This is a genomic window from Frigoribacterium sp. MCBA15_019 (assembly GCF_001864945.1).
GTDB lineage: Bacteria > Actinomycetota > Actinomycetes > Actinomycetales > Microbacteriaceae > Frigoribacterium.
In genome coordinates this window covers 263,065-311,953 of sequence record NZ_MJGS01000017.1, presented here as the reverse complement: position 1 = coordinate 311,953, position 48,889 = coordinate 263,065, and the positions used below count along the sequence as shown (strand labels likewise).

Here is a 48,889-nt window from a genome sequence, read left to right as displayed (position 1 = left end):
AGGAGGCGCGGGTCGCGTCACCCTGTGGGCATGCAGCAGATCGCGACCCACGTCAGGAATGCCGGCGGCGTCCTCCACAAGCGGGATCTCGTCGCCCTCGGAGCCACCGACCGGATGCTCACCGCAGCCGTGCGCTTCGGGCACGTGCATCGGGCCCGTCGAGGTTGGTACACGACCTTCCCGCCGGGTGATGCGAGGTACGAGGCCGTGCGCATCGGGGGCAGGTTGACCGGGGCGTCGCTCTTGGCCCTGCTCGGGGCGTGGATGTGGACGGCCGCTCCCACCCTCAGCGTCGTGGTGCCCCCTGGGGCGTCACGACTCCGGCCACGGCGTGGCGCGACGGTCCGGTGGCGTGCCGACGGGCGGGTGCCCCCTCGTCCGTCACCCGGAACGGCGTCCCGTCACCCCGACGAGGACGAACACGCGGTGGACGACGCACGCCGGGCGGCCTGGGCCGTACCCCTTCGAACCGCTCTGGTGGACGCCGTCGTGGCCGCACCTCTCGACGAGGCGGTCGCCCTGCTGGACTGGGCGCTGTCCAGCGGTCACTTCTCGGTCGTCGGACTGCACGAGGCCTTTGCGGGGGCACCGGCCGACGTGAGGGGCATCGTCGACTGGGCCGACGCTCGGAGCGAGAGCTTCATCGAGAGCGTCATGCGGGTGACGTTCGTCTGTCTGGGACACCGGGTCGAGTCGCAGACCCGGGTCGGCCCGGGGGATCGTCGTCGCATCGACGTCGTCGTCGACGGTGTCGTCGCCCTCGAACTCGACGGCCGCAGCTGGCACGGCGACACGTTCGACGCAGATCGGCTGAAGGACCTGGCCATCACGATCCAGGGTCGGACCGCCCTTCGAGCCAGTTACGAGATGGTGCGCGACCATCGACCGCTCGTCGTCGAGGCCGTCCACACGGTGCTCGGGGATGCCCGACGGCCTCGACGCCGTCTCGTCGAGCCCCGCGGACGTGCCCGCCGTCCTGGTGTCCGGCGGACACGGGGGCGACGCCCGTGGCATCTGGTTCGGCCGGCTCGAGCACGCGCCTCGCCCCCGGGTCCGCCTGGACCGGGGACGGCTTCGACATCGGGGGCGTCATGACCTCGTCGGACGGTCTCCAGGACGGGACGATGTTGCCGGACGGGACGCGCTCGGTGGACGGGGGCGGCTCGCCGGACGGGACGCGCTCGGTGGACGGGGGAGCAGCTCGAGGCGGTGGCGGGCCGCTGCCCGAGCGCACGCAGGCACGCGAAGCAGTCGCCGTGACTGCACTGTCGACGGTCGCGGTCGCTGCCACGGCCGCCACGCCTCATGCCGACCCTCTCGTGGGGGCGGTGACGCTCGTCGGATTTCTCGGAGTCGCGGCCGTGACACCGGCTCTGGTCCGGATCGACCTCGCCGAACGTCGACTACCGAACGTCCTGGTCGGAGTGGCCGCGGGTGCGTGGGCTGTGTCGACGGCTCTGCGCGTCGCCGGGGGTGACCCCGCCCAGGCGGTGACGAGCCTGGCCCTCGCCTTGGGCGCCGCTGTGTTCGGTCTGCTGGCCGCCCTCGCGGGCGGCATGGGCATGGGGGACGTCAAGCTCGGGGCCGTGTTGACCGGTCTCCTGTCGACGGGCGACGTGACGGCTCTGCTGGCCTTCTGGGGTCTTGCCGGAACGCTGGCCATCGGCGTGGCCGGCGTTCGGACGTTCGGCACGAGGTCGCGACGGTCACGGTCGCGTCCAGCGGCAGATTCGGCACCGCCGGGTCGGGGCGTCCCCTTCGGGCCGTGCCTGCTCGCGGCGTTCTGGTGTGTCGTTGCCGGCCGTTCGGCCGACGTGAGCATCGGTGCCGTCGTGACGCTGCTGTGACGTTCGCGCTGCGGTTCGACTGCGGCCACAGGACGAGGAGAGCAAGAGGAGAAACCGAGACGTCGAGGAGGCGCGGGTCCGTCACCGACGGACGCGCGCCCCCTCGACGTGCTGCGGGCGCGACGCCGATCGGCGACGTCCCGGTCGGAGACGCCCGATGGGCTGCTGATCCTGCCGCGGCGGCGACCCGGACAGAGCGGCGACCCTGACGGGGCGACCCGGACGAAGCGCCGCGCGGGCAGGGTGCCGGACCGGGCTGGGTGCCGCGCGGGCTGGGCGCCGCGCTTTGGGCTCAGCCCGTCAGGGCAGAGCTGGGCGCGCCGCGCGTCAGGCTCAGCCCGGCAGGGCAGAGCAGGGCGCCCCGCCGGGCGGGGCTCAGCCCGGGTGGGTCATGCTGAGCACGTCGAGTGCGGTGTCGAGCTGCTGCTCGGTGACCTCGCCCCGCTCGACGAACCCGAGGTCGACGACGGCCTCGCGGACGGTGAGTTTCTGGGCGACCGCGTGCTTGGCCACCTTCGCCGCCGCCTCGTAGCCGATGACCCGGTTGAGCGGCGTCACGATCGAGGGAGAGGACTCGGCGAGGGCACGGGCGTGCTCGACGTTGGCCTCGAGCCCGTCGACGGTCTTGTCGGCCAGGGCGCGGGTGGCGTTCGAGAGCAGGCGGATCGACTCGAGCAGGGCCGTGCCCATCACGGGGATCGCCACGTTGAGCTCGAAGGCTCCGGACGCGCCGGCCCAGGCGATCGTCGCATCGTTGCCGATCACCCGTGCCGAGACCATGAGCACGGCCTCGGGGATGACCGGGTTGACCTTGCCGGGCATGATCGACGATCCGGGCTGCAGATCGGGGATGTGCAGCTCGCCGAGGCCTGCGTTGGGCCCCGAACCCATCCACCGGATGTCGTTGTTGATCTTCGTGAGGCTCACGGCGAGCACTCGCAAGGCACCGGAGGCCTCGACGAGCGCGTCGCGCGCGCCCTGCGCCTCGAAGTGGTCGAGCGCTTCGGTGACGGGCAGTCCGCTGTCGTCCGCGAGGGCGGCGATGACCCGTTGAGGGAAGCCCTGGGGAGTGTTGATGCCGGTCCCCGTGGCCGTTCCGCCCAGGGGGACCTCGGCCACGCGGGGGAGGGCGCTCTGCACCCGGTCGATCGCGAGACGGATCTGCCGTGCGTAGCCGCCGAACTCTTGGCCGAGGGTGACCGGCGTGGCATCCATCAGGTGGGTGCGGCCTGCCTTCACCACGTCGGACCAGGCCGAGGCCTTCTTCTCGAGGGCGATGGCCAGGTGGTCCAGGGCGGGGATCAGGTCGTGCAGCAGCGCACCCGTGACCGCGACGTGGACGGAGGTCGGGAAGACGTCGTTCGACGACTGCGACGCGTTGACGTGGTCGTTGGGGTGGACGGCGACGCCGTCGACCGTGCCGGCGAGGGTGGCGAGCACCTCGTTCATGTTCATGTTCGACGAGGTGCCGCTGCCCGTCTGGTAGACGTCGACCGGGAACTGGTCGTGGTGGCTGCCGGCGATGATCTGGTCGGCGGCCGACACGATCGCGTCGGCGACGGGTCGGTCGATGATGCCCATCTCGCCGTTCACCAGGGCGGCCGCCCGCTTGATGCGAGCCAGCGCGACGATCTGCGCGGGCTCGAGGCCGGCCCCGCTGATGGGGAAGTTCTCGACGGCACGCTGTGTCTGGGCACGGTAGAGCGCCGATGCAGGAACGCGCACCTCGCCCATCGTGTCGTGCTCGATGCGGTACTCGGTCTCGGATGTGGTCACGACGTCGTGGTCCTTTCCTCGGGCCCTGCCGGGCTGCTGCGCCCGTCGAGGGCGCGGGGCGTCGGAGCGTTCGCCCCGACTCGGTTCAGAGTCGGCCGACGACGACCGAAGGGTCGACCCGCCCGTTGGCGAGGTCGTAGTTCGCGCCGACCACGGCCAACTTACCGTCCGCGACGGCGGACGCGATGAGGGCGGACCGGTCGACGAGCGTGCGGACGGACGCCTCGATGTGCAACTGGCCGACCGTGCGGGGGTCGAGGTCGGCACCGTTCTCGAGATCGAGCTGGGCACGCTCGACCGACGGCATGATCATGTCGATCAGCCCGCCCAGGAACGCCGACCCGGGGGCGGCATCGGAACCGATCGAGTCGATGGCCGAGGCGACGGCACCGCAGCTGTCGTGGCCGAGCACCACGATGAGGGGGACGTGCAGCACCGAGACGGCGAATTCGAGCGAGGCGATGACCGTGTCGCCGACCACCTGGCCGGCGTTGCGCACGACGAAGAGGTCACCGAGGCCGACGTCGAAGATGATCTCGGCGGCGAGTCGCGAGTCGGCACAGCCGAAGAGGGCGGCGACGGGTTCTTGCCCGGCGGCGAGCGACGACCGCCGGTCGCTGTCCTGATGAGGATGGCGCGGCGCCCCTTCGACGAAGCGGTGGTTGCCGTCGACCATGCGGCTCCACGCCGTCCCCGGCTCGGACCGGGTCGCCGTCGCGGGTGCGGGGACGTCCGTGCGTCGGGGCGTCGCCGCCGTGTTCTCGGAAGGGGCAGCGGCGGCGGGCACACCTGCGGCGGGGTCGTGTCGGGTCACGTCATTCGCTTTCTTGGCTGGAGATCTGTTCGGCCAGGGAGGTGGCCAGGACGTCGAACTCGGAGTCGTCGGCCGTGCCGTACAGCACGTACGAGCTGCGGTCGACCGTGGTGGTCAGGGCGTAGGCGTAGTTGCCCGGGTCGTCGGCGTCACGCCGGTCGTAGACGTCCCAGGTGAGACCGCCGATCGACCGGGTCGACGTCGCCGCGGCGTTCTGCACCTGCAGGCTGACCCAGGTCGGGTTGGCGTCGATGCCCTGTTCGAGGCCGATGAACTGCTGGTCGGGGGTGATGAGCCCGACGTACCAGGTCGGCACGTCGTCGCGGGTGGTCGACCGGACCTCGGCCGCGTTCGACGACCACCCGTCGGGCAGCGGAGGTGCGGCGAGGGGAGTGTCGACGCTCGCCTGGGCCTGTGCCGCGACCTGCACGTAGTCGATCTCTTGACGATTCACGGTGCCGCTCGGGCGGACCACGACGAGCACGAGGAAGAGCACGATGCCGAGCGAGGCGACGATCGACAGGGTCAGGTTGATCGCCGTCTGGTTCGCGTAGTGCTTGCGGGTGTTCTCGGCCTTGCGCGCCGCGGTCTCGTCAGGGGTCTCGGGTCGGCCGAGTTCGGCGACGACGCGGGGCTCACGAGGACGTCGCGGGCCCCGGCGGCCGCCGTCGGAAGGGGAGGTCATTCGGCGGACACCTGGCGGCGGGCTGCCTCGAGGCGCTCTCGCGCCCCCATCAACCACTCTTCGCAGCGCCGGGCGAGTGCCTCACCGCGTTCCCAGAGGGCGAGCGAGCGTTCGAGGGTCGAGGCGCCCTGCTCGAGTTCGTTCACGACGGACACGAGCTCGTCGCGGGCCTGCTCGTAGCTGAGCGAGGAGACGTCGGGCGGGGTGCTGGTCGGGGTGGTGTCCACGGGACGATCCTAACGAGGGGTGCTGACGGCGGACGCGGCAGACGCCACGGGCGAGGAGTCGCCCGCCGCGTCGGAGCCTGGGGAGGAGGCGCCGGTGCTGACGGCGCCCACCGCGCCTCCGTCGGTGGTCACGAGGAGGCGCGTCTCGGCGGGGGCCTCGTCGGGGGAGCGCAGCACGCCGCCCGACGGAAGCTGCACGATCGCGTAGCCGCGGCGCAGCGTGCCCTGCGGCGACAGGGCGCGCAGTTGCGCCGTGAGCTCGGAGACCCGGGTGTGCGCCCTCTCGACGGCCCGCCCGACGAGTTCTTCACCCCGTGCGACCGCCCGGACGACCTCGTCGGCCCGGACGTCGACGAGGGTCTGGGGTGAGGCGAGCACGGGCCTGCTGCGGATCTGTTCGAGTCGGTCGATCTCGGTGGCGACCAGCGAGGTCAGACGCACGCCGATGCGGGTGCGCGCCTGTTGCACGCGCGACAGTTCTTCGGTCACATCGGGGACGACCCGTTTGGCGGCGTCGGTGGGTGTGGACGCACGCAGGTCGGCGACGTCGTCGAGCAGCGGCCGGTCGGCCTCGTGCCCGATCGCACTGACGACCGGTGTCGTGCATGCCGAGACGGCGCGGACGAGTCCCTCGTCGCTGAAGCCGAGCAGGTTCTGGAAGTCGCCCCCGCCTCGGGCGACGATGATGACGTCGACCTCGTCGTCGGCGTCGAGACGCTGGATCGCCGCCGTGACCTCGCCGACCATGCGGTCGCCCTGCACCGCCGCGTGAACCACCCGGAACGAGACCGAGGGCCACCGCAGCTGGGCGTTGCGCAGGACGTCTTTCTCGGCGTCGCTGTCTTTGCCGGTGACCAGGCCGATGCATCCGGGCAGGAACGGCAGGGCCCGCTTGCGCTCGGGGGAGAAGAGCCCCTCTGCCGTGAGCTGGCGGCGGAGGCGTTCGAGTCGCTCGAGGAGGTCGCCGAGCCCGACGTGACGCATGTCGAACACCTGCATCGTGAGGCTGCCGCCCTTGACCCAGTAGTTCGGCTTGACGGCGGCGATGACGCGGTCGCCCTGCTTGAGGTCGGCGGGCACCCGCGACTTCACGCTGGACCAGATGGAGAACGACACGGTGGCGTCTTGTTCGAGGTCGCGGAGCTTGCCGTAGACGTTGCCCCCGGAGACGTTCCACTGGGTGATCTCGCCCTCGACCCAGGCCGTGCCGAGACGATCGATCCAGTCGCGCACCTTGCTCGCGAGGAGCCCGACGGGCCACGGGGACTCGGCCGTGGGAGGAGGGGGAACGATCGTCATGGAGCTCCGTTCGAGGGGGTGGTCGACACCGGCAGGACGAGCGACGGCCCGGGGCGATCGACCGTTCGTGCGGTCGCTCCCAGTACGTGACCAGTCCGGCACACCTAGACTCGTCGGGTGAGCCACATCTCCAACGGCGCCCTCGCCATCGACCTGCCGACACCGCGTGTTCCTGCGGTGCGGAACAGGCTAAAGGATACCCCCGTCAACGGACGCAAGCGGGTGCTGCTCGCGGCACCTCGCGGGTACTGCGCCGGCGTCGACCGAGCCGTCATCGCGGTCGAGAAGGCGCTCGAGCACTACGGTGCTCCCGTCTACGTCCGCAAGCAGATCGTCCACAACGTCCACGTCGTGGCGACCCTCGAGAGCCAGGGAGCGATCTTCGTCGACGAGGTCGACGAGGTCCCCCAGGGGTCGCACATCGTCTTCAGCGCGCACGGCGTCTCGCCGGCCGTCGTGAAGGGTGCGGCCGATCGCGAGTTGCAGGCCATCGACGCGACCTGCCCGCTCGTCACGAAGGTGCACCGCGAGGCCGTCCGCTTCGGCAACCAGGGCCGTCACATCATCCTCATCGGCCATGCCGGGCACGAAGAGGTCGAGGGCACGATGGGTCACGCGGCGGACCGTACGACCCTCGTGCAGAACCCGGGCGAGGTCGACGACCTCGTCGTCGCCGATCCCGACAACCTCGTCTGGCTGTCGCAGACCACCCTCAGCGTCGACGAGACGATGGAGACCGTGCGTCGTCTGCGCGAGCGCTTCCCGAGCATCCAGAACCCGCCGAGCGACGACATCTGCTACGCCACGCAGAACCGCCAGGTCGCGATCAAGAAGGTCGCCCAGGGCGCCGATCTCGTCATCGTCGTCGGCTCGGCGAACAGCTCGAACAGCGTGCGTCTCGTCGAGGTCGCCCTCGAGCACGGGGCCAAGGCCGCCTACCGCGTCGACTACACGAACGAGATCAAGCAGGAGTGGCTCGACGGCGTCGAGACGGTGGGGGTCACCTCCGGCGCGTCGGTGCCCGAGGTCCTCGTCGACGAGGTGCTGGCCGACCTGTCCGACGCCGGCTACGTCGACGTCCAAGAAGTCGTCACGGCCGAAGAGGACTTGATGTTCTCGCTCCCGAAAGAACTCCGGAAAGACGCGACGGGCCAGGTCGACGCGCGCGGCCTCGGCGGTCGCACCCGATGACCGACGACCGTCCGAAGCCGCGCTACGGCGAGTACGCCCCCGAGGGTTGGGTGAATCCGGTCACGGCCGAGGCCGACAGCGCCGAGGAGGCGCGGGTCGCCGACCAGGACGCGCGGCCCGCGGTCTCGACCGACGTCCGCCCCGGTGACGAGACCCGCACCGCGCCTCCTGCGCTCACGACCGGGCGCCGCATCGACCGGGTGGCGACGTTCGCCCTGATCGGGCTGGGGGCCTTCGGAGCGATCCAGGCCGTCGCCCGCGTGCCCGGCTACGCGACGACGCAGCTCGCCCAGTTCGAGACGTTCGGGCTCGATCTCTCGGGGTTCGGCTCGTCGGCCGCGCTGCAGACCTTCGGTGTCGTCATGGCCGTTCTGGCCGTGGCGCTCTTCGCCGTCTCGACCTGGTGGACCCTCCGGCGGCTGCGCGCCGGGCGTCTCGGATTCGTCGTGCCCCTCGTCGCCGGTGTCGTCTTCGGTCTCGTGCAGGGGTTCGGAGCGGCGGCCATCCTGATGGGCGATCCAGCCTTCGCCGAAGCGATGCAGAGCTTCACGAACGACTACTTCTCGGGGTCGAACTGATCCTCGCCGCACGTCTCGACGACGAAGCCCCCGAGCACTCGCTCGGGGGCTTCGTCGTGCGACCAGGAGGCGCGGGTCAGCTCGCCGACTGACCGTACGACCCGAGCTGCTTCGTCGCCTCGACGACGCGGGCGGCCATGGCGGTCTCGGCGACCTTGCCCCAGGCGCGGGGGTCGTACTGCTTCTTGTTGCCGACCTCGCCGTCGACCTTGAGGAAGCCGTCGTAGTTCTTCAGGACCGTGTCGGCGATGGAACGGCTGAAGGCGTACTGCGTGTCGGTGTCGAGGTTCATCTTCACGACACCGTTCGAGACGGCCTCGGCGATCTCGGCGTCGGACGATCCCGAGCCACCGTGGAAGACGAGTTCGAGGGGCTTGTCGGCCGTGCCGAATTTCTCCTGGATGCCCTGCTGGATCTCGCCGAGCAGTTCGGGTCGCAGCTTGACGTTGCCCGGCTTGTACACGCCGTGCACGTTGCCGAAGGTGAGCGCAGCGATGTAGCGGCCGTGCTCGCCGAGGCCGAGCGCCTCGACCACGCGGGTGACGTCGCCCACCGTGGTGTAAAGCGCGTCGTTGGTGCCCTCGTGCTGGACACCGTCTTCTTCGCCGCCGACGACGCCGATCTCGACCTCGAGGATGGCGTTGATCGCCTTGGTGCGCTTCAGCATGTCCTGGGCGATCGAGATGTTCTCATCGAGCGGGACGGCCGAACCGTCCCACATGTGCGACTGGAACAGCGGGTTGCGACCGGCCCGGACCTCTTCTTCGGAGGCGGCGATCAGCGGCAGCACGAAGCCGTCGAGGGCGTCCTTCGGGCAGTGGTCGGTGTGCAGGGCGACGGTCACGGGGTAGTTCTTCGCGACCTCGGTCGCGAACTTCGCGAAGGCGATGGCCCCCGCAGCACGGTTCTTGACGGTGTGGCCGGCGAAGTAGTCGGCGCCGCCGGTGGTGACCTGGATGATGCCGTCGCTGCCCGCCTCGGTGAGGCCCTGCAGCACGGAGTTGATCGTCTGCGACGAGGACACGTTGATGGCGGGGTAGGCGAAGCCCTTGTTCTTCGCCTTGTCGAGCATCTCGGCGTACTGCTCGGGGGTTGCGACGGGCATGGAATCTCCTTCGATCGGTGACCGTGGTCTGGTTCGGGCTGCGTCATCAGCCTACCGACGGGTGCTGTGCCTCGTGCCCCGTGCCGAGGAGCTCCGGGGACCACCGCATGGCCCGTTCGGACCACCGCGGGGCCGGGTGCTTCGTGTGTCGCACCCGACCCCGCGTCGCATCACCTCTCGAGTCGGCGTCGGCGGACCGTCAGGACCCCGAGGGCGAGCAGAGCGATGCCCAGGGTGAGACCGCCCGCGAGGAGGGCTGCCGACGTGCCGGTGAAGGCGAGCCGAGCAGGGGTCGGACCCGATCCCGAGTCGGAGGCGTCCACCGGCCCAGCGCCTCCGGGCGTCGTGGTGTCGCCGGAATCACCCTGGTCTTCGTCGCCCGGAGGCTCGGTGACCGGGGGGTCGATCACGGGCAGGTCGGGGATCAGGCCGGCGTCGACGTCCGACGTGGACGTGACGCTCACCAGGTCGCCGTCGGAATCCTCGACCCGGTCGATGCGGACCGTGGCCCGGCCCTTCTCGTCGACGTCCGAGTCTCGCCGGGGATCGTCGCCCTGATGTGCTGAGGTCCAGACACGGCTCGCGGCACCGGCGTCGAGGACGTACGTGCCGGGCCGGAGCGCGTCGAACTCGTACCGACCTTCAGCATCCGTCGTCGTCTCGCGGTCGACGTCGTCGCCCCGATCGTCCACTCCGGTCAGGACGAGGTGCAGATCGGCCACTGCCGGCTCGTCGCCCTGGAGTCCGTCGCCGTCGACGTCGGCCCACACCTGGTCGCCGATCGAGCCCGACACGAACGTCGTCGAGACCACCTGGGACGACAGGGCGGTCGAGATGTCGGGCGTGCGAAGAGTGAAGTCGGAGGCCAGGACGGCGTCTCGAGCACCACTCTCGGCCACCCGGACCACCAGGTCGTGCCGGACGATCTGTGACGGTGCCACGGCGTCGTCGGTGTCGATGCGCACGGCCGTCACCTCGGCCCATGACGACGGACAGCCGACCGACCCGAACAGGTCGACGGTGCACCAGGTGGGTCCGTCGTCGCCGGGGTCGCTCGGGACGCTCGACGCGGCGGCCGCCGTGTATCGCACCTCCTCGCGGCTCGATGCTGCAGCGACGGGCCCGACCAGTTCGACGCGTGTTCCGACGGCGGTTCCCCGACCGTCGGCATCGTGGGGCAGGACGGCCACCAGGGCGGACGAGCTCATGTCGGTCGGCGCCAGGTTCTGGTAGCGCAGGGTGAACGTCACCTCGTCTCCGAGGACGTGTCGTTCCGCGTCGACGGTCTCGCCGACGTTGAAGCCCGCCCCGGCCAGGACATGGAGCCCCCGGGTCGCCTGTTTGCGGGGGTCGTCGGACACGTCACGGTCCCACACCACGGAGGCGGTCGAGACGACGGGGCCGACGGCCGCCCCGAGGACGACGTCGAAGGTCACGGCCGGCAGGACGTCGTTGGGGCGGACGTCCGGGAAGCGCCAGGTGATGCGCTGCTGGAGGACACCGTCGGCACCCGTCTCGTCGACGACGGACTCCGGCCGACGGGAGGCGCTGCCCTCGACGTAGGACGCACCCGGTGGCAGCAGGTCGGTGACCAGGAGGTCGCCCGGCAGACCGTTCCCGGTGGCGTTCGTGACCGTCGGGTAGACTGCGAACGTCACGGTCTCGCCTGCGCGCGCGAAACGGGTCGCGTCGGGGGTGTCGTCCGCATCGTGCCCCGGGTCGACGACCTTCGTGGTGACCCGGGCCAGGTCTGCGGTCATCGTGAGGAAGTCCGCCCAGCCGCCGTTGGCCTCGTCCGCCGGGTTGCGGTCGTTCACCCACGGTCCGTCGGTCACCCGCTGCACGCTCGTGAAGGATCGGACGCGCTGCAGATCGGGGAGGTCGTCGTGCAGCGAGACGAAGACGTTGAAGCCGATGGTCGCGTCTCCGGGGTGGTCGAACGACCAGACCACCTTGCCGACGGCCTCCGGGCCACCGGGGACGTCGGTCGGGTCGTCGTACCAGTCGTCGCCGGAGCCGCACTCGGCGTCCCGCAGGTCAGAAGGATCGTCGGCACCGAACGCGGCGAAGGCGGGGCGACCGGTCGTGGCGCGGACCGAGGAGACGGCCCAGTTCGCTCCGACCTGCCGGAGGGACTGGACGTCCCGGTCGAAGACGGTGCAGAGCTTCGTGCCCGACCAGGTCGTCGTGCCGGCGTTGCGCAAGGTGCCCCGGATGACGAGGTCCTGGCCGGGGGTGACGTAGGGCTGGTCGTACTTGCCCGAGGCGTTCCAGGTCGTGGCCGTGCCCTGCTCGGCTCCGAAGTACCGCTGCGAGCCCTGAAGGCCGGTGAACTCGCCGATGTTCCGGTCGACCACGTTGTTGTTCCAGGGCTCCGAGCCGTCGAGGTAGTTGGACTGCCCCGAGACGGAGGACGCCACGAGATCCCTGTACACGTTGCGGGCCGTGAAGGAGTCGCCCGCCGCGGGTCGCGGCACCCACAGGCTCACGTAGCCGGAGACGACGTACGGCTTGACGCCGCCGGTGATGGGCGTGCCCGAGACGGACCGAGACGGGACGGAGGCCAGGGACGAATCGATGCCGGCGATGCTCACCGTGACGGGTTCACCCGGACCGGATTGCGTGCACGTGAACTCGCCGGAGTCGACCACGGCGTCCGTCCCACCGCCGCGACCGCCCGGTGCCCCGGCCACCTGTCCGGTGTTGAGCCCGCAGGCGGGTGCGTCGTCGAGGGGTGACAGGACCGCCGGACTGCTGTTCGAGCCGTACATCCTCGAGACGTCGTCGACGAACGAGATGCCGCCCCCGAGGGACTCGAGCCCGAGGGTGCCTTGTTCGGGCTGCAGCCCGTCGCCGTGCAGCAGCACCGGATAGACGATGCGGAACCCCGGCGTGACGCCGTCGGGCCCGACCGTCTCGGAGAAGTCCGGCACGACCGTCGACGCCGCGAGGTCCCACCGGGGGGCGGCACTGACGACGACGTCGTCGGACGTCGCGGGGACGGGGACGGAATCCGCCGCGGCCAGCTGCCCGGCGACGGCGGCGATCGAATTCGCCGGAGCGGTCTGGGGCACCCAGGTCACGATCGGGATGGCGAGGAGTCCTCGCTCGAGAGACCCGATGCGGCAGGTGAGGTGCTCGGGGGTGACCCGGGAACCCGCGCCGCACTGGTCGGGCAGGTCGGAGAAGACGGAACCCGAGACGGCGTCGAGCTCGAGCACGACGTCGTCGGCTCGGCCCGAACGGGCCCCGAGCAGAACCGACCACGTGACGGCGTCCGCCGTCCGGACGCGTCCGTTGTTCGCGGAGGAGTCCGCCCCCGGGGTGTCGTCCCCCGGGGTGAACGGACCGTGGCCGTCCTCGGAGGACTCGATCGTGAGGGTGAGATCGGCGTCGGAGACCGACGGGGCGGCCGACGCGGAGACGGCGCCGGAGGCGAGCGCGGTCGACACCACGGCGAGGGCCGTGACTCGGCGTCGCCACGGGAAGGAGGGGGGCATGAACAGCCTTTCGACGAGAGTCGACGAGATGAGGTACGCGGAATGTCGCGCTGAAGGTTGCCATTCAGAATGTCATTAAAACGCGCCTCATGTAAGCCCTGATCCGAGTAAGGTCGTCGACATGGCTGACACGGATTCCGGAACCCTTTATTCGCACCCCGATCGCAACCTGGGCATGGAACTGGTCCGGGCCACCGAGGCGGCCGCGATCCGTTCCGCTCCGTTCATCGGCAAGGGCGACAAGAACGCCGCCGACAAGGCTGCGGTCGATGCCATGCGCAAGTTCTTGGGTACCGTCGCGTTCGACGGTGTCGTCGTGATCGGCGAGGGCGAGAAGGACGAAGCCCCGATGCTGTTCAACGGTGAGCACGTCGGCAACGGTTTCGGTCCGGCCTGCGACATCGCCGTCGACCCGATCGACGGCACGAGCCTCACCGCGGCCGGCCGCATGAACGCCCTGTCGGTCATCGCCGTCAGCGACCGCGGCAGCATGTACGACCCCAGCGCCGTCTTCTACATGGACAAGATCGTGACCGGTCCCGAGGGCCGCGGCATCATCGACCTCGACCGTCCGATCGGTGAGAACATCACCGCCCTGGCCGCGGCCAAGGGCATCGCGGTCGAGGACATGCAGATCGCCGTCCTCGACCGCCCGCGTCACGCCGACCTGATCGCCGAGATCCGGGCCGTGGGCGCCTCGACCCGGCTGCTGCTCGACGGGGACGTCGCCGGCGGCATCAACGCAGCCCGTCCCGACTCGCGCATCGACATGTGCGTCGGCGTCGGCGGCACCCCCGAGGGCATCATCACGGCGTGCGCGGTCAAGGCCCTCGACGGTCTGATCCTCGCTCGTCTCGCTCCGAAGGACGACGCCGAGCGCCAGAAGGCGATCGACGCCGGTCACGACCTCGACCGCGTGCTCGACCAGGACGACCTCGTCACGGGCGACAACGCGTACTTCGTCGCCACCGGGGTCACCGACGGCGCCCTCGTCGCCGGAGTCACGCGCAAGCAGGGCATGATCCGCACGTCGAGCATCGTGCTGCGCTCGCACTCGGGCACCATCCGTCGCGTCGAGGCCGACCACCTCGTCTCGAAGTGGTACGGCGAGAAGGCCTGACCTCCACGCCGCCTCATGACACGACGAACGCCCGGCCGCGGTCGGGCGTTCGTCGTGTCGGGCTCAGTCGCGGTCGGTGCTGCTCTCGTCGAGTGCCGACGCCAGTTCGGGTGCGGTGAGCTCGCGCGGTGACTCCTCGACGGTCGTCGGGGTCGCGAGGACCTTGGACTCGTCGAGCATGCTGAGCCGACGGGCCGACGGGAGGACCGTCCGTTCGAGCGACCCGACGAACCGGTTGTAGTCGGTGACGCCGGCGCGCAACGACCGGCCGAGCTTGTCGACGTGACCTGCCATGGTCGACAGTCGCCCGTAGAGCTCGCGGCTGAGGTCGAACAGCTCTTTCGCCTCGGCGGTGACGACGTCCTGCTGCCAGCTGAACGCGACGGTCTTGAGCACCGACCAGAGGGTCACGGGCGATGCCAGGGCGACGCGCTTCTGGAACGCGTAGTCCATCAGGGCCGGGTCGGCCTCGAGGGCGGACGACACGAGCGACTCGCTCGGGATGAACGCGATGACGAGTTCGGGTGAGGAGTCGAGCCCGGCCCAGTAGGTCTTGCCCGCCAGGGCGTCGACATGGGCGCGCAGTGCCTTGACGTGCTGCCGCACGAGTCGGTCGCGTCGGGCGCCCTCGTCGCCCGTGGCGGAGGCGGGGATGGCGCTGGCCTCGAGGTAGGCCGAGAACGGCACCTTGGCGTCGACCGCGATGTTCTTGCCCCCGGGGAGGTGCACCACCATGTCGGGCCGACCGGAGCCCGCGTCGGACGAGATCGACGTCTGCACGTCGAAGTCCACGCGCTCGACGAGGCCCGCGGCTTGCACGACGTTGCGCAACTGGGTCTCACCCCAGACGCCGCGCGTGCTGTTCGACTTCAGCGCCGAGGCGAGCGACTCGGCCGTCCCGCGGAGCCGCTCGCCCGATTCGGCCGCGGTGCGCAGCTGCTCGCTGATGGCGCCGTACTGGAGGGTGCGTTCGGCCTCGAGCTCGGCCACCTTCTGTTGAACGGCCTGCAGGCTCTCGGCCACCGGGCTGAGCGCGACGAGCACCTGACCGTCGGCGCGTGCCCTCTCGGCCTCGGCGATGCGGACGTCGCGGAGGCGGTCCTGGAACTCGCGGAGGCGGTCTTCTTGCTGCGCGATCTGGCGTCGGTACTGGTCGTCCTGACCCTCGAGGCGCTCGCGTGACGCGTCGGCCAGGGCCCGCGCTGCGGCGAGGTCGGACGACAGGCGTGCCGTCGCTTCGGCCGCGCGTGTTCGGGCGACGAGCATCCCGACGGCGACGCCGAGCAAGAGGCCGAGCAGCAGGGTGAGGAACAGGGCGAGCGGGAGGGGCATGACGGCAGTGTGGCAGCGGCCACCGACACCGGTCGGTGGTCGCCACGGACGGAGCAGGAGAGGTCGGCGCGCCGCGGAGGCGTCGACGTGGAGGAGCGCGGAGGGGCTCAGCCGAAGGCCATCGGGCGCCGATCGGCGCGAGGGACGGCGGATGCCGTCGGTGCCCCGGCCGGCTGCAGCACCTTGACCTTGACCGACGCGGTGGCCGCGAGCTCGCCGAGGTCGGAGGCGCCGTGGAACAGCGCCGCGTGGGCAACGATGGCCGCGCAGGCCTCGGCGTCGGCGAGGGCGTCGTGGTGTGAGAAGGCGTCGAAGCCGGCGGCCGTCGCGGCGACCGGGAGCCGGTACGAGTCGAGCGAGTAGGTCTTGCGGGCGACCTGCAGGCTGCAGAGGTACGACCACGGGGGAGGGGTGAGCCCGGTGGCGGCGCAGGCCGCCTTGATGACGCCCATGTCGAAGCCGGCGTTGTGGGCGACGAAGACGTCGTCGCCGGCGAAGTCGGCGAGCAGCTCGAACTGCTCGGCCCAGCCGAACGCGCCGATCACGTCGCTCGCGACGATGCCGTGGATGCGGGTGTTCCACTCGGAGAACTCGTCGTGCCCGGCCGGTGGCTGGATCAACCAGCCGACCTTGTCGACGACGACCCCGTCGCGGACCTTGACGAGGCCGACGGAGCAGGCGCTGGCGCTGCTCGAGTTCGCGGTCTCGAAGTCGATCGCGGTGAAGTCGATGGGCATTGACTCATGCTCTCACGCGCCTCCGACACCGCCTCCCCAGGCACGGTCGGATGCCGTTCCGTCCCCAGCCGGCTCGACGCCGACGGCGCGGCTCGACAGGGCCGGTACGCTTGACCCTCGTGGCTCTCACTATCGCGATCGTCGGACTGCCCAACGTCGGCAAGTCCACCCTGTTCAACGCCCTGACCAAGAACCAGGTGCTGGCGGCGAACTATCCGTTCGCGACCATCGAACCCAACGTGGGCATCGTCAACCTGCCCGACCCGCGCCTCCAGGTGTTGGCCGGTCTCTTCGGCAGCGAGAAGATCCTGCCCGCGCCGGTGTCGTTCGTCGACATCGCCGGCATCGTCAAGGGGGCGAGCGAGGGCGAGGGTCTCGGCAACAAGTTCTTGGCGAACATCCGCGAGGCCGACGCCATCGCCGAGGTCGTGCGCGGCTTCGACGACCCCGACGTCGTGCACGTCGACGGCAAGGTCGACCCCGAGAGCGATATGGGCACGATCAACACCGAGCTGATCCTCGCCGACCTCGAGACGGTCGAGAAGGCGCTCGTCCGGTACGAGAAAGAGCTGCGGCTGAAGCGCGTCGAGCCGATCGTGCACGAGACGGCGGTCGCCGCCCGCGACGCCCTGCAGCGCGGCGAGGCGCTCTCGGCCACGAGCATCGACCTCGAGCCGATCCGCGAGCTGGGATTGCTCACCGCTAAGCCCTTCATCTACGTCTTCAACGTCGACGAGGCCGTCCTCACCGACGAGGCGCGCAAGGCCGAGCTGCAGGCGCTGGTCTCGCCGGCCGAGGCGATCTTCCTCGACGCGCAGGTCGAGTCCGAACTGATCGGCCTCGACGACGAGGACGCCGCCGAGCTGCTCGCGTCGCTCGGGCAGGACGAGTCCGGTCTGGACCAGCTCGCCCGCATCGGGTTCGAGACGCTGGGGCTGCAGACCTACCTGACGGCGGGCCCGAAAGAGACCCGCGCCTGGACGATCGGCAAGGGCTGGAAGGCCCCGCAGGCCGCCGGAGTCATCCACACCGACTTCGAGAAGGGCTTCATCAAGGCCGAGGTCATCTCGTTCGACGACCTGGTCGAGACCGGCTCCATCGCGGAGGCGCGCTCGGCCGGCAAGGCCCGCATCGAGGGCAAGGAATACGTCATGCAGGACGGCGACGTGGTGGAGTTCCGCTTCAACAACTGACCCTCCGGCTCGGGGGCGAGCGCCACTCATCTACTCTCAAGCATGAGCCAAACGGATTTCACGCCCACCGGCACCACCTCCGGCACCCCCGCACTGCTGCGCCTCGGCGTCCTGGCCACCTCGCGCAAGCCCGACGAGCGGCGCCTGCCGATCCACCCCGCCCACCTCGACCGCATCGACGCCGATCTGCGGGCAAACATGACCCTCGAGCGCGGCTACGGCCTGCGCTTCGGCATCCCCGACACCGACCTCGAACCCCTCGTCGCCCTGGCCGACCGTGAGCAGATCGTCGCCGACAACGACATCGTCCTGCTGCCCAAGCCGCAGGCCGCCGACCTCGAGGGCCTCCGCGACGGCCAGACCCTCTGGGGCTGGCCGCACTGCGTCCAGGACCGCGAGATCACTCAACTCGCCATCGACAAACGCCTCACCCTGATCGCGTGGGAGGCCATGAACCACTGGCAGCCCGACGGCGGCTACGGCCTGCACGTCTTCCACAAGAACAACGAACTCGCCGGCTACTGCTCGGTGCTGCACGCCCTCCAGCTCTGTGGCTCGACCGGCGACTACGGCCGCCGTCTCAGTGCCGTCGTCATCGGCTTCGGCGCCACCGCTCGCGGCGCGGTCACGGCTCTCAACGCCCACGGCATCCACGACGTCCGCGTGCTGACGAACCGCAACATCGCCGCCGTCGGCTCACCGATCCCGTCGGTCGACATCTTCCAGTTCGAGCACGACGCCGAGACGCCCGGCGCCAGCACCGTGAACACCCCCGACGGGCCGGTCGCCCTCGCTCCGTTCCTCGCCGCCGCCGACATCGTCGTCAACTGCACCCTCCAGGACCCGAACGCCCCGCTCACCTACCTGCGGGAGACCGATCTCGACGCCTTCCGTCCCGGCAGCCTGATCGTCGACGTCTCGGTCGACGAGGGCATGGGCTTCGACTGGGCCCGGGCCACGACCTTCGCCGAGCCGCTCGTCACCGTCGGCGCGACCACGAACTACTACGCCGTCGACCACAGCCCGTCACTGCTCTGGAACTCCACGACGTGGGAGATCAGCGAGGCCCTCCTGCCGTTCCTGCGCACCGTCATGGAGGGGCCGACCTCGTGGGCGTCGTCGGACACCATCCGCCGGGCCATCGAGATCGCGGAGGGGCGGGTCGAGAACGAGGCGATCCTCGAGTTCCAGCACCGCGCCTCCTCGTACCCGCACGCGCCGCTCGGCTGAGCGGAGCGGCAGGCCGGGCGGTCGAGCCGGACTAGACCGCAGGAGGCGCGGCGAGGGCCGCCAGGACGCGCCCGGCCCCGAAGTCCCAGGCCTCGTCGACGTCGCCGCCCAGCTGGAAGCCGCCGTTGAGTTCCATGATGACGAAGCCCGCCACCCACGCCGTGAGTGTGCGGGCGGCGTCGAGGGCATGCGCGGGCCCGACGAGCTGCTCGCCGACCCGGAGGGCGGCGGCGCTCGCCGTGGCGCCGAACTCGCGTCGCGCGGTGGGGACGCCGGGTCCGGGCGTCATGACCAGTTGGAACGCAGCCGGGCGTTCGTGACCGAAGGCGCGGAAGGTGTCGAGCACCTCGCGGGCCGACCCCGCCCCGTCGAGCCGCGCGGCCAGGTCGGTGAGGGTGGCCTCCGCGACCGACCGCAGCAGCGCCTCCCGGTTCTCGACCCGCTTGTAGAGCGAGGGGGCGCGCACGCCGACCCGCGCCGCGACGGCGGCCATCGTCAGGCCGGCGGGGCCGTCGTCCTCGAGCAGCTCGCGGGCGGCGAGGAGGATGGCGTCGAGCGAGGTGCGGTCCGGTGTGGGCATCCGTCGAGTATAGCTATTGACAATAGCCATGATGGCTAAGTACCGTAGCCATCATGGAACTCGCACCCTCCCTCCACCGCATCGGCAACGACATCGTCGCCGCCTACCTCGTCGTCACGCCCGAGGGCGTGACCGTGATCGACGCCGGCCTGCCCGGCCTCTGGTCCGAACTCGTCACCGAACTCGCCGCCGTCGGACGCACCCTGGCCGACGTGAAGGGCGTCGTCCTCACCCACGGCGACTCCGACCACGTCGGCTTCGCCGAACGGCTGCGACGCGACCACGGGGTGCCCGTGTACGTCCACGCGGCCGACGCGTCCCGGGCGAAGGGCGGACCGAAGCCGAAGAACGGCATGCCTCCGATGAAGCTCGGCCCCCTGCTGGGCTTCGCCGGTTACAGCCTGCGCAAGGGCGGGGCGAAGACCGCCTGGCTCACCGAGGTCGTCGAGGTGCACGGCGGAGAGACCCTCGACCTGCCGGGCTCGCCTCGGGTCATCCCGATGCCCGGGCACTCCGAGGGCAGCACCGCCGTCTTCGTCCCGAGCGTCGACGCCGTCTTCGTGGGCGACGCCCTGACCACGCGCCACGTGACGACCGGTCACGTCGGGCCCGCACCGGCTCCGTTCACCGACGAGCCCGAGCAGGCCCTGGCGTCGCTCGACGCCCTGCTCGAGACCGGTGCGACCTGGGTGCTGCCGGGACACGGCGCCCCCTGGGACGGCGGCGTCGTCGCCGCGGTGAGCGCCGTCCGAGCCGCCGCGCGCTGACCCGGCGGCCCCGTCTCAGACCCCGACCGGCACCGCCGCCGGCGTCACGCGCACCAGCACCGCCTTCGACACGGGCGTGTTGCTGCCGATCGCCGCGCTGTCGAGCGGCACGAGCACGTTCGCCTCGGGGAAGTACGCCGCGGCGCACCCTCGGGCCGTCGGGTAGGCGACGATGCGGTAGTCGCGCAGCACCCGCTCGACGTCGTCGGTCCAGACCGTCGCCACGTCGACCTTCTGGCCGTCGACGAGACCGAGGTCGTCCAGGTCGAGCGGGTTGACGAACACCACGTGCCGACCCTTCTTGATGCCGCGGTAGCGGTCGTTGAGGCTGTAGATCGTGGTGTTGTACTGGTCGTGCGAGCGCAGGGTCTGCAGCAGCAGCGTGCCCTCGGGGCGTTCGACGCGCTCGAGGTCGTTGACCGTGATGATCGCCTTGCCGGCCTTCGTCGCGAACGTCCGCGAGTCGCGCGGCCCGTTCGGCAGGACGAACCCGTCACGGCTGCGTACCCGCTCGCTGTAGCGCTCGAAGCCCGGCACGACGCGGCTGATGTGGTCGCGCAGCGTGTCGTAGTCGTCCTCGAAGCCCTGCCAGTCGATCTCGAGGTCGGCCCGGTCGCCGAGCGTCGCCTGCGCCAGACGGCTGACGATGGCGACCTCGCTGAGCAGGTCGGGCGCGACGGGCGGCACCTGGCCGTGGCTGCCGTGCACCGAGCAGACGGTGTCCTCGACCGAGACGAACTGCGGCCCGGCCTTCTGCACGTCGATCTCGGTCCGGCCGAGCGTCGGCAGGATGAGCGCCTCGGCACCGACGACGGCGTGCGAACGGTTCAGCTTCGTCGACACCTGCACCGTCATGTCGGTCCCGCGCATCGCGGCCTCGGCGAGCTGGGTGTCCGAGATCGCGGCCACGAGGTTGCCGCCCATGCCCATCCAGAACTTGATCCGCCCCTCCTGCATGGCCTTGATGCCCTTGAGGGCGTCGACGCCGTGCTCGCGCGGCGGGTCGAAGCGGAACTCCTTCTGCAGGGCGTCGAGGAACTCGTCCGAGACCTGCTCCCAGATGCCCATCGTGCGGTCGCCCTGCACGTTGCTGTGCCCGCGGATCGGCGACGCCCCGGCACCCGGCTTGCCGATGTTGCCGCGGAGCAGCAGCAGGTTGATGATCTCCTTGATGGTGTCGACGGCCTTGCGGTGCTGCGTGATGCCCATCGCCCAGGTGATGATCACGCGGTCCGAGGACAGGTAGCGGTCGGCGAGCTCGTCGATCTCGGCGCGGTCGAGCCCGGTCGCCAGCAGCACCTCGTCGTCGTCGACCTGCGCGATGTGCTCGCGGAAGGCCTCGAGGCCGACGGTGTGCTCGGCCAGGAACTCGTGGTCGAGCACCGTGCCGGGGGCGGCGTCCTCGGCCTCGAGGACGCGCTTGGCGACGGCCTGCAGCAGTGCCATGTCGCCGCCGAGCCGGATCTGCAGGAACTGGTCGGCGATCTCGGTGCCGCGACCCGCGACGCCGCGCGGCAGCTGCGGGTTCTTGTAGCGACGCAGGCCTGCCTCGGGCAGCGGGTTGACCGCGACGATCTTCGCGCCCTTGAGCTTGGCGTCCTCGAGCGCCGTCAGCATGCGCGGGTGGTTGGTGCCCGGGTTCTGCCCCAGGATGACGATCAGGTCGGCCTGCTCGAAGTCGTCGTACGCGATCGTCGACTTGCCGATGCCGACCACCTCGGCCATGGCGAGGCTCGTCGACTCGTGGCACATGTTCGAGCAGTCGGGCAGGTTGTTCGTGCCGAAGGCGCGCACGAACAGCTGGTAGGCGAAGGCCGCCTCGTTCGAGGTGCGACCGGACGTGTAGAACGACGCCTCGTCCGGGCTGGCGAGCGACTTGAGCTTGTCGCCGACGATGCGGAACGCCTCGTCCCACGACACCTCGCGGTAGTGGTCGCTGCCGGCCGGCTTGTGCACGGGCTTGGTGAGGCGGCCCTGCATGCCGAGCCAGTACTCGGTCTTGTCGAGCAGGTCGGTCACGGAGTGCTCGGCCCAGAACGTGTCGGGCACGAGCACCGGGTTGGCCTCCCAGGTGACCGCCTTGGCGCCGTTCTCGCAGAACTCGGCCACCTTGCGGTGGTTCGGGTCGGGCCAGGCGCAGCTCATGCAGTCGAAGCCGTCCTTCTGGTTCAGCGACGTCATGAGCTTGACGGTGCGGGCCAGCCCGAGCTGCTTGATGGCCGGGTCCATCGAGTGCAGCACGCCGGGTACGCCGGCGGCCCACTCGCGCGGGGGGCCGACCTCGATGTCGGCGTCGGTCACGTCGGAGACGGGTGGTTTCTCGGTCACGGTCTGGTTCCGATCGTCAGGGGCACGGGCGAGGAGGCGCGCGTCGCGCCACCGGGGGAGTCGGGGGAGGACGAGGAGGCGCGGGCCGCCTCGCCGGGGACGCTCGCGTCGGCCGCGGGCTCGGTCCCGTCGGGCTCGCCGAGCCGGTCGGGCCGTGAGTACACGACCATGGACCGACCGCGGAGGAACCCCACGATCGTGACGCCGAGCTCGGTCGCGAGGTCGACGGCGAGCGACGACGGCGCCGACACGGCGGCGAGCACCGGGATGCCGGCCATCGAGGCCTTCTGCGTGAGCTCGAACGAGGCGCGACCCGAGACCATCAGGACGGTCCCGGTCAACGGCAGCCGCGCCTCCTTGACGGCCCAGCCGACGACCTTGTCGACGGCGTTGTGCCGACCGACGTCCTCGCGCAGGACGAGCAGCTCGCCGGTGCGACCGTCGAAGAGGGCCGCGGCGTGCAGCCCGCCGGTCTTCTCGAAGACGTCCTGGCCCTCGCGGAGGCGGTCGGGGAAGGTCGCGAGCAGAGCCGGGTCGACGACGAGGGGGTCGTGCAGCACCTCGTGCTGCGACGTCGTCCGTACCGCGTCGATGGAGGCCTTGCCGCAGAGTCCGCACGAGCTCGTCGTGTAGAACGCCCGCTCGAGGCTCGGGTCGGGTGCGGGTACCCCGGGCGCGAGCGTGACGTCGAGCACGTTGTAGGTGTTGAGGCCCTCGGCCGTGGCCCCGGCGCAGTATCGGGCCGCGAAGAACTCGTCACCGGTCGAGATGACGGCCTCGGACACGAGGAACCCGGCGGCGAGATCGAAGTCGTGCCCGGGTGTGCGCATGGTGATGGCGAGCGACGTGCCGCCGACGCGGATCTCGAGCGGCTCCTCGACGGCGAGGGTGTCCATGGTCTTGCGGACGCCCGCCGTGCCGTCGTCGCCGACCGTGATGCGGGTCACCGGCTTGCGGGACGTGATGCGTGCCATGGGTCAGGTCTACCCCTCGAACCCCGGATCCGAAAGCCGACGAGGCGCGCGTCTCACCACGGCAGGCCGAGCGACGGGACGACGTCGCCCGCCCGCGCCCCGCCCTCGGGCACGATCAACAGCCCGTCGGCGTCGGCCAGGCCGCGCAGCATCGCGGACGACTGGCGCTCGGTCGGCACGGCACCGTCCGGCGTCAGCCGGTACGCCTGCACGAGCGCTCCGGCTCGGGGGTGGGCGACGTCGACGGCGAGCGTGACGGACCCGGGAGGCGCGGGTCGCCTGCCGAGGAGGCCGTCCACCACCGCGGTCCCCACGACCACGAGCCCCACGTACGCGGCCATCGGGTTGCCCGGCAGGCACAGGTACAGCGTCTCGCCCCGCCGCGCGACGACCAGGGGCTGCCCCGGACGCATGGCGAGGCCGTCGACCGCCAGCTCGGCTCCCAACCGGTCCAGGGCTGCGCGGACGTGGTCGGTCGGGCCGTGCGCGGTGCCTCCCGTCGTCACCACGAGGCGACGGTCCGGACGGTCGAGCGCGGCGATCGTCGCGTCGAGGTCGTCCGGCACGCGCGTCGTGGTCGCGGGAGCGGCACCGAGGGAGTCGAGGAGGCGCGGCACCGGCACCGAGAACACGTCGCGGACCGTCCCGCGTCCGGGCACGCCCTCGGCCACGACCTCGTCGCCGAGCACGGCCAGGGCCACCGCCGGGCGCACGACGACGGACACGGCGTCGTGCCCGCCGAGGGCCAGCACGGCGACGCGCGGCGGGGTGAGGAGGGTGCCGGCGGCGATCAGGGCGTCGCCTCGATCGATCTCCTCCCCGGCCCGACGGACGTGCGACGGGCGGCGCGGATCGTCGTCGGCCGTGAGGACGTCGTCGGCCACGTGCCCGGACTCCGAGCGCAGCACACGGTCCGTCCCGGTCGGCACGACGGCCCCCGTGGTCACCGGCCGGGCGATCCCGGGGGGCAGGGGATCGGCGCCGTCGGCGACCCGGCCCGCCACGATGGAGGGGCCGAGGCGCCACGGCCCCTCGCCCGCGACCGCCCAGCCGTCCATGGCCGAGACGTCGGAACCGGGCACGCGCGCGAGGCTGGTCACGTCGTGGGCCAGCGTCCGGCCGGCGGACTCGGCCAGCGGGACGGTCTCGAGCTCTCGGGGCAGGGCCCGGGCGGCGTCGGCCGCCTCGGCCCGGGCGACCCGCCAGTCGGCCCGCCGGACCGTCACGCCGGGTCGGCCGTGGCGAGCGTGGTGGCGGTCGCGACCGCACGGTCGAGCTCGGCCCGCGAACCGCCGGCGAGTCCTGCGGCGTAACCGACGAGGAACGTCGTCAGCGGGGCGGCCGGGCGGGCGACGCCGTGCGCCGCGTCGCGGGCGAGGTCGAGCACCTCGGGGATGTCGACCACGAAGTCGTCGGGCAGGCCCAGGGCCCGGACGAGTCGTGCGGCCCAGGCGTCGAGTTCGGCAGGTGTGTCGGTCATGGTCGACACTCAACCAGTCGCGTCGGACTCGCGCCGGACGACACCCAGGCGGTCGGCGTCGTCCGCGGTGTCGACGTCGGCGCAGAGCTCGTCGGGCACGGGCACCTCGAGCAGGTCGAGCCCGTCGAGCAGACGGCGCAGCGAGAGGTCGGCGAGGGGGCCGTCGGCTCGCAGCGCCGCGAGTCGGGTCTCGAGAGCGCCGGTCCGGTAGAGCCCGAGCAGCGGCTGACGTCGCCCGCCCGAGTCGACCGCCAGCAGGCCGTCGCGGCGCTCGCCGTCGCCGTCGCCGTCGCCGGCGAGCAGGGCCTGCACCGCCTCGGGTGCCCGCGGCACGTCGCAGGCCAGTACGAGGGTCCACGGCGCCGCGTCCTCGACGACGTCGAGACCGGCCGCGAGGGCTGCCACCGGCCCGGACCGGGCGGGTTCCTCGCGGGTCAGCAGTGCCCCGGCGGGCGGCACCCGGCCGTCGCGCAGGCCGACCACGACGAGGGTGCGGGCGCCGACCGAGGCCTCGACGGCCCGGTCGAGCAATGTCGCGTCGCCGCTGGTGAACCCGGTCTTGTCGGCGCCCTGGACCCGGGAGGCGCGACCCCCCGCGAGCAGGACCGCGTCGAACTCGCGGCTCACGATCACCCGCGCGGTCCGGTCGCGGCGAGCCGGGCGGCCAGCGTGCCCTCGTCGGGGACGAACCAGACGTGCCGCCCGCGGTTGGACTCGCGCACCCAGTCACGGAACGCCGCGCTCGCCGCCTCGTGGCGTCCGACGTCGCCCAGCACCACCAACTGCAGGCGGTAGTTCACGAGCTTCTGGGCGAACTCGCCCGCCCGGCGGGTGCTCAGGTCGAGGAAGGCCGGGTCGAGACGGGAGACCGGCACGACGAGGACCGACGCGTCCGCCCCGAACGCCTCGCCCACGAGGTCGACGGCGTCCGTCTCGGTGGACAGTCGCGGCCCGGCCGAGTCGACGTGCAGGACGCGATGGGGGCCGTGGTCGTCGATGCGCATGCCCCAGGGTAGGCCGTCGAGGTGCGACGGCTCCTCGGTCGTCCGACCGGACATGATCCTGAGGTATTCTCGGAGTCATCCGCTCGACCGACGTGCCCTGGCGGCTGCGCGCCTAGCCTCGTCCTGCGGGCCACGGAGGCCCGGGCTCACGAAGGGGCCGACGAAGGGGTGGACGATGACGAGACCTGACGGCAGGACGACGGTCCTGGCGTGCCTGGCCACCGCGGGTGCGGTCGCGGCCTTGCTGGTCGGCTGCACGTCGACGACCGGTCCGGCGGACGCGACGAAGGACCCGGCATCCCGGCCCACCGCCACGGACACCGCCACGACGACCCCGGACCCCGCGGCCCCGTCGACGCCCACTCCGACGCCTGCTCCCACCTCGACGCCCGAGGCCCGCCCGGTGTCGATCCCGACGGACTGCACCGACATCGTCGACGCCGCGACCTACGCCGCCACCATGCGGGACGCCCCGCTGAACGATCCGGCCTATTTCGGAGGTCCGATGGGTTCGGTCACCCCCACCGCGCCTCCGGCCGACGCCGATCTCCGAGACGTCGTGGCCGCCGGCGACCGGCTGCGCTGTGGCTGGGCCGACGTGCGGGCCGACATCACGGGTCTGTTCGCGAACGTCGGCACGGTCGACGCCGAGACGGCCGCGGCCTATCCTGCCTGGCTCGCCGAGAAACGCGAACCCACCTCGGTGTTCTGGCTCGACGGTGTCGTCTACGACTGCTCCGAGGCGTACGGCGGCACGCTCTGCCAGTACGTCACCACCCACCCGATGTACGGCGTCGACATGGCCGACACCGTCCTGGTGCGCGACGACGTCGTCGTCACGGTCACCCAGCGCAACGTCCCGACGGACGACCTCATGGGCTCGATCGTCACGCGCCTCTGGGGCTGAGCGGCGACCCGACGCAGGAGGCGCGGTGCCGGTGGGTACCGGCACCGCGCCTCCTGAGGGCCTGACGGGCGTCAGCCCGCGGCGACCTGCTGGTCGCGCTTCGGCAGCACCCAGCCCGGGCGGACGAAGTGGCAGGTGTAGCCGAAGGGGTCCTTCTCGAGGTAGTCCTGGTGCTCTTCCTCGGCCTCCCAGAAGTCGCCCGCGGCGGTGACCTCGGTGACGACCTTGCCCGGCCAGATGCCCGACGCGTCGACGTCGGCGATGGTGTCGAGGGCCGTGGCACGCTGCTCGTCGTTCGTGTAGAAGATCGCCGAGCGGTAGCTGTCGCCGACGTCGTTGCCCTGGCGGTCCTTCGTCGACGGGTCGTGGATCTGGAAGAAGAACTCCAGGATCTCGCGGTACGAGGTCAGGCCCGGGTCGAAGACGATCTCGACGGCCTCGGCGTGACCGCGGTGGTTGCGGTAGGTCGCGTTCGGCACGCTGCCGCCCGAGTAGCCGACACGGGTCGAGACGATGCCCGGTCGGCGGCGCAGCAGCTGCTGGGCGCCCCAGAAGCAACCGCCGGCGAGGATCGCGGTCTCGGTCGTGCCGCTGGGGGCGGGGGTGGATTCGGGGGAGAAGAGCGTCATGTAGGCACCGTATCCTTCGGTTTCGAGTGAGGCGTAGGGGACGAAGCGGAGAGCCGCCGAGTTGATGCAGTAGCGCAGCCCGCCGGTGGCGGTGGGGCCGTCCCGGAAGACGTGGCCGAGGTGGCTGTCCCCGGCGGTGGAGCGCACCTCGGTGCGCTTGAAGAACAACCCCTCGCGCTTCTCGACGACGTGCTCGGCGTCGATGGGGCGCGTGAAGCTCGGCCAGCCGGTGCGGCTGTCGAACTTGTCGACCGAGGCGAACAGGGGCTCGCCCGAGACGACGTCGACGTAGATGCCCGCGTCCTTCGAGTCCCAGAACTCGTTGCGGAACGCGGGTTCGGTGCCGCCGCCCTGGGTCACGCGGCGCTGGGTCGAGGTGAGGCGGGCGACCGCCTCGGGGTCTTTCCGGTACTGGTTCGACATGATGCCTCCTGTTCGTCGACGTCGGTGCGATCGGATGGGGTCGGGTGCCCGCGGTCGCGTCGATGCCTCCGACGACAACAACCGGGCGGCGCCGGGTGTTCCGTCGGCCTGCGAGGATCGACGCATGAGCCTGATCCGACTGAACGACGTGACCGTGCGCTTCGACGGCACCCCGGTGGTGCGCGAGGCCTTTTTCCGCCTCGACGAGAAGGAGCGCGTGGGGATCGTCGGTCGCAACGGCAGCGGCAAGTCCACGCTGCTCAAGCTGATGCTCGACCAGGTGCAGCCCGACGAGGGCACGGTCACCCTCGAGCAGGGCGTGCGGGTGGGGTACTTCTCGCAGTTCTCCGAGCTCGACGGCACACAGACGATCGTCGAGGTGCTGACCGGACTCTTCGCCCACGAGCGGACGATCGAGGCCGATCTGGCGCAGATCGACGCCGACATCGCCGTGGTCGCGATGGACCCCGACGGCGGGGACGCCCTCGACCAGCTGATCCACCGGCAGTCCGAGCTGTTCGCCGAGATGGACCGGGTCGACGGCTGGGAGTACCCGCGCCGCATCGACACCGCCCTGAGCGTGCTCGGGTTCAGCGACGCGCACCGCACCAGCCCGATCGACGACCTCAGCGGTGGCTGGCGCAACCGGGCGGCCCTGGCGAAGATCGTCCTCGAGGACCCCGACGTGCTGCTGCTCGACGAGCCGACGAACTTCCTCGACGTGGCGGGAGTCGAGTGGCTCGAGTCCTGGTTCCGCGACTTCCACGGCGCGGCCGTCGTCGTGTCGCACGACCGCAGCTTCCTCGACGCGGTCGTCACCCGCATCGTCGAGGTCGAGAACTTCCACCTGCACGACTACCCGGGCGACTTCGCCGAGTACGTCGTGCAGAAGCAGTTCCGGTTGAAGAGCCTCGAGCAGCAGTTCGTGCACGAATCCGAGCTGCTCGCGTTCGAGGCCGAGGGCATCTCGGACCGCCGCGACGCCGCGAAGGCCGCGAAGCGCCAGGACGGCGGCGACCTGCTCAAGCAGCTGGCCAAGGTGAAGAAGTCGCGGGCACCTCGCCCCGTCGACCAGATCATCACCGAGATCTACTCGGGGCTGCACGTCAAGGACGTCCTCTGCCGGGTCGACGGCCTCGGCAAGGCCCGCGACGACCGCACGCTCTTCGACGACCTCACCTTCGAGCTGCGCCGCGGCGACCGCCTGGTGATCACGGGGGCGAACGGCAGCGGGAAGAGCACGCTGCTGCGGGTGCTGACCGGCGAGGAACGCGCGGACGCCGGTCGGGCCGCCTGGGCGGGCGGGGTCAAGGTGGTCTCGTACGACCAGGTGCTCGCCGAACTCGACGACGACGACACCGTCACGCACTCGGTCAACGCGATGCCCGACAGCCTCGCCCTGACCGCGACGCGCAAGTCGGTCGGGCGGTTCCTCGCGATGTTCCAGTTCAGCGAGGCCGACCTCAAGAAGCGCATCGGCGCGCTCTCCGGTGGTCAGCGGGCCCGCGTCGCGATGGCGCAGTGCCTGCTCTCGGGTGCCTCGGTGCTGCTGCTCGACGAGCCCACCAACCACCTCGACGTGCCGAGCGCCCAGGTGATGGAGCGGGCGCTGCAGCACTTCCCCGGGGCGGTCGTCGTGGTCAGCCACGACCGGTTCTTCGCCGACAAGGTTGCCACCCGCCGGCTGGTCTTCGGGGCGGACGCCGAGCGGCCCGAACGGGTGACCGTCACCGCGGCCTGAGCCGCGGGGACGCCAGGCGCCAGGCGCGGGGCGCGAGCCGTGTCCGCGGGCGTCGGGGCTCAGCCCTCGGTCGTGAGCGGCCCGACGACCTCGGTGACGCCCGAGACGACGAGCCCGTCGGCGCCGTGGTCGAGGGCGGTGTGCGCCGCGTCGAGGTCGGGCACGATGTGGCCGTACACGGGCTTGCCGGTCGCCGCGAGGGTCGACCAGGTGGCGGCCGGGGCGGCCCAGTCGAGGCCGAGCAGGCTCCAGGAGCCGGAGGTGCGGGTCAGCAGCTCGGGATCGCCCGCCAGCTCGTCGGCGTAGTAGTACCCCCAGGTCTCGCATCCCCGCGCGGTGGCGAGGTCGCCCCACTCGGTCTGCGTGCAGTAGCCCTTGCCGACCAGGGTCTGCGTGAGGTCGGCCGTGCCGAGCTGGGTCCGCGCGATCTCGAACAGCTCGGGGTAGAAGTCGGCCCCGACGTACTTCGGGTCGACGAACAGGGCGTGGTCGCGGCCGAACTCGCGCACGATCTCGTCGAAGCGCGCGTAGGGCTGGTCCGACTGCCCGGGGTCGCTCGTCCCGGCCGCCGAGATGCGGTACCGCTGCACCTCGCTCCAGGTGTGCTCGGCGGCGACGAAGCCGGACGTGCCCGAGGTGCGGTCGAGGGTCTCGTCGTGCAGGCCGAACCACACTCCGTCCGAGGTGCGGGAGAGCGACATCTCGAGCGCGTCGACCCCGGCCGCGACCGACTGCCGGTAGGCGAACAGCGACATCTCGGGCCAGTCGCGTGATCCGCCGCGGTGCGCGACGGTGGCGGGACGCGCGGCCCGCAGGGCGTCGACCGGCCGAGGAGGCGCGGTCGGCGTGACCTGCGCCTCCCCGGTCACGCGCGCGGTCCGCAGGGCCACGCCCGCTCCCACGGCACCGAGGACGGCCACGCCGCCCACACCGAGCAACACGGTGCGTCGGTCGACGCGGGCTCGCGGACGCGGGGAGGAGGGCATGAGCCCATCTTGGGGGTCCCCGATCGCGGTCCGTGACGTGGCCGGCCGGGATCACCCGGCGTTCGCCCGGGTCAGTCGGCCGCGTATTCGTCGAGGGCGGGCAGGGGGCGTCCGTCGAAGTCCCACATGGCCTGGTTCTCCCACGCGTTCCCCGAGGTCGGGTCGTCCGGGTCCCAGCCGGCCCCGTCGACCGCCGTCCACACGGGTTCCCAGGCGACGACGCCGATGCCGCGGCCACCGGGGGCCGACGCCACGACGTCCTGGATCGCCCGGAAGTTCGCGGCCTGGCCCTCGGGCGTCGCCGGGTAGCCGGCGACCAGCTGTGACGGGTCGACGACGACGTTCTCCCAGGTGTGGTCGGGATCGTCCTGGAGCGTCCACGGGTACGAGGTCTCGACGATCAGCACGTCGCGGTCGTAGCGTGCGGACAGCGTCGTGACCGCCTGCTGCATGCCCGACAGCCCGCCGTGCCAGTAGCCGTAGTACGAAAGGCCGATCAGGTCGAACGGCACACCGCGTGAGGTGGCCTCGTCGAACCACCAGGTCAGGCCGTCGATCCCGTTGTTGATGTTCGTCAGGTGCAGTACCACCCGGGTCGTCGGCGAGACCTCCTTCACAGCCGTCGCACCGGCCGTGAGGAACATCGCCAGGTTGTCCCATTGCGCGCCGCTGACGCCGTCGCTCGGGTCGACGTCCCAGGTCTGGCCCAGCGGCCAGACCATGCCGGGGTTGATCTCGTTGCCGACCTGCACGGCGTCCGCGGTGATGCCCTCGGCGGCCAGGGCGTCGAGCACGCTGCGGGTGTGGTCGTGGATCTTCGTGGCGACCTCGGGGGCGCTCAGCCCGAGCCACGCCTTCGGCATGGTCTGGGCGCCCGGGTCGGTCCAGCGGTCGCTGTAGTGGAAGTCCACCAGCAGCTGCATGCCCGCCGCCTTCACCCGGGCCGCCATGGCGACGACGTCGTCCTGGTCGTTGTAGCCGTCGGTCGGGTCGACCCAGACCTTCAGCCGCACCATGTTCGCCCCATGGTCGGCGAGTTGCGTCACCGGGTCGATGGGCCGTCCGGCGGCGTCGAGGTAGACGGCTCCGCGGTCCTCGTTGCGGGGCAGGCCCGAGAGGTCGGCGCCCCGCACGTCGCGGGTGACACGGCCGGGCGTGAAGGTCACGTCGTCCATGCTCGCCCAGGCCCCCGCGGCGCCCGACGTGGTGAGCGTCGGCGTGCACTGGCTGTGCGTCACCTCGGCCGAGACCGACAGGTGCAGCCAGCCGTCGTCGGACTCGGTCGAGGGGACGACCGTCGTGCCCGCGGCGTCCGTGCTCGAGCCGGTACCGCACCCGGTCAACGAGAGCGTGCTCGTGGCCAGGCCGCCACCGCTCTTGACCCAGGCCGAGAAGGTCCACCAGCCGGGCGTGACCTTCTTGAGCTTCTGGCTGGTCGTGGCCGTGCCGGCCGTCGACAGCACGTGCGTCAGGCGCGTGGCCGAGTCGTGCCCACCCGCCTCGAGCGTCGTGGTGCCCTTCCCCTTCGAGACCCAGCCCGCCGCGCCCTGCTCGAAGCCGGGGTCCTGCACGACGACCGGGCGGGAGGCCGGGCCGCCGGGGGCCGCGGTCGCGGGGGCGCCCGACAGCAGGCCGGCTCCCAAGGCTGCCGTGGCGAGGGCGGCGCCGACGACGAGACCGCGCCGGCCCCTCCGGTCGATGCGGGTCCGGGGTGTGGTGGTGGGTCTTGTCATCGCGTCGTCCTCCTTGACGATCGGTGTGGCGGGGTGGTGCGGGTGCGGGGTGGGGCTCTCGACGGGTGGGTGCAGGAGGCGCGGTGCCGGTCCCGACGCCGGCACCGCGCCTCCTCGGGTCGCCTCGCGTCGCGGCTCAGCCGCGCGGGCGGCTCACGACGCGGACCGCCCCGGCGGGCACGGCGACGCGGCCGTCGACGGCGTCGCCGGTGATCAGCTCGGTGCCCCGACCGACCGCGACGTCGGTCGCGGCCTCGGCGTGGTTGACCAGGAAGGTGAAGTCGACGTCGTCCCCGTGGCGCACGACGACCTCGAGCCCGTCGGGCTGCTCGACCGGCAGCGGCACGCCGGCGTCGTCCAGCACCGACCGGACGAGCCCCTCGAGGTCGGCCCCCGTCGTGCGCGTCGAGACGTACCAGGCCGAACCGTCGCCGTGGGCGTGGCGGGTGACCGCCGGACCTCCCGCCGCCGGGCCGTCGACGTAGCTCGCGACCGCCACGGCGCCTTCGAGCACGATGTCGTCGGACCAGCCGGTGCCGGTCGTGCCGTCGTCGAGCGTGACGACCTGGTCGGCGTACAGGGGCAGGAACTCGGGCACCGAGAGTCCGAGCACCTCGCGCAGGGCACCCGGTGCTCCGCCGGCGTGGACGGTGTCGTTCTCGTCGACCACGCCCGAGAAGTACGACGCGACGAAGGTGCCGCCCCCGCGGACGAACGCGCCGAGGGCGTCGGTGGTGTGCCGGTCGGCCAGGTAGAGCGAGGGGGCGAGCACGAGGTCGTAACCCGACAGGTCGTCGTGCGGGTGACGGAAGTCCACCGTCACGCCGAGGTGCCACAGGGCCGAGTACCAGGCGACGACGCGCTCGCGGTGCTGCAGCTCGACCGACGGGCGCCACTCGAGGTCGTGGGCCCAGAACGACTCGACGTCCCAGAGGATCGCGACCCGCGCCTCCACCCGGCTGCCGCGGACGGCCGCGAGGCGACCCAGGTCAGCGCCGAAGTCGACGACCTCGCGCCAGGTTCGGGTCGCAGTGCCGGCGTGCGGCAGCATCGCGGAGTGGAACTTCTCGGCGCCGTACCGCGACGCCCGGAACTGGAAGAACAGGATCGCGTCGGCGCCCCGGGCCAGGTGGCTCGCCGCGTTGCGGGCGAGTTCACCCGGGCGCTTGGCGATGTTGCGGGGCTGCCAGTTGACGGCCGAGGTTGAGTGCTCCATGAGCATCCACGGCGCACCGCCGGCGAGCGACCGGGTGAGGTCGGCGTCCATGGCGAGCAGCACGTGGTTGTCGCGGCGCTCGGCCACGAGGTAGTGGTCGTTCGCGACGACGTCGACCTCGCGGGCCCATTTCCAGTAGTCGATCGACGGGCAGTTGGTGGCCATGAAGTTCGTCGTGACCGGGAGGTGCGGTGCATGTCGCTTGATCGCGTCGCGTTCGGCGGTGAAGCAGGCCAGCAGGGCGTCCGAGGTGAACCGGGCGAAGTCGAGGCGCGAGGTCTGGTTGACGACCGTGGCGGATGTGCGCGGCACGTCGATCTCGTCCCACTCGCCGTAGGTCTGGCCCCAGAACCGGGTGCCCCAGGCCTCGTTGAGCGCGTCGAGGGTGACGTACTTCTCCTCGAGCCAGGTGCGGAAGGCGAGCACCGAGTGGGGGCCGTAGTCCTCGCTGATCGGGGCGCCGTACTCGTTGTGGACGTGCCAGAGCACGACCGCGGGGTGGTTCGCGTAGCGCTCGGCCAGCCGCTCGGTGATCGCGAGGGCCGCGCGACGGTAGTCGGGGCTGCTCGGGCTGACCATGCCGCGGGAGCCGCGGCCGAGGGTGACGCCGTCACGCGTGACCGGGTGGGAGTCGGGATAGGCCTTCCAGAACCAGGCCGGGGGGACGGTCGTCGGGGTGGCCAGGTCGACGTCGATGTCGGCGTCGTGTAGCAGGCCGAGGAGGTCGTCGAGGAAGCCGAAGTCGTACTCGCCCTCGCGGGGTTCGAGCAGCGCCCACGAGAAGATGCCGACGCTGACCAGGTTGATGCCCGCCTGCTTCATCAGGGCGATGTCCTCGAGCCAGACCTCGCGCGGCCACTGCTCGGGGTTGTAGTCCCCGCCGTAGCGCAGGTCGGCGCGGCCGGGCAGCCAGGTCGTGGTGGCCTGGGGCGCGGGCCGGGCATCGAGCTCGAGTGACATGCGGTGATCTCCTTTGACTGTGTGCGCTCCCAGTTGTAACACACCGGTATCGACTGTCGAAAGGGTCGGTATCTGTGTTGACAAGCCAAAAGTGCTGTGCGTAACTGTAACCGCTCACAGGCACAGCGACGTGGTTCTCCGAAGCCCGCGCTGTCCCGCCCCACCACAGCTCTTGCTTTCCTCAAGGAGGACGAATGCGCAGCTCATTCCGCCGTCTCGGTGTCGCCACGGTCGCGACCGCCGCCCTACTGCTCACCGCCGGGTGCTCCGGCGCCGGGGGAGGCGCGGCCGACGACGGTCCCGTCGAGCTCAGCTACTGGGCCTGGGCCCCGAACCTCGACAAGGTCGTCGACCTCTGGAACCAGGACAACCCCGACATCCAGGTCACCGTCAACAAGCAGGACGGTGGCGACCCCGCCATCACCAAGCTGCTCACGGCCATCAAGGCCGGCAGCGGTGCTCCGGACCTGATCCAGGCCGAGTACCAGAAGATCCCGACGCTCGTGTCCTCGGACGCGCTCGCCGACATCTCGGACCAGGGTGCCGCCGACCTCGAGGGCGACTTCTCGGAGGGCACCTGGTCGTCGGTGACCCTCGGCGGCGACGGCGTCTACGCCATCCCGCAGGACTCCGGCCCGATGATGGCCTACTACCGCACCGACATCCTCGACCAGTACGGCCTGAGCGTCCCGACCACCTGGGACGAGTACGCCGACGTGGCCACGAAGCTCCACGCAGCCGACCCGACGAAGTACCTCGGCACCTTCTCGGCCAACGACGCCGGCTGGTTCGCCGGGCTCACGCAGCAGGCCGGCGCCTCGTGGTGGTCGATCGACGGGGACAGCTGGGGTGTCGACATCGAGGGCGGCCCGACGGAGAAGGTCGCGTCGTACTGGGGCGGGCTCGTCGAGAGCGGCGCCGTCGACAACAAGCCGATGTACACGCCCGAGTGGAACGCCGGTCTGAACGACGGCAGCCAGGTCGGCTGGATCAGCTCGGTCTGGGCCCCCGGCGTGCTGGGCGGCAACGCCCCCGACACCGCCGGCAAATGGACCGCGGCGCCGCTGCCGCAGTGGGACGCCTCGAAGCCGGCGGACGGCAACTGGGGTGGCTCGACCACGGCCGTCACGACGCAGTCCGAGCACAAGGAGGCGGCGGTCGAGTTCGCGACCTGGCTCAACACCGACCCCACGGCCGTGGCTGCGCTCGCCGACATCGCCGGCGTCTACCCGGCGGCGACCGACGCGGCGGCCGACGCCCTGACGACGAGCCCCGAGTTCTTCAGCCAGCAGGACGACTTCTACGACATCGCGGCCGAGGCGTCCGAGTCGGTGAACCCGTTCACGTACGGCCCCAACGTCAACGTGGCCTTCAGCGCCTACAACGACGAGTTCGCCAAGGCGGCCGACGCGAAGACGCAGGCGGCGTTCGAGGACGCGGTCACGGCCATGCAGAAGATCACCGTCGACGACCTGACCAAGAGCGGCTTCTCGGTCAAGTAGCGACACCGGGTGGGGCGGCGAAAACCGCCCCACCCGCCGTCGTCACACCCGTCTTCCCCGTCACGTTCGTCTTCCCCGTCACACCCGTCTCGACCCAAGGACCCGGCATGGCCGACACCCTCACCCCCCTCAGCCCCCGCACCGACGGTGCCGGCCCTCCGCCGTCGTCGACCGGTCGCGAGGCGCCCCGGCCCGCGACGCGCAAGGGCAACGGCAGCTTCCGCACGCGGGTGCTGACCCCCTACGCCATGCTCGCCCCCGGCATCGTGCTCTTCGTGCTGTTCATGGCGGCGCCGATCGTCTACACGCTGTTCCTCAGCTTCCAGAAGAAGCAGGTCGTCGGCCTCGGGCTCGGCTCGGGCGGCGAGAGCCAGGTCTTCGCCGGTCTCGAGAACTACGTCGGTTCGCTCACCGACCCCGAGTTCGCCGCCAGTGTCGGGCGCGTCCTGCTCTACGGCGTCGTGCTGATCCCGTGCATGCTCGGCCTCGCGCTGCTCTTCGCCCTGCTGCTCGACTCGAAGCGCACCCGCGCCACGGCCTTCTCGCGCGTGTCGATCTTCATGCCCTACGCGGTGCCCGCCGTGATCAGTTCGCTGCTCTGGGGCTTCCTGTACCTGCCCGCCGTGAGCCCGTTCTACTACGTGTTCGACCGGCTGGGCTGGGACGTCGACGGCGTGCTCGGCTCGGGCACCGTGCTGTTCGCGATCGCCAACATCGCCCTGTGGGGCGGCGTCGGCTTCAACATGATCGTCATCTACACCTCGCTCAAGGCCGTGCCGACCGACGTCTACGAGGCCGCCCGCCTCGACGGCGCCAGCGAGGTGCAGATCGCCCTGCGCATCAAGATCCCGATGGTGGCTCCCGCGCTCGTCATGACCGCACTCTTCTCGATGGTGGCCACCCTGCAGGTGTTCGCCGAACCGACCACCCTGCGCCCGCTCACGAACAGCCTGTCGACCAGCTGGTCGCCGCTCATGCTCGTCTACCGCGACGCGTTCACCCGCGACGACATCTACTCGGCGGCGGCGACCTCGGTCGTCATCGCGCTCGCCACCTTCATCGTCAGCTTCTTCTTCCTCCGGGTCGTCCAGAAGCGCGCGTTCGGCCAGGAGGACTGACCATGACCACGATCGACCTCGACGGCTCCCGCGACGCGGCGGCCCCGGTGCCCGACCCGACCCGCGCCTCCTCGACGGGTCGCCGAGCCTCGGGCAAGGTGCCGCGCGACCCGGCCGCCCCGCGCCTGCACGCCGAACGGCCGAGCATCGTCTCGACGGTGCTGCTGCTGATCGGCGCCGTCTACTGCCTGTTCCCGGTGCTCTGGGTCGTCATGGCCTTGACCAAGGACGGCGGCGAGCTCTTCTCGACCTTCACCCTGGCGCCGAGCGGTCACCTGCTCGACAACGTCGTCGCCCTCACGCAGTACCGCGACGGCCTGTTCTGGCGCTGGATGCTCAACACGGCCCTCTACGCCGGCATCGGCGCGATCGCGTCGACCTTCGTCTCGGCGCTCTCGGGCTACGTGCTCGCGAAGTTCGAGTTCCCGGGCAAGAAGGTCGTCTTCAACGTGCTGCTGATGGGCGTGCTCGTGCCCGGCGTCATCCTGGCGATCCCGCAGTACTTCCTGCTGGCGAACGTCGGCCTGACCAATACGTTCTGGGGCGTGCTGCTGCCGCAGATCATCAGCCCGTACGGCATCTACCTCGCCCGCATCTACGCCGCGGCCGCCGTGCCGACCGACGTGATCGAGGCCGCCCGCACCGAGGGAGCCCGTGAGATGGGCATCTTCGGTCGCATCGCGGTCCCGATGCTGCTGCCGGGGCTCGTGACGATCTTCCTGTTCCAGTTCGTCGCCATCTGGAACAACTTCATGCTGCCGTACATCATGCTCGGCGACGACTCGCTGTTCCCGTTGACGGTCGGCCTCAACGGCCTGCTCAACCAGGGGGCGTCGGCGCCGGCGCTCTACACGCTCGTCATCACCGGGGCGCTGCTGTCGGTCATCCCGCTGATCGCCATCTTCCTGGTCCTTCAGCGCTTCTGGAAGGTCGACCTCGCCGCCGGCGCGGTCAAGTAGTGCCGGCGGGCCCGGCGCCGGCGGCACCCTATGCTGGCCGCGTGAGCAGCGCGACGGGTCGGGGACGACCGACCATCGACGACGTCGCGACGGCGGCGGGCGTCTCGCGGGGCACCGTCTCGCGGGCGCTCAACGGCGGTCGCTGGGTCAGCCCCGAGGCGAAGACCGCCGTCGAGGCGGCCATCAAGGCCACCGGGTACCGCGTCAACCCGCATGCGCGCAGCCTCGCGACGAACCGCACCGGCTCGGTCGCCTTCCTACTCACCGAGGACCACCAGCAGCTCTTCGAGGACCCCAACTTCTCGATCCTGCTGCGCGGGGCCGCCGCGGCCCTCGCCGACCGCGACGTCTCGCTCGTGCTGATCATGGCCGGGTCGCCGGCCGAGCAGCAGCGGGCGCTGGCGTACATCGGCGCCGGCCACGTCGACGGCGTCCTGCTCGTCTCGGCACACAGCGGTGGCCGCCTGCTGACGGACGTGGTCGAGTCGGGCGTGCCGGCGATCGCCTGTGGCATCCCGCTCGGACACGAGAAGAAGATGGGCTGGGTCGCCGCCGACGACCGTGAGGGAGCCCGCGAGATGGTGGCCTACCTCCGTGGTCTCGGGCGTCGCCGCATCGCCACGATCACCGGCCCGGCCGACACCCCCGGCGGCATCACCCGGCTCGAGGGCTACCGCGCCGAGCTGGGCGACGACCTCGACGAGTCGCTCGTGCGCCACGGCGACTACGGCCGTGAGAGCGGTCGCGTCGCGATGGCCTCGCTGCTCGCCGACCATCCCGACATCGACGCCGTGTTCGCGGGCAACGACCGCATGGCCGCCGGGGCGATCGACGCCCTGCGGGCCGCCGGTCGTCGGGTGCCCGAGGACGTCGCCGTGGCCGGGTTCGACGATTCCCGCGTCGCGACCGAGACGACACCGGCGCTGACGACCATGCGTCAGCCGTTCGACCGCATCAGCAACGAGATGGTGCGCCTGCTGCTGCAGGTGATCGACGGCGAGAAGCCCGCCGCGATGACGCTGCCGACCGAGCTGGTGGTGCGCGCGTCCGCCTGACGCGACCCGCGCCTCCTGCGGTGCCCTCTTCTCCCGGCGACCTCACGCGCGACGTCACGGCCGGCGCGCGTAGGGTCGGCGACATGACCGATCTCGACGGAGCCGTGGTGCTCGTTGCCGGCGCGTCCGGCGGACTCGGCGTGCGCGTCGCCGCGATGCTCGAGGACGAGGGGGCCGTCGTCGTGCGCGCGGCGCGACGCCCGGACTCGCTGTCGGGGCCCGGCGCCTACCTCGCCGACCTGCGCGACCCGTCAGGAGGCGCGGCGCTGGTCCGTTCGGCCCTCGACGAACACGGACGCCTCGACGGCGTCGTGGTCGCCGCGGGCGTCGTCGCCTTCGGAGCGGCGAAGGACCTCGACGACGACACGCTCGACGAACTCGTCGCGACCAACGCACTCGGGCCGATCCGGTTGCTGCGTGATGCCCACGCGGCGCTCGCGCAGTCCGCCGTTGCCGGCCGGAAGCCGTTCGTCGTGACCATCAGCGGGGTCGTGTCCGAGGCGCCGACCGTCGGGATGGCCGCGTACTCGGCGTCGAAGGCGGCCCTGGCGGCCTTCGTGTCGGCCGCCGGACGGGAGTACCGGCGCGACGGCATCCGCGTGCTCGACGCGCGCCCGGGGCACACGGACACCGGGCTCGCGACCCGGGCCGTGGCGGGGCAGGCCCCGTCGTTCGGCACCGCCCTCGACCCGGACGCGGTGGCCGAGCGGATCGTGCGGGCGATCGTCGACGGCGAGAAGGACCTGCCCGGCTCGGCCTTCTCGAGCTGAGTTCCGGGCGGCTCGACGCGGCTAGCTGAACTCGTCGCCGACCAGGCGCAACAGGTCGGCGAGCTGGGCCTGCTGGGCCGGCGAGAGGGAGTGCAACCTGGCGCTCTCGGCATCGACCAGGCTCAGCATGGCGGCATCGACCCGCGCGATGCCGTCGTCGGTCACGCGGACGAGCACGCCTCGGCCGTCGCTCGGGTCGCCGCGACGCTCGACCAGGCCGCGCTCGACCAGACGGTCGAGACGGTTGGTCATCGTGCCGCTCGTGACCATGGTCGCCGTGACCAGGTGCTTCGGGCTGAGCTGGAAGGGATCGCCGGCCCGACGCAGGGCCGAGAGCACGTCGAACTCCCAGATCTCGAGGCCCGCGTGGGCGAACGCCTCGCTGCGGATGCGGTCGAGACGTCGCGACAGGCGGCGGAGGCGCGAGAAGACGTCGAGGGGTGCGAAGTCGATGTCGGGGCGCTCGCGGGCCCAGGCGTCGATGATCAGGTCGACTTCGTCGTTCGTGGCCACGGTGCTGCGTTCCCATCGGTCGGTTTCGGACTCCTCATCTTCGTCCACCTGCCGGTGAATCGTCCGCACGGGTCGCCCGGGGGCTTCGATGACGCGCTACTGGTACGTCACGAGGTCGGGCGTGGGCGACACGTCCGCCATCGTCTGCTCGGGTGAGAGCATCGGGGCGTCCTCGTCGTAGAAGTTCTTCCAGCCCCAGGCGACCCCGGCCGGGGCCCCGTCGTGCAGCGTGCGCCAGGTGGCCTGCTTGTCGGGCTGCGAGCCCTGGCCGTCGGCGTGGATCAGCGTCGCCAGCTCGGGCCGGGTCGTGTCGATCGATGCCCGATCGCGCAGCATGTCGAGGCGGAACTGGTGCAGGACGAACATCTTCGGCGGCAGACCCTTCGACGCCACGAGGTCGGCCAGCCAGGTCGACACGGCGTTCACCTCGCCCGCCTCGACCCCGCCGATCTGGCGCAGCGGCACCTGGTCGGCCTCGAGGCGCCATTCGGGGTCGAGCGCCAACCCGACGTTCGGCCGCGACAGCAGCGACTCGTAGCGTTTCGCCTGGCTCAGGAAGTCGGCTCGCCCGGGCTGCAGGTCGATCACCACGTACTGGCCGGCGGCGGCGGCCGCGTCGACGTAGGGCTCGATGCTCTCGACCGACAGCTCGTTCGAGTAGTCGCCGTCGTCCCCCGCGGCACCGGCGGCGACGGTCGCGATGACCTCGAGCATCGGCACGACGGGCCGGTCGCTCGCCGCGTCGTAGCTCGCCGCGACGTCGGCGGCCCGCTGCACGGTCGCGGCGACGTCCTGCTCGCCGAGCACCCCGAGCGCCCCCGTGCCCGGCGCCCCGTAGAGCGCCACGAACCGCCGATCGGGGAAGAACCGCTGCCCGCCGCCGGGCAGCTGGGCACCGGATCGGGCCGCGGCGACCGACCACCCGGGGTCGCGCACGGTCGAGAACGAGGAGCCGATCAAGACCGTGTCGGTCGTCGTCGAGGCGTGCAGTGCGTCGATCGCCTCGCCGGACGCCTGCAGGTCGACGACCCCGTCGGGCAGCGCCTGCACCTCGGCACCCGCGGCTCGCGCGGTGGCCGTGGCCGCGACGTCGTCGGCCCCCGCCACGACGGCGAGGACGTCGTCGAGGGGCGTCGCCGCGTCGGGCACGTCGACCGAGGAGGCGCTGGTCGCCACCTCGACGCGCGCCCCGTCGACGGCCCCCACGTCGCCCACCGCCAGCACGGTCTCGACGCCGAGCCGATCGAGCTCGGCCGCCAGGACGGACGGCCCGGTCGACGAGTCGCCGTTCGACGTGCCGTCGGTCGACGTGTCGTCCATCGGGGACCTGGTCGACGTTGCGGCCGGGGCGAGCAGCATCGGCACGCCGAGTCGCTCCGCCTCGTCGGCCGCCTCCGCCTGGCCTGCCTCGTCCCCGTCCGGCGCGACGACCGCCACCGGACTCGAGGCGAACATCGCCCGGCTGGCCTCGACGGCCCTCTCGGGGGCGGTGGCGGCGCCGACCACGGTGACCCGCGCCTCCTGCTCGTGGGTGACGAGGGCCGTGCGCCCGTCGGCGTCGTCGACCGACGTGGACGTGCAGCCGGCCGCGGTGAGCATGGCCATCGCGGCGAGCGACGCCGCCACGGTCAGGCCGACCGGTCGGGAGGTGACAGGGGAGCGGCGGGTACGGGAAAACACCGATCCACGGTAACCGCGACCGCCGACACCGGCGCGCCGACGGGTCAGCTCAGGACGTCCTTGGTGGTGAACCGGCCGAGCGCCAGGGCACCGAAGACCACGACGTAACCGGCCTGCAGCAGGGCGTTGGCACCGAACGAGTCCCACGAGACCGGGGCGCGCATGAGGTCGGCGAAGCCCAGCCAGTGGTGCGTGAACAGCCAGGGGTCCAGGACGTCCAGCTGCGGCAGCGCATCGACGATCTGCGCGACGGTCGAGAGCACGATCGTGGCGGCCATGGCACCCACCGGCACGCTCGTCAGCGTCGAGGCGAAGACGCCGATCGCCGTGAGGCCGAGCAGCGACATGGTCACGTAGAGCGCCATCAGCAGCAGCCTCAGCGCGTAGTCGCCCAGGCCGATCGTCTGCCCCGAGAGCAGGGTGACCGGCCCGACCGGGAACAACGCGGCACCGGCGATCGCCCCGAAGACGACCACGACGAGCGTGGCGGCGAGGCAGAACGCCGCCGCGGCCGCGTACTTGACGAGCAGGAGGCGCACCCGGCCCACCGGGGTCACCAGCAGGTAGCGCAGGGTGCCCAGGCTCGCTTCGCCCGCGATCGTGTCGCCGGCGACGACCCCCACGGTCAGCGGCAGGAAGAGCGGGATCGCCACCGTCAGGGCGGTGAGCGAGACGAAGAGGCCGTTCTGCGTGATGTCGCCGAGGAAGGCCGGTCCGCGAGAACCGTCGCCGTCGGACGACGTGACCCGGACGGCGACGGCGAGCAGCACCGGGATCAGGGCCAGTGCGGCGAGCAGCGCGATCGTCCGGACGCGGCGGAAGAGCACCGCCAGTTCGCTTCCCAACAGGGCGAGACCCGGCCCGCCCCGCGTGCGGTCGGCGGGGAGGACGGCGTCGGGACGGGTGTCCCGGGAGTCAGCCGGCGACATCGAAGCCCTCCCCGGTCAGGTCGACGAAGCGGTCCTCGAGGCTGGCTCCGGCCACCTCGAACCCGCGCACGCGCACGTCCGCGGCGACGAGGGCGACCACGATCGACTCGGGCGAGAGCCCCTCGACGGCGAGTTCGGCCTCCACGCTCACCGAACCGCCTGCGGTCGCGGGCGTCGCGTCCGGCCGGGCCCGCGCCTCCGGGGCGAGCCCCAGGCGCACGAGGACGTCGCGGGCGGCCTCCGGGTCGGGCGTGAGCAGGCGGACCCGGTGCGTGCCGAGCGCGCGCAGCTCGTCGAGCGTGCCCTGGGTCAGCAGCCGGCCGGCGCTCATCACGCCGATGTGCGTGCACATCTGCTCGACCTCGCTGAGCAGGTGGCTCGAGACGAAGACGGTCGTGCCCTCGTCGGCGAGGGAGCGGATCAGGGTGCGGACCTCGCGCGTGCCCTGCGGGTCGAGGCCGTTGCTGGGCTCGTCGAGCACCAGCAGGTCTCGCGGCATGAGCAGGGCGTTCGCGATGCCGAGGCGCTGCTTCATGCCGAGCGAGTAGGCATGGGCCTTCTTCGAGGCCGCGTGACCGAGGCCGACGCGGTCGAGGGCGGCGTCGACACGGGCACGGCGCGTGGCGGCCGGGGCCGAGCGGTCGCCCGAGTCGAGGCGGTGCAGGTTCGCCCGGCCCGACAGGAACGGGTAGAACGCCGGACCCTCCACCAGGGCGCCGACCCGAGGCAGCACGCGACGCAGGTCGTCGGGCATGGACCCGCCGAGCACCCGGATGTCGCCGCTCGACGCCGAGGTGAGTCCCAGCAGCATGCGGATCGTGCTGGTCTTGCCCGAGCCGTTCGGGCCGAGGAACCCGTAGACGCTGCCGTGCGGCACCGCGAGGTCGACACCGTCGACGGCCCGCTGGCGGCCGAACTGCTTCGTCAGGCCGGTCGTCTCGACGGCGAACGCCCCTCGGGACGCGTCGTCGAGGGTCGACGCCGGGACGGCGACGGTGTCGTGGCTCACCGGCCGGAGGTCACTGACCGGCCACGGCGGCCTGCAGCGTCGAGGCGTCGACCGCCCCGGCGAAGACCCGTCCGTCGTCGGTGAGCAGGACCGAGACCAGCGAGGTCTCGAGCACGCGGCCGCCGTCGACCTTCGTGGTCAGCTGGTCGAGTAGACCCGTGGTGTCGGCGTCGGTCGACGAGGTGCCGTCGGTCGACCCCGCCGCCGGGGTGACCCCGACGATCGTGCTCCAGCCGGAGCCGATGACGGTCTTCTCGGCGTGCGCCGCGTCGCCTTCCGACCGTCCGGAGGCGCCGGTCGGCACGGTCACGTCGGTCACGGTCGCGTCCGCCGGGGGAGTGAACGCGAAGACGGATGCCGCGGGGGCACCGAAGTCGACCGAGGTGAACCCGGCCGACAGGGCCGGGTCGCTCTGCCCCTTCGCGGCGACGACGACCTTGAGCGGGACGCCGGTCTCGGCGTCGACGGTGAGGGTCGCGCTCGCGACGAGCGTCGAGGAGTCCTTCGGGGTCAGGACGACTTGGTACGCGTCCCGTCCGGCCACCCTGACGTCGGAATCGGCCGTGACGGTCGTCGTGGGCTCGACCGACGACAGGACGAGGTCGGCCAATTCGGCCGGGGTCTGCGGCACGGCGGTGCCGTCGGGCAGGGCGCTCGGTTTCTCGACGGCCCCCTGGTCGGGCAGCGTCGCGTGGGTCGCCTCCTTCGTCTTCGAGTCGTAGGCCCACACGCTCGACCCGTCACGGATGACGTTGCGCTCGGCGAGGTCGTCGATCACCTGCACCCTCTGCTTCGTGGCACCGTCGGCGTACACCTTGGCGGTGTGGCTGCCGGTCAGCAGTTCGAGGGCGCCGGCGGCGTCGGACGACCCACCGCCCGTGGCCTGGGCCGACACGTCGGGCAGCCCGAGGTCGGATGTCTGCTCGACCGTTCCCGAGTAGGACGCCCCCGAGCTCGAGGCGGCGAGGGCCAGCACCTGCTGCGGCGTCTTGTCGGGCAGGTCGACGTCGGCCGTGGCCGAGACGACGGGGACCACGATGCTCGCGGCGATGACGGCCACGGGGACGGCGGCGGCGGTGGCCCAGCGGGTGGACTTCTTCATGACGATCGCGACCTCTCACGCCGGGCCCCGAGCGGGACGGCGATTGGGCAGGAGACTACGCGCGAAGCCTGGAGATCGCTGTCACTGCGACCGACATCGGCTCGACGTCGAGCGATGTGGGGATCAGAGCTCGACGACCTCGAACTCGAGCAGGTCGGCACCGGTCGCGACGGGGCCGCGAGGGGCCTCGCCCGACCCGGCGGGGCGGGCGTGGGCGGCCTTCGCGCCGTCGGCCGACCAGGCCGCGAAGTCCTCCTCGCTGCGCCAGGTCGTCACCACGAAGTAGCGGTCGTCGCCCTTGACGGGACGCAGCAGCTGGAATCCTTCGAACCCCTCCGCCCCGTCGACCGAGTGCTTGCGCGCGGCGAAGCGCTTCTCGAGCTCGGCGCCCGAACCTTCGGGGACGTGGATGGCGTTGATCTTGACGACGGACACGACGGTGCCTTTCGGTGGGGGGACTGGGGACGGGAGGGGTCGGCAGGAGGTGCGGTGAGGGTGTGCGGCGCGGCCGCGCGTCAGGCGGTCTTCATGACGTTGGCCGTGAAGCCCTGCACCCGCTCGGCGAGGCCGGCCGAGCGTCGCGCGATCTGCTCGGGCGGGTTGAGGTGCGGGGGAGCGACCCGGATCAGCAGCGAGCAGGCGAGGTCCTCGCAGATGTAGGTGCCGAGCGTGTTGCCGTTCAGCCCGGCCTCGCCGGCCTTGGGGGCGGTGAAGAGGCGCACCTGCGTGGCCGGCTGGGGCGAGTGGCAGAGCGAGCACATGGCGGCGATGCCGGGGCGCAGCGAACTGCTCGACGACCGGACGACGAGACCGACGGGCCGGTCGTCCATCCAGTGGACGATGTAGCCCCGGTGGTGAGCCTGGGGGTCGCGCCAGCCCAGGAACTCGCGGTCCTCCCAGAGCATCTCGTGCAGTCCGGGGATCGGCAGGCGGTCGAGGTCGCCCGGCAGGGCGTTGACGAACGACTCGCGGATGTCGTTCTCGGTCAGCGGCTTCATGTTCTCCCTCGTGCCGTCGGGTCTCGTCAGCCTACGCGTCGGTCTAGCGTGGTCGCGTGACGATCCCCGAGCCCGACCGTGAGCAGATCGTCACCCGTCGCCTGCGGGCCGCGGGCTGCGTCTTCGCCGAGGACGAGGCGCGGTTGCTGCTCGACGAGGCCGCCGACGGCGACGCGCTCGAGTCGATGGTCGCCGATCGCGTCGCGGGACGACCCCTCGAGCAGGTCCTCGGCTGGGCGGCCTTCGCCGGGCGACGGATCGTCGTCGAGCCGGGTGTCTTCGTGCCGCGCCGCCGGACAGAGCTGGTCCTGCGGCAGGCCGAGGCGGCGCTCGCCGAGGCGGGTGCCGCGCGGGGCCTCGCGACCCGTCCCCTCGCCGTGCTCGAACTCTGCTGCGGCGCCGCCGCCGTCGCGACCGTGCTCGCCGTCGAGCACCCGGGTCTCGACCTCTGGGCCACGGACCTCGACCCGGTGGCCGTCCACTGCGCCCGTCGCAACCTCGCCGAGCGGGGGACGGTCGTCCGGGGAGACCTGTTCGACGGCCTGCCGGTGTCGCTGCGCGGTCGGTTCCGGGTGATCGCGGCGAACGCGCCGTACGTGCCGACCGACGCGATCCCGTCCATGCCTCCCGAGGCGCGCCTCCACGAGTCGCCGCTCGCCCTCGACGGCGGGGCCGACGGGCTCGACCTCCACCGGCGGATCGCCGCCGAGGTCGGCGACTGGCTGGCGCCCGGCGGCACCCTCGTCCTCGAGACGAGCGAGCGTCAGGCCGCCGACACGCAGGAGGCGCTGGTCGCCGCGGGCCTCCGGGCCCGGGTCGTCCGCGACGACGAGATCGACGGCACGGTCGTCGTCGCCGTCGCGCCCTAGACGGACCGGCGACGGCGACCGCGGCTCAGACGTCGGCCGGCGAGACCGAGTCGACGACGGGCGAATCGGGGGTGCCCGAGATCTGGCAGGTCCACTCGGTGGCGGGGCGACCGTCGGCGAGGTGACCCATCGTGACGGTGGCGATCGCGCCGACGTCGCTGTCGCGGACGTCGTCGGCTTCGTACGCCCAGACGTCGTCCAGGTACGGGAGGTCGGGGTACTGCTGACCGATCGCCGTGACGCACGCGTGCCACGCGGGGGGCGCCTCCTGGGCCTGGGCCGTGGAAGGAGCGGGCGGCTCGGTCGTCGGCAGCGCGGTGGCGTCGGGCAGGGCCGTCGCGTCGTCCGAGGCGGTGGGCGTGGGCGTGGGCGTCACCGACGCGGTGCTGGTCGGGCTCGGCGACGAGGCCGGCTCACCGCCGGAGCACCCGGACACGAGCAGCACGAGGGCCAGGCCCGCGACGGCCAGGGCCGGCGCGGCGGTTCGGTGGGACGGGCGGAGGCTGCGGGGCACGAGGGCTCCTCGAGGTGGGTGCGACACGGCGGGGTGCTGCACAGGGTAGCGATCAGCGGGGCCGCGCACCACGCGGGACGCTGAGCCGACACGGAGGTTCGCCCGGCAGGCTGGTCGGATGACCGACACGGACAACCGCGAAAAGACCGCACTCGAACAGGCCATCAGCAAGGGCCAGGCGGGTGAGGGCGACATGAACAGCGTGCTCGCCGAGTTCGTCAACGCCCAGGTCGTCGTCGCCACGGCCACCGACGCGCAGGAGTCGCTGAACGACCTGCAGCCCGTGCTCTTCGACCGCGAGGGCGTGCCGATGCTCGCCGCCTTCACCCACGTCGACATGATCGGCGAGCAGGTCAAGGGCGTGGCCGAGTTCTCGGCGACCCTCCCGGCGGCCGAACTCGTGCAGGCCATCCCGGCCGAGACCGGCCTCGTCGTCAACCCGGGCAACCGTGAGGGCTTCGAGATGCTGCCCGAGGGCGTCGCCCAGCTGGCGGACGACGTCCGCAAGCTCGTCGCCGAGCACGAGGCCGCCGGATCGCCCGAGCCGGGGCAGCCCTCGCGCGCCGTCTGACACCACCCACGACGACCCCATGACGCCCCGACCGCACCCGGTCGGGGCGTCGTTCGTCGTCCGGGCGACAGGAATCGCGTGCACACCCGAAACCTGCGCGTCACACGACGACGCTAGGCTGACGCCACAATCGAACATCGGGCCACGAACACGTCGCGGGAGAGCTCCGGTGCGCAGAGACTGCGCCGACCGGGCACCGAAGGAGCAAGCTCCCCGCCAATCTCTCAGGTACGCGTACCGCGACGGACTGGCCACTCTGAAAAGCAGGAGGCGCGAGGCGGTCGACAGACCCCTCGCCGGTCCTCGCCCACGGTGAAAACCGGCCCCGGCCGGTGAAGCTCTCAGGCCCATGACAGAGGGGGAGCCCCGATCGGCGGACCGCCGGACAGGGCTGCCCCGTCGTGCCCCATCCGCACGGCACCGTTCCCGGCCGAGACACCTGGCGGCCGGTCCGTCCCTCTCAGGAGCACCGATGTCCGACGCAGCCTCGAACCTTCCCGCCGCCCCCGGGCCCGACGACGACGACCTCCGCGCCGCCGAGGCGTCCGCCGCGCTCGACGGCGACGTCGTCCTCTCCGACGACGGCACCGAGGGCATCGCCACGGGGCCGGGCGACGCCCACGACCTGACGGGTTCCGACGAACCCGACGAGCCCGACGAGCGCTACAGCCCGTTGCACGGGGTCCACGTCGCCGCCGGCGCCGTCTTCACCGACTTCGCGGGGTGGCAGATGCCGGTCCGGTACGACTCCGACCTCGCCGAGCACCACGCCGTCCGAACCGCCGCCGGGCTCTTCGACCTCTCGCACATGGCCGAGATCGCCGTCGTCGGGCCCGAGGCGGGGGCCTTCCTCGACCACGCCCTGGCCGGCACCCTCTCGACCATCGCCGTCGGGCGGGCGAAGTACTCGCTCCTGCTCGCCGCCGAGGGCGGGATCG

46 protein-coding genes and 2 riboswitches (1 of these 48 cut by a window edge) are annotated in these 48,889 nt (G+C 71.6%); of the genes, 17 read left to right on the top strand and 29 right to left on the bottom strand.

Going from position 1 to position 48,889, the window contains the following annotated elements; translation table 11 throughout:
* Positions 1-381: 381 nt before the first annotated feature.
* Positions 382-909, bottom strand: coding sequence for a hypothetical protein (locus BIV04_RS16860; protein ID WP_143048706.1), 528 nt, complete (start codon positions 907-909; stop codon positions 382-384).
* A gap of 98 nt (positions 910-1,007) precedes the next feature.
* Between BIV04_RS16860 and BIV04_RS13600 the strand changes: the two genes are divergently transcribed.
* On the top strand, positions 1,008-1,847 hold the full coding sequence (locus tag BIV04_RS13600; protein WP_143048705.1) for a prepilin peptidase: 840 nt from the start codon (positions 1,008-1,010) through the stop codon (positions 1,845-1,847).
* Between the two features lie 375 nt (positions 1,848-2,222).
* Here BIV04_RS13600 and BIV04_RS13595 read toward each other — a convergent pair whose 3' ends face one another.
* The 5 genes from BIV04_RS13595 to xseA form a co-directional block, all read right to left on the bottom strand.
* Complete coding sequence (locus BIV04_RS13595; protein ID WP_255364296.1) at positions 2,223-3,623, bottom strand: class II fumarate hydratase; 1,401 nt, start codon at positions 3,621-3,623, stop codon at positions 2,223-2,225.
* 85 nt (positions 3,624-3,708) lie between these two features.
* On the bottom strand, positions 3,709-4,299 hold the full coding sequence (locus BIV04_RS13590; RefSeq protein ID WP_071256910.1) for a carbonic anhydrase: 591 nt from the start codon (positions 4,297-4,299) through the stop codon (positions 3,709-3,711).
* Positions 4,300-4,438: 139 nt separating this feature from the next.
* The gene (locus BIV04_RS13585) at positions 4,439-5,122 is read right to left on the bottom strand and encodes a DUF4245 domain-containing protein (RefSeq protein WP_071256816.1); all 684 of its coding nucleotides are present in this window, start codon (positions 5,120-5,122) and stop codon (positions 4,439-4,441) included.
* A complete protein-coding gene (locus BIV04_RS13580) occupies positions 5,119-5,349 on the bottom strand; it encodes an exodeoxyribonuclease VII small subunit (RefSeq protein WP_043597840.1) in 231 nt (76 codons plus the stop codon). Before BIV04_RS13580 ends, BIV04_RS13585 begins: the two co-directional genes overlap by 4 nt.
* 9 nt (positions 5,350-5,358) lie before the next feature.
* A complete protein-coding gene (xseA, locus tag BIV04_RS13575) occupies positions 5,359-6,648 on the bottom strand; it encodes an exodeoxyribonuclease VII large subunit (RefSeq protein ID WP_071256813.1) in 1,290 nt (429 codons plus the stop codon).
* A gap of 117 nt (positions 6,649-6,765) precedes the next feature.
* On the opposite strand from xseA, the gene BIV04_RS13570 reads away from it, so the two are divergent.
* Together BIV04_RS13570 and BIV04_RS13565 are read left to right on the top strand one after the other, a co-directional pair.
* On the top strand, positions 6,766-7,839 hold the full coding sequence (locus tag BIV04_RS13570; RefSeq protein ID WP_082454523.1) for a 4-hydroxy-3-methylbut-2-enyl diphosphate reductase: 1,074 nt from the start codon (positions 6,766-6,768) through the stop codon (positions 7,837-7,839).
* Positions 7,836-8,417: a DUF6264 family protein gene (locus tag BIV04_RS13565; RefSeq protein WP_071256812.1), complete on the top strand. Its 582-nt coding sequence runs from the start codon at positions 7,836-7,838 to the stop codon at positions 8,415-8,417. Before BIV04_RS13570 ends, BIV04_RS13565 begins: the two co-directional genes overlap by 4 nt.
* A gap of 76 nt (positions 8,418-8,493) precedes the next feature.
* Here the strand turns inward: BIV04_RS13565 and fbaA are convergent, their stop codons facing one another.
* Complete coding sequence (gene fbaA / locus BIV04_RS13560) at positions 8,494-9,522, bottom strand: class II fructose-bisphosphate aldolase (protein WP_071256811.1); 1,029 nt, start codon at positions 9,520-9,522, stop codon at positions 8,494-8,496.
* Between the two features lie 170 nt (positions 9,523-9,692).
* Positions 9,693-13,022: an SdrD B-like domain-containing protein gene (locus BIV04_RS13555; RefSeq protein WP_071256809.1), complete on the bottom strand. Its 3,330-nt coding sequence runs from the start codon at positions 13,020-13,022 to the stop codon at positions 9,693-9,695.
* A 121-nt stretch (positions 13,023-13,143) separates the two neighbouring features.
* On the opposite strand from BIV04_RS13555, the gene glpX reads away from it, so the two are divergent.
* Positions 13,144-14,142, top strand: a complete 999-nt coding sequence (gene glpX / locus BIV04_RS13550) for a class II fructose-bisphosphatase (RefSeq protein WP_043597850.1) — start codon at positions 13,144-13,146, stop codon at positions 14,140-14,142.
* A 63-nt stretch (positions 14,143-14,205) separates the two neighbouring features.
* On the opposite strand, the gene BIV04_RS13545 is transcribed toward glpX, so the two are convergent.
* Together BIV04_RS13545 and BIV04_RS13540 are read right to left on the bottom strand one after the other, a co-directional pair.
* Positions 14,206-15,474 carry a DNA recombination protein RmuC gene (locus BIV04_RS13545; protein ID WP_071256807.1) on the bottom strand — a complete coding sequence of 423 codons (1,269 nt, stop codon included), beginning with the start codon at positions 15,472-15,474 and terminating at the stop codon, positions 14,206-14,208.
* Between the two features lie 107 nt (positions 15,475-15,581).
* Positions 15,582-16,211: an exonuclease domain-containing protein gene (locus BIV04_RS13540; RefSeq protein ID WP_071256805.1), complete on the bottom strand. Its 630-nt coding sequence runs from the start codon at positions 16,209-16,211 to the stop codon at positions 15,582-15,584.
* Between the two features lie 119 nt (positions 16,212-16,330).
* Here BIV04_RS13540 and ychF point away from each other — a divergent pair, with 119 nt between their 5' ends.
* A complete protein-coding gene (ychF, locus tag BIV04_RS13535; RefSeq protein WP_055977322.1) occupies positions 16,331-17,404 on the top strand; it encodes a redox-regulated ATPase YchF in 1,074 nt (357 codons plus the stop codon).
* A gap of 42 nt (positions 17,405-17,446) precedes the next feature.
* Positions 17,447-18,634: a N(5)-(carboxyethyl)ornithine synthase gene (locus BIV04_RS13530; protein WP_071256804.1), complete on the top strand. Its 1,188-nt coding sequence runs from the start codon at positions 17,447-17,449 to the stop codon at positions 18,632-18,634.
* A gap of 31 nt (positions 18,635-18,665) precedes the next feature.
* Here BIV04_RS13530 and BIV04_RS13525 read toward each other — a convergent pair whose 3' ends face one another.
* Positions 18,666-19,214, bottom strand: coding sequence for a TetR/AcrR family transcriptional regulator (locus tag BIV04_RS13525; RefSeq protein WP_071256802.1), 549 nt, complete (start codon positions 19,212-19,214; stop codon positions 18,666-18,668).
* Positions 19,215-19,267: 53 nt separating this feature from the next.
* Between BIV04_RS13525 and BIV04_RS13520 the strand changes: the two genes are divergently transcribed.
* Positions 19,268-19,981 (top strand): MBL fold metallo-hydrolase, encoded by a 714-nt coding sequence (locus BIV04_RS13520; protein WP_071256801.1) that lies wholly within the window; start codon positions 19,268-19,270, stop codon positions 19,979-19,981.
* A gap of 15 nt (positions 19,982-19,996) precedes the next feature.
* Here BIV04_RS13520 and BIV04_RS13515 read toward each other — a convergent pair whose 3' ends face one another.
* Genes BIV04_RS13515 through BIV04_RS13490 form a run of 6 tightly spaced genes read right to left on the bottom strand, consistent with a single transcriptional unit; the run spans position 19,997 to position 25,767 of the window.
* The gene (locus BIV04_RS13515; protein ID WP_071256799.1) at positions 19,997-22,309 is read right to left on the bottom strand and encodes an FdhF/YdeP family oxidoreductase; all 2,313 of its coding nucleotides are present in this window, start codon (positions 22,307-22,309) and stop codon (positions 19,997-19,999) included.
* Positions 22,306-23,283, bottom strand: coding sequence for a formate dehydrogenase accessory sulfurtransferase FdhD (fdhD, locus tag BIV04_RS13510; RefSeq protein WP_083396459.1), 978 nt, complete (start codon positions 23,281-23,283; stop codon positions 22,306-22,308). Before fdhD ends, BIV04_RS13515 begins: the two co-directional genes overlap by 4 nt.
* Before the next feature lie 53 nt (positions 23,284-23,336).
* A complete protein-coding gene (locus tag BIV04_RS13505; RefSeq protein ID WP_071256798.1) occupies positions 23,337-24,509 on the bottom strand; it encodes a molybdopterin molybdotransferase MoeA in 1,173 nt (390 codons plus the stop codon).
* Positions 24,506-24,763, bottom strand: a complete 258-nt coding sequence (locus BIV04_RS13500) for a DUF6457 domain-containing protein (protein WP_071256908.1) — start codon at positions 24,761-24,763, stop codon at positions 24,506-24,508. Before BIV04_RS13500 ends, BIV04_RS13505 begins: the two co-directional genes overlap by 4 nt.
* Before the next feature lie 9 nt (positions 24,764-24,772).
* Positions 24,773-25,390, bottom strand: a complete 618-nt coding sequence (locus BIV04_RS13495; RefSeq protein WP_071256906.1) for a molybdenum cofactor guanylyltransferase — start codon at positions 25,388-25,390, stop codon at positions 24,773-24,775.
* Between the two features lie 2 nt (positions 25,391-25,392).
* The gene (locus BIV04_RS13490) at positions 25,393-25,767 is read right to left on the bottom strand and encodes a DUF4180 domain-containing protein (protein ID WP_071256905.1); all 375 of its coding nucleotides are present in this window, start codon (positions 25,765-25,767) and stop codon (positions 25,393-25,395) included.
* A 175-nt stretch (positions 25,768-25,942) separates the two neighbouring features.
* On the opposite strand from BIV04_RS13490, the gene BIV04_RS13480 reads away from it, so the two are divergent.
* Entirely contained in the window at positions 25,943-26,674 is a 732-nt protein-coding gene (locus BIV04_RS13480) for a hypothetical protein (RefSeq protein WP_143048704.1), read from the top strand.
* A 71-nt stretch (positions 26,675-26,745) separates the two neighbouring features.
* Here BIV04_RS13480 and BIV04_RS16550 read toward each other — a convergent pair whose 3' ends face one another.
* The gene (locus BIV04_RS16550; protein ID WP_083396457.1) at positions 26,746-27,726 is read right to left on the bottom strand and encodes a bifunctional methionine sulfoxide reductase B/A protein; all 981 of its coding nucleotides are present in this window, start codon (positions 27,724-27,726) and stop codon (positions 26,746-26,748) included.
* Positions 27,727-27,850: 124 nt separating this feature from the next.
* Between BIV04_RS16550 and BIV04_RS13470 the strand changes: the two genes are divergently transcribed.
* Positions 27,851-29,467, top strand: coding sequence for an ABC-F family ATP-binding cassette domain-containing protein (locus tag BIV04_RS13470; protein ID WP_071256903.1), 1,617 nt, complete (start codon positions 27,851-27,853; stop codon positions 29,465-29,467).
* Between the two features lie 59 nt (positions 29,468-29,526).
* Here the strand turns inward: BIV04_RS13470 and BIV04_RS13465 are convergent, their stop codons facing one another.
* From BIV04_RS13465 to BIV04_RS13455, 3 genes are all read right to left on the bottom strand, one after another.
* A complete protein-coding gene (locus tag BIV04_RS13465; RefSeq protein WP_071256794.1) occupies positions 29,527-30,453 on the bottom strand; it encodes a glycerophosphodiester phosphodiesterase family protein in 927 nt (308 codons plus the stop codon).
* 71 nt (positions 30,454-30,524) lie between these two features.
* Positions 30,525-32,186 (bottom strand): glycosyl hydrolase 53 family protein, encoded by a 1,662-nt coding sequence (locus BIV04_RS13460; protein ID WP_083396468.1) that lies wholly within the window; start codon positions 32,184-32,186, stop codon positions 30,525-30,527.
* 136 nt (positions 32,187-32,322) lie between these two features.
* Positions 32,323-34,362 (bottom strand): beta-galactosidase, encoded by a 2,040-nt coding sequence (locus BIV04_RS13455; protein ID WP_071256792.1) that lies wholly within the window; start codon positions 34,360-34,362, stop codon positions 32,323-32,325.
* Positions 34,363-34,556: 194 nt separating this feature from the next.
* Between BIV04_RS13455 and BIV04_RS13450 the strand changes: the two genes are divergently transcribed.
* The 5 genes from BIV04_RS13450 (at position 34,557) to BIV04_RS13430 (ending at position 39,766) form a co-directional block, all read left to right on the top strand.
* Complete coding sequence (locus tag BIV04_RS13450; protein WP_071256790.1) at positions 34,557-35,864, top strand: ABC transporter substrate-binding protein; 1,308 nt, start codon at positions 34,557-34,559, stop codon at positions 35,862-35,864.
* A 107-nt stretch (positions 35,865-35,971) separates the two neighbouring features.
* On the top strand, positions 35,972-36,982 hold the full coding sequence (locus BIV04_RS13445; protein ID WP_083396456.1) for a carbohydrate ABC transporter permease: 1,011 nt from the start codon (positions 35,972-35,974) through the stop codon (positions 36,980-36,982).
* Between the two features lie 2 nt (positions 36,983-36,984).
* On the top strand, positions 36,985-37,941 hold the full coding sequence (locus BIV04_RS13440) for a carbohydrate ABC transporter permease (RefSeq protein ID WP_083396455.1): 957 nt from the start codon (positions 36,985-36,987) through the stop codon (positions 37,939-37,941).
* Between the two features lie 41 nt (positions 37,942-37,982).
* The gene (locus BIV04_RS13435) at positions 37,983-38,996 is read left to right on the top strand and encodes a LacI family DNA-binding transcriptional regulator (protein ID WP_071256898.1); all 1,014 of its coding nucleotides are present in this window, start codon (positions 37,983-37,985) and stop codon (positions 38,994-38,996) included.
* A gap of 83 nt (positions 38,997-39,079) precedes the next feature.
* Entirely contained in the window at positions 39,080-39,766 is a 687-nt protein-coding gene (locus BIV04_RS13430; protein ID WP_071256789.1) for an SDR family oxidoreductase, read from the top strand.
* A 21-nt stretch (positions 39,767-39,787) separates the two neighbouring features.
* Here BIV04_RS13430 and BIV04_RS13425 read toward each other — a convergent pair whose 3' ends face one another.
* From BIV04_RS13425 to BIV04_RS13395, 7 genes are all read right to left on the bottom strand, one after another.
* Positions 39,788-40,279 carry a MarR family winged helix-turn-helix transcriptional regulator gene (locus BIV04_RS13425; protein ID WP_071256896.1) on the bottom strand — a complete coding sequence of 164 codons (492 nt, stop codon included), beginning with the start codon at positions 40,277-40,279 and terminating at the stop codon, positions 39,788-39,790.
* Between the two features lie 96 nt (positions 40,280-40,375).
* Positions 40,376-41,959, bottom strand: coding sequence for a hypothetical protein (locus BIV04_RS13420; protein WP_218141856.1), 1,584 nt, complete (start codon positions 41,957-41,959; stop codon positions 40,376-40,378).
* Between the two features lie 44 nt (positions 41,960-42,003).
* Positions 42,004-42,888 carry an ABC transporter permease gene (locus tag BIV04_RS13415; protein WP_071256787.1) on the bottom strand — a complete coding sequence of 295 codons (885 nt, stop codon included), beginning with the start codon at positions 42,886-42,888 and terminating at the stop codon, positions 42,004-42,006.
* The gene (locus BIV04_RS13410; RefSeq protein WP_071256894.1) at positions 42,875-43,816 is read right to left on the bottom strand and encodes an ABC transporter ATP-binding protein; all 942 of its coding nucleotides are present in this window, start codon (positions 43,814-43,816) and stop codon (positions 42,875-42,877) included. Before BIV04_RS13410 ends, BIV04_RS13415 begins: the two co-directional genes overlap by 14 nt.
* 91 nt (positions 43,817-43,907) lie before the next feature.
* A complete protein-coding gene (locus tag BIV04_RS13405) occupies positions 43,908-44,999 on the bottom strand; it encodes a sigma-E factor regulatory protein RseB domain-containing protein (RefSeq protein WP_071256784.1) in 1,092 nt (363 codons plus the stop codon).
* 123 nt (positions 45,000-45,122) lie between these two features.
* Positions 45,123-45,434 carry an antibiotic biosynthesis monooxygenase gene (locus BIV04_RS13400; protein ID WP_054147586.1) on the bottom strand — a complete coding sequence of 104 codons (312 nt, stop codon included), beginning with the start codon at positions 45,432-45,434 and terminating at the stop codon, positions 45,123-45,125.
* Positions 45,435-45,514: 80 nt separating this feature from the next.
* Positions 45,515-45,997, bottom strand: coding sequence for an FBP domain-containing protein (locus tag BIV04_RS13395; protein ID WP_055974070.1), 483 nt, complete (start codon positions 45,995-45,997; stop codon positions 45,515-45,517).
* Positions 45,998-46,053: 56 nt separating this feature from the next.
* Here BIV04_RS13395 and BIV04_RS13390 point away from each other — a divergent pair, with 56 nt between their 5' ends.
* Positions 46,054-46,866: a putative protein N(5)-glutamine methyltransferase gene (locus BIV04_RS13390; RefSeq protein WP_255364294.1), complete on the top strand. Its 813-nt coding sequence runs from the start codon at positions 46,054-46,056 to the stop codon at positions 46,864-46,866.
* Between the two features lie 25 nt (positions 46,867-46,891).
* Here the strand turns inward: BIV04_RS13390 and BIV04_RS13385 are convergent, their stop codons facing one another.
* A complete protein-coding gene (locus BIV04_RS13385; protein WP_071256782.1) occupies positions 46,892-47,380 on the bottom strand; it encodes a hypothetical protein in 489 nt (162 codons plus the stop codon).
* Between the two features lie 118 nt (positions 47,381-47,498).
* On the opposite strand from BIV04_RS13385, the gene BIV04_RS13380 reads away from it, so the two are divergent.
* Together BIV04_RS13380 and gcvT are read left to right on the top strand one after the other, a co-directional pair.
* Complete coding sequence (locus BIV04_RS13380; RefSeq protein ID WP_054144917.1) at positions 47,499-47,951, top strand: SseB family protein; 453 nt, start codon at positions 47,499-47,501, stop codon at positions 47,949-47,951.
* A 146-nt stretch (positions 47,952-48,097) separates the two neighbouring features.
* A riboswitch (glycine riboswitch) is annotated at positions 48,098-48,201 on the top strand.
* A gap of 1 nt (position 48,202) precedes the next feature.
* A riboswitch (glycine riboswitch) is annotated at positions 48,203-48,314 on the top strand.
* Positions 48,315-48,576: 262 nt separating this feature from the next.
* On the top strand, positions 48,577-48,889 hold the 5' end (the start) of the coding sequence (gene gcvT / locus BIV04_RS13375) for a glycine cleavage system aminomethyltransferase GcvT (RefSeq protein ID WP_071256892.1). The gene runs 818 nt beyond the window's last position; only the first 313 of its 1,131 coding nucleotides appear in the window; the start codon lies at positions 48,577-48,579; its stop codon lies off the right edge, out of view.

What these genes read in the sequence shown, in the direction of transcription:
- BIV04_RS13590 (WP_071256910.1), bottom strand. Translation starts at nt 4,299, where the DNA reads ATGGTCGACGGCAACCACCGCTTCGTCGAAGGGGCGCCGCGCCATCCT.
- BIV04_RS13585 (WP_071256816.1), bottom strand. Translation starts at nt 5,122, where the DNA reads ATGACCTCCCCTTCCGACGGCGGCCGCCGGGGCCCGCGACGTCCTCGT.
- xseA (WP_071256813.1), bottom strand. Translation starts at nt 6,648, where the DNA reads ATGACGATCGTTCCCCCTCCTCCCACGGCCGAGTCCCCGTGGCCCGTC.
- BIV04_RS13565 (WP_071256812.1), top strand. Translation starts at nt 7,836, where the DNA reads ATGACCGACGACCGTCCGAAGCCGCGCTACGGCGAGTACGCCCCCGAG.
- fbaA (WP_071256811.1), bottom strand. Translation starts at nt 9,522, where the DNA reads ATGCCCGTCGCAACCCCCGAGCAGTACGCCGAGATGCTCGACAAGGCG.
- BIV04_RS13555 (WP_071256809.1), bottom strand. Translation starts at nt 13,022, where the DNA reads ATGCCCCCCTCCTTCCCGTGGCGACGCCGAGTCACGGCCCTCGCCGTG.
- glpX (WP_043597850.1), top strand. Translation starts at nt 13,144, where the DNA reads ATGGCTGACACGGATTCCGGAACCCTTTATTCGCACCCCGATCGCAAC.
- BIV04_RS13545 (WP_071256807.1), bottom strand. Translation starts at nt 15,474, where the DNA reads ATGCCCCTCCCGCTCGCCCTGTTCCTCACCCTGCTGCTCGGCCTCTTG.
- BIV04_RS13540 (WP_071256805.1), bottom strand. Translation starts at nt 16,211, where the DNA reads ATGCCCATCGACTTCACCGCGATCGACTTCGAGACCGCGAACTCGAGC.
- BIV04_RS13530 (WP_071256804.1), top strand. Translation starts at nt 17,447, where the DNA reads ATGAGCCAAACGGATTTCACGCCCACCGGCACCACCTCCGGCACCCCC.
- BIV04_RS13525 (WP_071256802.1), bottom strand. Translation starts at nt 19,214, where the DNA reads ATGCCCACACCGGACCGCACCTCGCTCGACGCCATCCTCCTCGCCGCC.
- BIV04_RS13520 (WP_071256801.1), top strand. Translation starts at nt 19,268, where the DNA reads ATGGAACTCGCACCCTCCCTCCACCGCATCGGCAACGACATCGTCGCC.
- fdhD (WP_083396459.1), bottom strand. Translation starts at nt 23,283, where the DNA reads ATGGCACGCATCACGTCCCGCAAGCCGGTGACCCGCATCACGGTCGGC.
- BIV04_RS13500 (WP_071256908.1), bottom strand. Translation starts at nt 24,763, where the DNA reads ATGACCGACACACCTGCCGAACTCGACGCCTGGGCCGCACGACTCGTC.
- BIV04_RS13490 (WP_071256905.1), bottom strand. Translation starts at nt 25,767, where the DNA reads ATGCGCATCGACGACCACGGCCCCCATCGCGTCCTGCACGTCGACTCG.
- BIV04_RS13480 (WP_143048704.1), top strand. Translation starts at nt 25,943, where the DNA reads ATGACGAGACCTGACGGCAGGACGACGGTCCTGGCGTGCCTGGCCACC.
- BIV04_RS16550 (WP_083396457.1), bottom strand. Translation starts at nt 27,726, where the DNA reads ATGTCGAACCAGTACCGGAAAGACCCCGAGGCGGTCGCCCGCCTCACC.
- BIV04_RS13470 (WP_071256903.1), top strand. Translation starts at nt 27,851, where the DNA reads ATGAGCCTGATCCGACTGAACGACGTGACCGTGCGCTTCGACGGCACC.
- BIV04_RS13465 (WP_071256794.1), bottom strand. Translation starts at nt 30,453, where the DNA reads ATGCCCTCCTCCCCGCGTCCGCGAGCCCGCGTCGACCGACGCACCGTG.
- BIV04_RS13460 (WP_083396468.1), bottom strand. Translation starts at nt 32,186, where the DNA reads ATGACAAGACCCACCACCACACCCCGGACCCGCATCGACCGGAGGGGC.
- BIV04_RS13455 (WP_071256792.1), bottom strand. Translation starts at nt 34,362, where the DNA reads ATGTCACTCGAGCTCGATGCCCGGCCCGCGCCCCAGGCCACCACGACC.
- BIV04_RS13450 (WP_071256790.1), top strand. Translation starts at nt 34,557, where the DNA reads ATGCGCAGCTCATTCCGCCGTCTCGGTGTCGCCACGGTCGCGACCGCC.
- BIV04_RS13445 (WP_083396456.1), top strand. Translation starts at nt 35,972, where the DNA reads ATGGCCGACACCCTCACCCCCCTCAGCCCCCGCACCGACGGTGCCGGC.
- BIV04_RS13440 (WP_083396455.1), top strand. Translation starts at nt 36,985, where the DNA reads ATGACCACGATCGACCTCGACGGCTCCCGCGACGCGGCGGCCCCGGTG.
- BIV04_RS13430 (WP_071256789.1), top strand. Translation starts at nt 39,080, where the DNA reads ATGACCGATCTCGACGGAGCCGTGGTGCTCGTTGCCGGCGCGTCCGGC.
- BIV04_RS13415 (WP_071256787.1), bottom strand. Translation starts at nt 42,888, where the DNA reads ATGTCGCCGGCTGACTCCCGGGACACCCGTCCCGACGCCGTCCTCCCC.
- BIV04_RS13405 (WP_071256784.1), bottom strand. Translation starts at nt 44,999, where the DNA reads ATGAAGAAGTCCACCCGCTGGGCCACCGCCGCCGCCGTCCCCGTGGCC.
- BIV04_RS13395 (WP_055974070.1), bottom strand. Translation starts at nt 45,997, where the DNA reads ATGAAGCCGCTGACCGAGAACGACATCCGCGAGTCGTTCGTCAACGCC.
- BIV04_RS13380 (WP_054144917.1), top strand. Translation starts at nt 47,499, where the DNA reads ATGACCGACACGGACAACCGCGAAAAGACCGCACTCGAACAGGCCATC.